Source organism: uncultured Maricaulis sp. (assembly GCF_947259345.1).
In the GTDB taxonomy this organism is placed as follows: Bacteria; Pseudomonadota; Alphaproteobacteria; order Caulobacterales; family Maricaulaceae; genus Maricaulis.
In genome coordinates this window covers 57,672-113,848 of the sequence record NZ_CAMYLS010000003.1, presented here as the reverse complement: position 1 = coordinate 113,848, position 56,177 = coordinate 57,672, and the positions used below count along the sequence as shown (strand labels likewise).

The window sequence follows — 56,177 nt, the reverse complement described above, 5'->3', positions numbered from 1 at the left end:
TTTCACACGGGCGGTGGCATGGACATAGTCCAGCAGGTCGCGTGTGATCACGACGGGATCACCGCCGGCATCATGCAGGGATTCCAGCTCGGCCAGGGCGTCCGCCGTCTTGCCCATCAGGGTCTGCTCGAGCAGGTCGAGCACGCGCGCCCGGTCGGCCAAGCCGAGCATGTCACGGATCTGCGGCGCGCTGACCGGTCCATCCGCTTCGCTGCCCTGAACAATCGCCTGGTCGAGCAGGGAGAGTGCATCGCGAACCGAGCCTTCCGCCGCGCGGGAAATCAGGGACAGGCCATCACGCTCGACCGACGCGTTTTCCAGCCCGCAAATCCGCTCGAGATGATCAGTCAGGACTTCACGGTCGATCCGTTTGAGGTCAAAGCGCTGACAGCGCGACAGAACGGTCACCGGAACCTTGCGGATCTCGGTCGTCGCGAAGATGAATTTGGCATGCTCGGGCGGTTCCTCGAGCGTCTTCAACAGGGCGTTGAAGGCCGAGGTCGAGAGCATGTGGACCTCATCGATGATGTAGACCTTGTAGCGCGCCGAGACCGGGGCATAGCGCACACCTTCCAGTATCTCGCGGATATCGCCGACACCGGTCCGCGAGGCGGCGTCCATCTCCATCACATCTACATGGGCCGAGCGGGCAATGGCGTCGCAGTGACGGCCGGTCTCGCCCAGCGCCATGGAGGGCGCATCGAACGCGTCGGTCTGGAAATTCAGGGCCCGGGCAATCAGCCGCGCCGTGGTGGTCTTGCCGACGCCGCGCACGCCGGTGAGCATGTAGGCATGGGCGATCCGGCCAGCGGCAAAGGCATTGGTCAGGGTCCGCACCATGGCGTCCTGGCCGATCAGGTCTTCGAATGTGTGCGGGCGGTATTTGCGCGCCAGGACCTGGTAGCCGGGTGTCGGGCCGCTCTTGGGCAGGTCGAGCCCGGGCATCAGGACGTCGCCCGCTCCGTCAGCATCAGTCGGGAGCGGCGTATCATCCATGACAGCTCATCGGGTCGGGTGTTCCAGGGCCGCGGTCCGTCGCCGGAGGCCGCGGGGCGGAGTAAAGTGGAAGACCGGACAGCGACCCGAGCAAAACTCGTTACGGCTGCTTCCTTCCGGATCTGACCGGGTTGGCGAGGCGCTCGTCCACCGCCGATCTTCCGCCCCCTATATCGCGTGCCTGAAGCTGGCGTGCAAGGCGTGGCGTCATTGTGTCTGCAGGAAATCGCCCTCTCCCTGATGCGCGGCGGCGGCGAGGAAGCGGGCATGATCGTCGAGCGCCTCAATCAACGCCAGATTCCCGCCCGATGAGACCAGGACATCACGCCAGTATCCAATCACCCGGGCCTGGGTTTCGAGCCAGTCGCTGACAGCGATCCGGGCGTGGTCCGCCGCAGCGGGTGAATGGTCGGAACAGTCAAAAGCCATATCGATACCTCCTGCGCCCACCTAATTGCGAATCGTTCGCAAATGCAAGGCGAGAAAGACAGGGTGTTTGCCCGACCCTTGTTGAAGGCCCGGTCAAAGATATCTATGGCTGCACCCAGATCGCATCGTGTTCGGATATTGCCCATGAATGATCGCTCCATCCTCGCCGGCCGTGACCCGCTGGTTTTTGCCGGCTCGCCGCTCGACCGGGGCGACCAGCTGAGACGCGATGAAACGGCCCTGGCCAAACTTCTCGACGGCGATGAAGGTTGGTGGCTGGCCACGCTGGAGGGCGATCCGGCGCTACAAGGCGGCACCGCGCTCTACTGGTTCCGGCGCAGCGAAGTGGCACCCCAGGCCGACATGTCCACCGCGCTCTTCCTGGGCCATTACAAGTCCAGCCCCTGTTTCGCGGTGACGCTGACCACGGCCGACCAACTGCCTCTGGACGCCGAGATCATTCCGGCACGGCAGGCGGCGATGGCCCTCAATCCGGACGAAGCCGCGATCTATGCCCAGGCCAAGGCCCTGCATGCCTGGCATGGCCGCCACGGCTTCTGTGCTGCCTGCGGTGCCGCGACACGCGTCAAATCGGGCGGCGCGCGCCGGGTCTGCCCCGATTGCGAGGCGGAGCATTTCCCGCGTGTCGATCCGGTCGTGATCATGCTGGCAACCGATGGCGATCACTGCCTGCTGGGCCGCCAGGAATCCTGGCCCGAAGGCATGTGGTCCGCCCTGGCCGGCTTTGTGGAACCGGCAGAAACCCTCGAGGAGGCCTGCGCGCGCGAGCTGGAGGAGGAAGCCGGGATCAAGGCGGATATCGCCGGCATCCGCTATGTCATGGGACAGCCCTGGCCGTTTCCCTCCTCGCTGATGATCGGCCTGGTCGCGCCCATTCTCGAGACGAAGGTCACGATCGATCCGCACGAGCTGGAAAAGGCGCGCTGGTTCAGCCGCGATGAAGTCCGCGACATGCTGGCCGGGCGCCACCCCGACGCCGCCATGCCGCCGTCCATCGCCATTGCCCGCCGCCTGGCCGAGCTCTGGGCTGACAAGGCCATCTAGCCCCGCAAAGCGAAACGGGGCCGGCAAGCCGGCCCCGTCCCGGGGGGACACGCCGATGCTCAGTCGGCGTGCTGCAGGATGGGCTTGCTCCAGGCCATGGCCTGGAAGGCGTCATCCAGCTCGGTCTCGGCGATGTGGTTGATGTAGTTCGACATCGTCTTCATCGTCACACCGGTCATGACATCGAGGATATTGGGCTTGGTGAAGCCGGCCTCGAGGAAGGCATCAATATCCGAGCGCTCGACCAGGCCCCGATTGCGGACAATCGAGACCGTGAACTGCCGCAGCGCTTCCAGGCGCGGATCGGTGTCGATGGCCTGGCCCTCGCGCAGGGCTGTCAGGATGGTCCTGTCGAGGCCGGTATTGACCGACACCGTGGAATGGGCCGCGACGCAATAGCCGCAATTATTCTCGCGGCTGACCGTGAGCAGGACGACCTGTTGCTCCGTCGGGGTCAGCCCGCTCTGGCCATACAGGCTTGCGAGCGTGGTGTAGGATTCGAGCGCTGATGGCGACGCCGCCAGCTCCCCCATCAGATTGGGGATGAAACCATATTTCGAGCGCACCGATTTGAGGACCGGCTTGGCTTTCGCCGGGGCGGTGGTTTCATCGAGGATTGTCAGTTTGGTCATGGTGTTGCCCTTTCGGATGCTTCAAGCGGAAAACCGCCCGAGCGGGCATGCCAAGGCATGCGGGCCCAGGGTGCGCCGCACACGAAGGGTCTGGCTGAAGGTCGCGATCACGGGTCCGCAGACCCGGGCGGCCGCCGCCATTCGCGGGGCACATCAACGCATATGCCGGAGGGGCACCATCGCACCCCGTTCCGTAACACAACCATAGCACGCCTGCCCGCTCCCTCCGAGTCCGGATCGGTGTCGGCGCCATGAAAAAGGCCGCGACGCAAATGCGCCGCGGCCCTTCAATCCGGCAGGATTACGCCTTAGCCGCCGATGCGACGGACATAGGAGATGCCGAAGAAGTCACCTTCGCCGCCATCCTCATAATCAAAACGGGTATAGTCGGCGCGCACGCCATTGCGGCCGTCAAAGAAGTATTCGCCACCCACGCCATAGGCCCAGGCCTGGTCGTCGGCCGTGGCACTCAGCCCGGCAACCGAGGCTTCGCCTTCAGTTGTGGTGTAACCGGCGCGCAGGAAGAGCGAGCCGTTCTCGTTGGACAACGGACGGACCACGCCAAAAACGCCAGCGACATAGTCGAGGCTGACATCGCCGGTAACACCGCCAACGGTGACGCTTTCATCGCCGAGGCCGATATTCAGCTGACCTTCGACACCGAGATACCGGGTAAAATCATAGCTGCCGCGCACGACGACCGTGTCGAAATCGGCACCATCGAAATCAGCGGTTTCATAGCCCGCACCCACGCGAACCTGGCCTTCTTGTGCCGAAGCACCGGCGGCGAGCGCGAGAACGGAGAGGGAGGAGACAAGCACTGTGCGGATCATTGGGAACAACCTTGTTTTGTTTATTTGAACTGTACGCCATAGGCGTCCCCCAGCCCGTCGCTATCTGGTGAGCCATTGAGTCCGCATCAAGGTGGCACCGAGTCAAACTGCAGGCGCGACTGCAGTCGGGACACCGTGTGCCGCTCCGGACGCACACAACGACGCCGCGATCTGTTCGTGCGTCGTGTTACCGCAGCATATGAGCGCGTTGCGGTGTTGCCTGATGGCGCGGTGCGTGCCAAACACGATCCGATTTTCAACCTGATTGAATTTGGGGGCGTCCATGGGCGAACTCTTCTGGAACAAGGTTGCCGGCGCCGTGCTGGCAATTGTACTGGCCGTTCTGGCGATTACCGAACTGGGCCACCTGCTGGTTCCCTCGCACGCCGCGCATGAATTGACGGCCGAGAACACGGCCTATCCGGTCGATTGGGCTGCGATCGGGTCCGGTCCGTCCACCGAAGTCGTCGAGGAAGGCCCAACCGATTACGGTCTGGTCCTGGCCGCCGCTGACATCGGTGCCGGTGAACGCGCCGCGCGTCGTTGCGCCGCTTGCCACACCTTCGAACAAGGTGGCGCCAATGGCGTCGGCCCGAATCTCTGGGGCATCGTCGGGGCCGACATCGCCTCGCATGACGGCTTCAGCTATTCCGGTGCACTGGAGGCTCTTGATGGCGTCTGGACCTATGAAGCGCTCGACGCTTTCATCGAAAATCCGTCAGGTTACGCTTCGGGTACCGCCATGTCCTTCCGCGGCCTCAGCAATGATGACACCCGTCTTGAATTGATCGCCTATATGCGCTCGCTCTCGGACAATCCGATGCCGTTGCCGGCGCCGCTCGCTGACGCAGCCCCGGCCGAAGCCGTCGATGACGCCATGGGCGCCATGGACGAAGCGGCCGAGGATGTCGCCGAACAGGTTCAGGAAGAGACGGACGGCGGCGAATAGCCCCTCCCGGCTTCCACCATGATCAAGCCCCGGATGTCCTCCGGGGCTTTTTCTTTGCGCGATCAGCGTCGAAGCTTGATCAGGGGCGACGATAGATGGCTCGCACCGGATTTTCCGCCGCCCGGATTCGCGCCTCGGCGTCGACGAATGGTTCAAGCGTCACATCCATGGTCGAGGCATTGGCGTGCAGGAAATGCTCGCTATCGGTCATGATCCCGACATGTCCGGGCCAGAAGACGATATCGCCGCGCCGGCGCTCCGGGTCATCCGTCACATCACGCCAGGCCGCTTTCAGCGCCGCCTCCTGCTGGTCGGCGTCCCGCGCGATCGCCTGCCCCGCGGCCTGCAGCGACATCTGCACCAGGCCGGAACAATCCAGACCCAGACTCTCCTTGCCGCCCCACAGATAGGGCGCCCCGAGAAAGGCCTCCGCCACCGCGACAAAGTCACCGGCCATCTCGTCCACCGGCGCGGCGTGCGCCTCGATCACCCAGCCCAGGCCTACCGCTTCGACGAATCGGCCCTCGCGACGCCCGGCCGTGAAGCGGGCATTCAGGCTGAGGAGGTGATTGGGCACGGACTTGATGCTGGGCTCGGAAAAGGCATAGGTCCGCAGGACCGCGATCTTGTGATCAACAGGACGGATCTCCCGCGACAGGCAGGACGCTTCGACCCAGCCGACATAGCCGTCAGCACGCGACTGCCCCCAGGCCCAGCCATCGCGTTCCTCGAGCACGGCGAAGATATCGCCGGCCAGCAATTGGTCATCCATGGCGGCAGAGGGATCGGGCGCCTTGCGGATCGGCGCAGCGGCACACACCGCCTGATGATCGACCGGCTCGACGAAGCGTTCCGCCTCGACCTGGCCCTTCAGTTCAGCCGATGCGAGGTCCGGGCGGGCGGCGGTGAGGCGGGGATCCAGCTGGGACATGTACGCGTTTCCTCGGCACGATGGGCGACGGCTTCGCCGTAATCGTACAGGAAAACTGCCCCCTTTACAGTGCGATGCACCGAGACATCGCGCTTGTCCGCGCGGTCGCGCTTGCGTCGTACAAAGCCCTGCCGCTCGAGCACGTCCAGCGCGCGCGTCACCGCCGGCTTGGGCAGGTCGAGCTGACGTGCCAGATCGCGGATGGCATGCGGCCCCGGCTTCATGAAAATGGCCAGGAGAAGCGCGAACTGACGCGCGGTCAGATCGGCCGCGGCGCCTCGCACCGCGTCCGCCGACACGCGTCTCATCATCTCAAGCGATGTCATCGCCTGTGACGGCATACCCCAACTCCAGAACCGGCCTGATCCGATTGATCAGCCCTTATTCTGGAAGCGCTCCTTGAGCATTTGGTAAACGGCGCGCGCGGCATGCATGTCACCGCCCTTGGGTCGGCCAGGCCGGGCCTTCGGATTCCAGGCAAAAATGTCGAAATGCACCCAGCGCGCCTCGCCGACAAAGCGGCGCAGGAAAAGCGCGGCGGTGATCGAACCGGCCATCGGCGTGGCGGCACTGTTCACGAGATCAGAGATTTCGCCATCCATCTCGCCCTCATAGCCATCCCAGAGCGGCATGCGCCAAAGCGGATCAGCCACCGTGCTGGCGCACCGCGCCAGACTCTCGGCGACGGCGTCGTCATCGGTATAGAACGGGGCCACTTCCGGTCCCAGCGCGACACGGGCCGCGCCGGTCAGCGTGGCAAAATCGAGCAGGAGATCGACCGCCTCCTCGGTCGCCCGGGTCAGGGCGTCGCCCAGCACCAGGCGCCCCTCGGCATCGGTATTGTCAATCTCGACGGTAAGCCCCTTGCGGCTGTCAAGGATATCACCCGGGCGGAAAGCCCCGGCCCCGACCGCATTCTCGACCGCAGGCACCAGCAGGTGCAGGCGCACCGGGAGATTACCGGCCATCACCATACGGGCCAGGCCCATGGCATTGGCGGCACCGCCCATATCCTTTTTCATCAGGCGCATGAATTGAGCCGCCTTCAGGTCGAGACCGCCCGTGTCGAAACACACACCCTTGCCCACAAGAGCCAGGCGTGGATGGCTTTCATCGCCCCATTCCAGCTCGAGCAGACGCGGCGCCTCGCCGGCAGCACGCCCGACGGCATGGATCATGGGGTAGTTCTGGGCCAGCAAGTCATCGCCGCGGGTGACCCGGACCGTCGCCCCGAAGGTCTCGGCGAGCTGGCGGAAGGCCGCTTCCAGTCCTTCCGGTCCCATGCGGTCGGCCGGTGTATTGACCAGGTCCCGCGTCAGATGGACCGCTTCGGCGATGGATTTGGCCTCATCAAGGTCCGCCCCCTCGGGCGCCACGAGGTGGGCGGGTTCGCGCGCGGCCGGCTTGTAAGTGGTGAAACTGTAACTGCCGAGCGCCCAGGCCGTGGTGGCCAGCGTCGGGTCCATGTCGGCCGGCAGCGTTTCCAGCTGCCACTCGCCTTGCGGCAGGGTCAGCGCAGCCCCGCCCAGGACGAAGGCGTCGCCGCCCTTGCCGATGCCGTAGAGCGCCTGGACGTCACCGCCATCCGGCAGCAGCACGATCTGACCCGGCTTGCCCTTGAATTCGGCTCCCAGCGAACGCTGATCCGCGGGCAGCGCCGCGATCGCGGCGGCCGCATCAGCCTCACCGACAAGACGCAGGATCCGGGCATTGGAAGCGGAGGCGATCAGGGCAGTCATGACATATCCTTTTTCAAGTCCGGTTCAGCCGGACGGATTAACGCATTCTTGACCGGCACAGCCCAGATTCAAGACATGCTCAACAGTGGCCCGGTTCATACCATGCGCAAACACATCCTTCTCGCCCCGCTTGGCGCCCTCCTTCTGGCAGCCTGTGCGACGACGGCGCCGACCGAACAGGAACAGGCCGTCATCGATACGATGAATGCCAATACGATCGTGCCGGCCTCAGCCAGTGAGCGTCAGGCCGTCCGCAGCCAGGACATGCTCACCCAGGCCGCCTTCTGGGCGGAAGCGCACGATCTCAACCCGTCAGACCTGGAAGCCGCCCTGGAACTGTCCCGCGCCCTGCGCCAGCTCGGCAATTACCAGCGCGCGAGCGAAGTCGCCCGCCAGACACTGGCCCTTTATCCGGACAATGCCGATGTCCTGCTCGCCCATGGCAGCGCCCTCGCCGCCGGCGGGCGCGGGGCTGCCGGGATCGAATCCCTGCGCCGCGCCAGCCAGATCGATGCCGGCCGTTGGCAGATCCACAATGCCCTGGGCATCGCCCTGGAACAGGCCGGGCAGAGTGAAGCGGCCCGACTGGCCTTCCGCGACGCGCTGAACCTCGCCCCCGGCGAGCCGTCCATCCTGTCCAATCTGGCCATGTCCTACGTGACCGCAGGCGAGGCTGACACCGCCGAACGGATGCTGCGCGAAGCCATGGTCCGTCCCGGTGCCGACGCCACGGTTCGTCAGAATCTTGCCCTGGTGATCGCCCTGCAGGGTCGCTTCACCGAAGCGGAGGAATTGGCTCGCGTGGATGTGTCGCCGCAGATGGCCGAGGCCAATATGGCCTATATCCGCGCCATGCTGACCACCAACCGGCGCTATGACGCGGTGCGTGAAAACTAGCTCTGGACCGGCCGGCCCTTCAGCAGGCCCATTGACGTGATCATGACGACCGCCGACAGGGCAATCAGATTGATCGTGATCCCGAAATAGCCATTCAGCCCCATGCCGATGAACGGATTGCCGACGAGCAGCAGCCAGTCGACCATGGAAGCGAAGAAGAAGACGCCGTACATCACGGCTGACCAGCGCGAGCGCAATAGCAGCAATACGAAGGCCGACAGGGCGCAGATCGTGGCCAACACGAACACCACCTCCTGCAGGACGGACATGCTGGCGACATAGCCGTAAGCATCAAATGCGAACCAGTCGGACGGCCAGGTGCCGGTACGCACCAGCAATTCGAGCAGGCCCCAGCGTCCGTAGGTGACCGCACCATATCCGCACAGCAGGACGGTGCCCCAATAGAGCGCGAACTCACGCGTGACTTTCATGGATTCATCCCGTTCGACCGCACCGTCGCCTCGCCCCGACCGGATCATACCAGACACCGACTTCGCCGGAATAAAATTATTCAGTCCGCATCGCTCGTGACAGGCGGGGGCGGCGGCGGGGGCGGCGGGGCCGGCTCGGAATCATCCACGTCCTTGAGCGGAAAGTCCTTGCGCAGAAGAGGCGTGACAAGGGTGTGGTCGAACCGGAAATCCTCCACCAGCTCCCGCAATTCGACGGGTGCCCGCCCGTCCTTGGACGCTTCGCTACCGCGATAGAGTGCGTAGAGGCGGAGGTAATTCTTGTCGTCGCGGGACAGGTCGGTGTCATCGAGACGCGAACAGACGGCAATCAGCTTCTGCAATCCCTGCTTCCGCTTGCCCGCCTTGAGCTCGACCATCGCGCCCGCCAGCCCGACCTTCCAGCCCATATCAACGAAATGCATGCGCGGCGCAGCCGAAAGCGCCTGCCGCGCCGCGGCAACATCATCGATGGCGAGTGCGCTCATGGCTTCACCCACGGCGGCATCCGCATGGCGGATCTCCTCGCGGAGCCGGTCGGCTGTCTTTCGCCCGGAAAACATGGGCTGTGTCCACCTGTTCAACATGCACGATACCATTCAAGTAACGCGCCAGAACGGATTCGTCACATGCTATTGAAGCGAATGATGGCCGGACCGAGGATGACCACGAACAAGACCGGCAGAAAGAAGACAATCATCGGCACGGTCAGCTTGGCCGGCAGCGAGGCGGCCTTCTTCTCGGCCGCCGCCAGGCGCATATCCCGGTTTTCCTTCGCCATGACCCGCAAAGCCTGGCCCAGCGGCGTGCCATAACGTTCCGCCTGGATCAAAGACGTACAGACAGCCTTCACGCCCGGATGATTGGTCCGCTTGGCGAGATTTTCATAAGCGACGCGGCGATCCTGCAGATAGGACAGCTCGGCTGTGGTCAGCGATAATTCCTCGGCCAGCTCGATCGATTGCGACCCAACCTCGCTGGACACTTTGTGAAAGGCGGCCTCGATCGACATTCCGCTCTCCACACAGATCAGCAACAGGTCAAGCGCGTCGGGAAAGGCGCCCATGATCGATTGCTGACGCTTGGCGGCCAGATTGGAGAGGTAGAGATTGGGCGCGTAATAGCCCAGCAGGCCCAGCCCGAAGGAGAAGCAGACCCGCGTGATCTGCGGCAGGCCGAAATCATTGACCAGAAAGACATAGGCCAGCGCCAGGCCGAACAGGATGAAAGGCGAGAGCAGGCGGAAGAAATAGAAGGTCACGGCGGGGCGGCTGCCGCGCATGCCGGCCTGGGCCAGCTTTTCCTGCAAAGCCGGATCTTCGAAGGCTTTTTGCAGATTGAGCGCGTCCACGACCTGGCGCACCAGACCCTTGGCTTCGGCACCGCGGATCGAGCCCTTGCCACCGCGGGCATTGGCTTCCAGCGCCTCCCGGTTCTTGCGGCGCAATTCCTCGCGGCGGTTGTTGACCGACTTGATGCGCTTGTCGAGCTTGTCGGTGCTGAGCGCGGGCGCTGACAGCGTGACAATGGTGGCGAAGACCAGAATGGCCGCCACCAGGGCGATCAGGCTCTGCGGGTCGGTCAGGAAGTCTCGTATGTCGTTGAAGCCGATACCGAACATGCCCGCCTCAGATCTTGAAGTTGATCATGCCGCGCATGACCATGATGCCAATGAACATCCAGGTCACACCGCCCAGCAGCATCAGCTGACCGGTCGGGTCAACGAACATCTGGCCCATATAGGAGGGCGTGGTGGCATAGACGATGCCCAGCACACCCGGCGGCAGCGAGCCGATTATGGCGGCCGATGACTTGGCCTCAGAGGACAGGGCCCCGATCTTCTCGCGCATCATCTTGCGCGAGCGCAGGACGGTGGACAGATTGCCCAGCGTCTCCGCGAGGTTACCACCGGTCTTTTGCTGGATGATCAGGACGGTACGGAAGAAATTCAGCTCGGGCAGTGGCATGCGCTCGCACATCCGGTCCAGCCCGTCGGGCAATGACACCCCGACCGCGATACCCTCGACCAGTTTCTCGAATTCGGTCCGCACCGGCTCCGGGCTTTCCTTGGCGAGGATTTTGAGACATTCGTTCAGCGGCAGACCCGACTTCACGCCGCGTGTGATGACGTCGAGCGCATTGGCGAATTCTCCGGAAAACTTCTTCTGGCGCCGACCGCGCGCCAGACCCAGCCACCAGCGCGGCAGGCCGAGACCGGCTATAACCGTCACGGCACCGCTGATGATCAGGTTCTGGCCGGTCAGCAGGGAGATCAACAGCCCTGCCACAGCGAGTCCGGCGGAGATCATCCAGAAGACGGCGGGCGTGAAAGACATCCCCGCTTGCTGGATACGGGCCTTGATGGACAGGGACTTCTTGCGCTGATCGCGCTGCCTCTGCTCCAGGTCCTTGAGCGATTCCTGCACCTGTCGCTTGCGCTGGGCGGCCTGATCGAGGGCCGAGATCTGGCGCCGCCCGCGCTGCAGACCACCATTCACCGCCCGGTTCACGCGCTTTTTCGACTGAGCGTCCCCGGCTGCGCCAACGGCGACCCACCCGACGCCACCGACTGCCATGAAAGCGGCGGCCGCGGCGAGCACAAAGATCATGTCCTCATTCATCGCACTCAGGCCTCCGATGCATCGAGCGCGTTCGCGAGCTCGCGTTCCAGGCCGAAATAGCGGGCGCGATCCCAGAATTTCGGGCGGGCAATCCCGGTCGAGGCGTGCTGGCCGATGATCTTGCCGTGCTCGTCCTCGCCCTTGATCTCGTAGAGGAAGAGGTCCTGGGTGACGATGACATCGCCTTCCATACCGACCACTTCGGTAATGTGGGTGATTTTCCGCGAGCCATCCCGCAGGCGCGCGGCCTGCACGATCACGTCGATCGAGCCGACGATCATTTCGCGGATCGTTTTGGCCGGCAGGTTATAACCGCCCATGGTGATCATGGATTCAATCCGCGACATGGCTTCGCGCGGCGAGTTGGCGTGCAGCGTGCCCATGGACCCGTCATGACCGGTATTCATGGCCTGCAGAAGGTCAAACGCCTCGGGGCCACGCACCTCACCCACGATGATCCGTTCCGGACGCATGCGCAGACAGTTCTTGACCAGGTCACGCATGGTCACCTGCCCCGAGCCTTCCAGGTTTGGCGGTCGGGTTTCCAAGCGTACCACATGCGGCTGCTGGAGCTGGAGTTCGGCGGCGTCTTCGCAGGTCACGACGCGTTCGTCTTCCTCGATGAAGCCGGTCATGCAGTTGAGCAGGGTGGTCTTGCCCGAACCGGTACCGCCGGAGATCAGAACGTTACAGCGCGAGGCGCCGATGATGGAAAGAACCTTGGCGCCTTCCGGCGTGATGGAGCCGAACTCCACCAGGTTCTGCATCTGCAGCTTGTCCTTCTTGAACTTGCGAATGGTCAGGGTCGGACCGTCCAGCGCCAGGGGCGGCGCGATGACGTTGACGCGTGAACCGTCCATCAGGCGGGCGTCACAGATCGGCGAGCTCTCATCGACCCGGCGGCCGACCTGGCTGACGATGCGCTGACAGATATTCATCAGCTGGCCATTGTCGCGGAAACGGATATTCGTCTCCTCGACCTTGCCGTTGACTTCGATGAAGACCCGATCAGCACCATTGACCATGATATCGGCGATATCGTCGCGCGCCAGAAGCGGCTCGAGCGGACCGAAACCCAGGACATCATTGCAGATGTCCTGCAGCAATTGCTCCTGCTCGGCGATCGACATGGCAACATTCTTGATCGAGATGATCTCGGTCACGATGTCGCGGATTTCCTCGGCCGCCGTCTCATTGTCCAGACGCGCCAGCTGGCCCAGATCAATCGTGTCGATCAGCGCGTTGAAGATGGTTGTCTTGACCGCGTAATACTCTTCGGAACGTCCGCCCGCTTCGGCGACACGCGCGGTGCGCTTGGCCGCTTTCGGACCGGTATAGGCGCCCGGTACCGGCTTCGCGACCGGTTTCGGCGCCGGCGTGGCCGACTTGGCCGCAGGTCGGGCTGCCGGTGCAGCCTGGCTGTCCCGACGCGCAGCCGGCTCCGCACGCGCCTCTTCCTTGGGCGCGGCCGGCGGCGGCGTCATCGGTGCGGGTGTGGGTGTCGGGCCTCCGGCACGCTTGCCGAACATGGACTTACTAGCCTCCGAAAAGTTTCGCGATGAGGGAACGTTTGGGCGGTGCAACCGGCGTCCGTCCTGAGACGAGGCTGGCGAGATGCGAGAAGCCCTCCGCCGCCTTCGATTTGGGCTCGAGTTCGGTGATCATCTGGCCATTATTCGCGGCCTTGCCGAACAATTGCGGTTCGAAGGGCAGGACGAGGGTCGGCGGCGTCCCGAGCGCCTCAGCGAAATCCTTCACGGGGATTTCCGGGCGTTTTGGCATGCCGGCCATGTTGATGACCACGCGCGGCGGCTCGTCATTGGGCCGAGCACCCGCGACAAGGTCGAACAGGTTCTTGGCGTTACGCAGGGACGCCAGATCCGGGGCGACCGTGACCACGACCTGATCGGCTGCCAACAGGGTCTGCTTGACCCACGGCGTCCACATATGCGGCAGATCCAGTGCGACATAGGGGGCCTGTCGGCGGACTTTCTCCAGCACCATCTCATAGCTATTGGCGTTGAAGTCCCACTCCTTGTCGAGCGTTGCCGGTGCCGAGAACAGGCTGAGCCGATCCGTACAACGCACCAGGAGGCGATCCAGCAGCGCGTCATCCAGACGGTCGGGCTCGGCCAGGGCATCGCCCAGTGTCTGGGCCGGGTCCTGATTGAAATCGAGACCGGCCGTACCGAAGGACAGGTCAAGATCGACAAGCACGGCGTCCGACTGCATGCCCTCGGTCATGGCCCAGGCGCAATTGTGGGCAATGGTCGAGGAACCGACTCCGCCCTTGGCGCCGATAAAGGCGATTGTCTTGCCGGCGAAGGGCTGGTCGGGATCGAGGAAGAGCTCGGAAATGGTGCGGATGACATGCATCGGCGTCATCGGCGGCACCAGGTATTCACTGACGCCACGCTTCATCAGCTCTCGATAGAGGCTGATATCATTGGCAGCACCGACGATGATGACCTTGGTTTCCGGGTCACAGACGCCAGCCAGCTCCTCGAGCTGATCAAACAAGCCGCGCCCGCGCATGCCGCTCTCGATGATCAGCAGGTTCGGCGTCGTCTCGTCGTGATAGCGCTCGATGGCGGCCGGCAGGCCACCCAGCTCGACGGTCACATGGGCCTTCGCCAGACGACGATCATTCGCCGCATTGTGAATCAGGGCACCCGTCTCGGGACGCTCGCAAAAGGCGCCGACCGAAATGCGCGGGACCGGCTGGTCCGACACGTCATTGTCGACCTCACCATAGAGCGCTTCGCCAACTTGCAGGCTGGCCACTTCATCCTGCACATCTTCGAAAACCGGATCGACCACACGCTGCTGCGGTGCCGGCGCGGCCGCGGCCGGTTCGATCTCGGTTTCGGCCAGGAAAGGATCCTCGTCGCCGAAATCATCGACCGCTTGTTCCGGCGCCCGCGCGCGATTCATGTCTTCCCGCGTCGCCTCGCCAAGCAAGAGACGTTCAACATCGGCGGCGTCCAGGAACGGATCGTCATCGTCCAGGAAAGGGTCTTGCTTCATAGCGCGATTGGCATCGGTCATGTCTGGCCCTCCCTAATTGCCGCTGCCGACGCGAGAGACCGCGCCGCTTTCATAATCACTCCGCTCACTGGCGGTGGATTCTCCGGCCCGATATCCGTCGATCACCGTCTGCCGGCGACCGGTATCGCCCGGCTCCATATCGCGCGGCGCAACGAGGTCGCGCGGGTCGGCCACCATGGCCGCAAGGTTCACAGCCATCGCACAGCCGAAATTGGCATGATGCTGATTGTCGAATTCCATCGCCATATTGTCCCAGCTGCCATCGCATTCACGCGGCGCTTGGGCGGCATAGCGGGTGAAGGAGAAAATCAGCTCGCCATGGCGCTGACCGCGGGCGTCATAAGCCCCGCCGGTAATCATGCGCCAGTCAATGCCCTGCTCGTAGAAGAAGTTGCGCGCTTCGGCGATGGCACCGATGGCGGCGTCTTCATTGGCTGAACCCTGCGGATAGCTGATGACAAGCGGCCCATGACCGCGGGCCTTGTATTCGGCGGCCACGGAAGCCAGCACGCTTTGCTGGGCCCAGGTCAGTCCATTATCGCGTTCATCGACCGCAAATTCGGCGCGGTAGGTCTCCGCCACAGCCGTCGCTTGCGGGACGTTCAGCCCCGTCGGTACGCTGGTCGCGCAAGCGCCGAGCGAGACAAGGCTCGCCAAACCGATCAAGGCACCGATTTTCTTTTTGTAGGCCACCATCACCAACTCCACTACTCGAACAGGAAGCCGACCGGCCCGCTCCAGCCGCGCTCGCCCGTATCCGATCCGGGGACCGAATAGGCGCGATTGATGCGGCCGAAGAGCAGGGCCGAAGCCTCACTGGCATTGCGGAAGCCGTCCGCAGGCGTCTGCATCTGGTTCGGATTCGTCGGATCCACCAGGTAGGGCGTCACCAACACGACCAGTTCGGTTTCCTGGTTCTCGTAATCCCGCGAACGGAACAGCGAACCCAGCACCGGCAGGTTCTGGACACCGGGAACACCGTCGAGATTCTGGCGCGTTTCTTCCTGGATCAGACCGGCCAGGACGAGGCTGCCACCCGAGGGCAGTTCCACAGTGGTCTCGGCACGGTTCACATTGAGGGCCGGAATGGTCAGGCCGGGCACCGTGCCGATGATATTTCCGTCGTCATCCGTGACATTGTTCGACTGGAAGGTCAGCGAGCCCTGGCTCGTCAGTTCGGACACTTCCGTCGAGATGCGCAGCGAGATGCGGCCTTCGGAGAGGACGACGGGCGTGAAGCCCAAGCCAACACCGAAAGGCTTGTATTCAATGATGATATTTCCGTCGCGATCGCGACCGACCGGAACCGGGAATTCGCCGCCGGCCAGGAAATTGGCGCTTTCGCCCGTGATCGCTGTCAAATTCGGCTCGGCCAGGGTGCGCACCAAGCCGACGCGCTCCATCGCCTGCAACAGGGTGGTGACGCTCTCGACACCGCCGGTATTGCCGCTGACCCAGTCAATCGCGGCAGACGTGCCACCCAGGAAGCGGCCAACGCGCGAGAAGTCCGGCGATGTGGCGATGTCGAAGCCGAACTCGCCGGAGCTTCCGGCGGTCGACAGATTGACGCCCAGCTGGCGCACGATGGTGCGCTGCATTTCCACGATCCGGACCTTGAGCATGACCTGCTCACGGGCTTCCACGGTGATCATGGACAAGATGTGCTCGGGATCATCGACCCAGCGCTGGGCAATGCGCAGCGCGGCGTCGGCATCGGCAGCGCTCGGTGCGCGGCCCGACAGCACAATGTGATCATTCATCGCCTCGACTTCGACCCGCGCGGCCGGCAGGAAGCGATCAATCGATTCCTGGAGCGGCGACAGATCGCGCTCGACGCGCAGGTCGAGATCCAGGATGAGCTGGCCGTTGGCATCGAAGAAGAAGGCGTTGGTCTGGCCGATGCCCATGCCCATGATATAGGCGCGGCGCGGCGTCCGCACGATGGCTTCAACGACGTCCGGATTGGTCACCAGCACGTCCGCGACATCGACCGGCAGGTGCACGACAGCCGCCTTGGACAGGGGCAGATCGAGGCTTTCCGAGACCGGGCCATTCCCCGGTTCGCGGATATAGACCTGCATGGTGTTGCCGCGCTCGGTACCGGCAGGCTGTGCGGCCACCGGAGCGCTGACAGCCAGGCTGGCCAGCAGGAGGAGTGTGCGGATCATCATCTCGGTCCTCATTCGTCGCCACCCAGCGCAACTTGCTGGGAGCGGCCATAGCGGATCAGGGTGACGGAGCTCGAACGACGCTCCTGGAAGGATTGCGCGGGGGCTTCGGGCAGCTCGCCGCCGGACACCAGAACCGGATCACCGGTATTGTCCGTCAGACTGCGCAGAACGAGGGCGATCTCGCCGCGGGCCACGGCCACAGACACGGCGCGGGCCTGGTCCGGCGTCAGCTCGAGCGTCGCGGTCTCACCGACCACGACCTCATCCTCGTCTTCACCGCCAAAGGATTGGTCAATCGCCAGCACGCGGGCATTCTCGACAATCGTGCGCGCGACAAAGGAACGGCTGGAACCGCGGCGCCCCTCGGATTCTTCCTCGAAGGAGACAATCACATCGACGCGGTCATTCGGCAGGATAAAGCCACCGGCGCCGGTCTCGGCCGAGATCGGGACCGCGACAGCGCGCATGCCCGGGGTCAGGACGGCTGCCATGAATCCGGCATCACCGGGCTGAACCAGACGGCGGCCGGTGATCGGCTCCCCCTGGCTGATCGGGGCGCGAACCACCGAGCCGGCGAAGTCCTCGATGCCCTGACCTCGGTTTTCAACGATATATCCCGGCGCCACAGCCTCATCGGGCCAGGCTTGCCAATAGAAATCGGCCGCGCTGATTCGTTCGCCAATGGCGACGTCCCGGCGGGCGGCGAGAATGCGCACGGAGGGACGTTCCTCGACCTGCACAACCTGCGGAGTTTCGTTGCTGGACATGGCCTGTCGGACGAAAAAGGCGACCGCGACCGCAGCGATGGCGGCGGCAGCGAGAATGGCGATGCGGACGGCGTTCATAGAGCGTCTCGAACCTCTCAGGCACACGAATACATGTGCTAGGAGACGCTGAATTCCTCAAAGTCGCGTTAATGCTATTCCGACAATGCCCCCTAACGGGCCCTTTTTTCAGAGCCCGTAAAACACCGCTCAAATGCGCTTAAAAGGCCTGCCAGAAGACGGTGTTGGGGAGGCTCCAGAAAACCCCGGCCGCAATCGCGATTCCGTAAGGAACCGGAGCCTTTACCGCCAGCGCGGTGCCCTCGAGCCGACCGGCCAGGACGGGAATGTGGGGCGCCAGCCGGCGCAGCACCAGAAGGGCGATGACCAGGACACCTCCGGCCATCACGGTATGGATAAGAAATGCGATGATTTCCGGCCAGCCAAACCAGAGCGCCGAGGCCGCGAAAAGCTTGGCATCGCCGCCCCCGATCCAGCCGGGTGCGAACAGGGCGAAGCCGATTACCAGCGCCATCAACCCGCCCAGCAGATGATTGCCCGCTTCGGCCCAGCCCAGGCCGGCGGCCAGTGCCGCAACCGGAAAGGTCAGAAGGACCAGACCCACGAGCCAGTTCGGAATAATGAATTTGTGGGCGTCGAACAGGGCGGCCGCGAGCATCAGCCCGGCCAGAACCAAGATCGTGATCTGCAAAAGCATGGCGGTCATCCCGTCTCTCCCTGACCGGCAGGGTGACGGGGGAAACTTAATGAGCGGTTGGCAAAACGAAACGGGGCCGCTCCGTGTGGAGCGACCCCGCTGATCGTCTCACGTTTGACGGTCGCTTAGAGCGCGCCGGCAACCGTGTTGAAGTTGTCGCTGACGCCCGTACCGAGGGCCGTCACGGCACCGATGATCACAACAGCGATCAGGGCGGCAATGAGGCCGTACTCGATCGCGGTGGCGCCGGATTCGTCTTTGAAGAAGCGAGAAATCATTTTCATTTGTTTACTCCCGTGTAGGTACCCAACCATCAGGAGCCGATCCGTCCCGACCTCTCCTGAACGCTGACCAATAAACACGAGAAGGATTTCGGCGGAGTAAAAATTCGTGGTTACCAAAATATATATTTGTCGGAATGCCAGCTATAGTTAACATTGGAATAACGGGCCTATCCACCAAAGCATTCAAATAAATGCACCCCCGTTTAGAAAAGATTCAGACGCGCGCGCGAGGATGGCTCCCAGTTTCCTGAAGCGTCACGGAGCGCCAAAATGTTCAACCGGATTGCCACCGCCTTTTCCCTGGCGATTGTCTGCGTCGCCCCCGCGGCCGCTCACGACCTTGCTGTTCCGGTGGAGCATGCCGAAGTCATCCGCCTGCCCGCCGAAGCCTCGGCCATCGTGGTCGGCAATCCCTCGATCGCGGATGCCCTCGTCCATGACGGCCGCACCCTGGTCGTAACCGGCCGCCTGCAGGGCCGCACCAATGTGATCGCCATCGACCGGGTCGGCCGGATCATCTATGAGCGCGACATCGTCGTCTCCAACCCGGTCGCCGGCCAGGTCGCCCTCTTCCGTGGTCCGAACCAGCACACGCTGTCCTGCGGCAGCGTCTGTGATGAGGTTCCGCGCGTCGGTGGCGATGTCGAAAGCACGGAAGCCCTCACGGATCAGCAGGGCGGTCGCTTGGCAACAGCCGATGCGGCGATGGCTGGCGACAACCCCAATCAATAAGGGAGAGGGCCGGGCTGACCGGTTCCTTGCGGGGAAAACGGATGACCAGCGCATCACAGACACAGCCAGCCAAACGGCAAGCCTCGCGCATTGCCCGCTTCTGCCGCGCGGATGATGGCGCGACGGCAGTCGAGTTTGCAATGATCGCCGCGCCCTTCTTCTTTCTGCTCTTCGCGATGATCGAGATCGCGGCTGTCTTTTTCACCGGCACCGTGCTCGAGAATGCCGTCCTCGAAGCCGCCCGGAAAATCCGGACCGGTGAGGCTCAAACCGGCGGCATGTCCCAGGCGGGTTTCCGCCAGGAAGTCTGCGACCTCATCTCCGCCGTCGCCGATTGCGATAATCTGGACATTGACGTGCAGGTCTTCGAAGACTTCGACAATGTCGACCAGTCCAGCCCGATCGAGGGCGATGGCTCCATGGATTCCGGCAATTTCGGATGGGACCCGGGCGATGCCGGCGACATTGTCCTGGTGCGCGTCTTCTATCGCTGGTCCTTGATGACGCCAAATTTCGGCGGCGCGCTGTCGAACATGGAAAACAATCAGCGCCTGATCACGGCAGCGACAGTGTTCCGGAACGAGCCCTTCGATGATTAGACCGCTCGCCCGCCTCCTGCGCCGGCTGGCCGGTGATCGCCGCGGTGTCTCCGCGGTCGAGTTCGCCTTGATCGCGCCTTTCATGATCCTGCTCTATCTGGGATCGGTCGAGATCAGCCTGGCCTTGTCCATCGACCGCAAGATCACATCCATTTCCAGCGCGCTCGCCGACCTTGTCGCCCAGGACGATGTAATCACCGATGACGAGATCAATGACATTCTCAATGCCGGCGCGGTCATCGTGGCGCCTTTCGATCCGACCCCGCTGGAAATCCGCATCACTTCGGTGATGATGGACTCCGACGGGACGGTCGAAGTGCAATGGTCGGACGCCAGCGGGATGGCGCCCTATTCCGAGGGCAGTTCGATCTCGGTACCCGGCGGCGTGCTGGAACGTAATCGCTCGGTGATCATGGTCGAGGTCGACTACCAGTACGACACCATGTTCGGCGAGCTCGGAGTCAGCCAGTTCAATATCTCGGAAATCTTCTATCTGCGCCCGCGCCGCTCGATCGTCGTCTCGCGCGGCTGATCAGGCAAAGAGCGCGGCAATCCGGGTCGGCAACTCCCCGGACCCGACCGGGCGCCCATCCAGCGTTGTGACCGGCACAGCCCCGAACACCGCATTGGTCACGAAGACAGCCTCGGCGCCCTCAAGCAGGTCGACCGGAAAGGCCCCGGTCTCGACCGGCATGGAATCGAGGATTTCCGCCCGCACGGTTCCCGCCAGCACACCGCACGCCGTGGCCGGGGTGAAGACATCGCCGCCTGTCAGCCAGAAAAGATTGGCGCTGTCACAGCCGGACAGGTTCCCGCGCGTGTCGGTCAAAAGCGCCATGTCCGCCCCCTGACCGCGCGCCTGGCGGCGGGCCTGGACATTATCCATGTAGGACAAGGTCTTGTGCCGCGCGGTCAGACTGGCCGGTGAGCGGCGGATCTCGCTAAGACAAAGCGCGAGACTGGCCGGTGGCGCCTTGCGCGGCGCGGCCGTCAGGGTCAGGGAAGGAACCAGCTCTTCCGGGCGTTCCAGACCGCGCGGACCGATACCGGCGGTCAGGGTCAGGCGGACCACCGCATCCTTCAAGGCATTGCGGGCCACCAGCTCGCCGATCAGCTCGGCCATGCCATCGGCATCGCGCGGCCCGGGCAGGCCGAGTTCAGCGGCGCTGCGCGCCAGCCGGGCCATGTGCCGGTCAAAGCGGACTGCCTTGCCCTTGATGACGTGCAGGGTCTCGAACAGGCCATCGCCCAGCAAGCCGCCCCGATCCTCCAGTCCCCAGCCGGTGCGGGCCGTCTCGATCCAGTCGCCATCCTTGAAAGCAATTCCGCTCATTCCGCATCCGCCCCCAGGGCCCGGCGCAAGGCCGAAACCTTGGTCAGTGTTTCCTCATATTCCGACACCGGCTCGCTGTCGGCGACAATCCCGCCGCCGGAACGCAGGCTGGCGCGCCAGCCCGTGCCCTCGCGCCGCAGGGCGGCCGTGCGGATCATCACATTGAGGTCCATATCGCCGCCCTCCCCGTCAATCCAGCCCAGCGCCCCGCAATAAGCGCCGCGCGGCTCGCCTTCGAGTTCGGAAATGACCTCCATCGCCCGCACCTTGGGAGCACCGGTAATGGATCCGGGCGGGAAGCTCGCGGCGAGGAGATCAAACACGTCGTGCTCGGCAGCCAGATCGCCCTCAACCACCGAAACCAGATGATGGACATTGGCATAGGTCTCGATCGCGCACAGCAGCGGGACATGGACCGAACCGGGGCGGCAGACGCGCGACAGGTCATTGCGCATCAGGTCGACAATCATCAGGTTTTCCGCCCGGTCCTTGGCACTGGCCGCCAATTCCTCGGCCAGGCGCCGGTCCTCCTCCGGGTCGGCGGCGCGGCGCCGCGTCCCCTTGATCGGCCGCGCCTCGACATGACCGGACGCGACGCGCAGGAAGCGCTCGGGCGAATTGGTCAACACGATGTGATCGGGGTCGAGGCAGAGATAGGCCGCATGCGGCGCCGGTGAGTGCTCGGACAGGCGCCGGAAAACCGCATAGGGATGATCCGCCGGGTCCAGGGTGACGTCGAAGGCGTGGGACAGATTGACCTGGAATACATCGCCGGCATGGACATAATCGCGGGCGCGACCGGCTGCCTTGAGATACTGGTCGCGGGACCAGCGCGGCTGCCAGCTTGCGGCGCCACTGGTCGCAGGCATTTCCGGGGCCGGACCGGACTGGCGGACCGCCGCGAGCAGGCCGGCCACGGCGCCTTCTTCGACGCCCTTGATCTCGACAAGCCCCGCCTCGCGATCAAACTCGATCCAGGCCGGATAGCGCGCCACGGCGAGCGGTGGCCAGCGCGGATCGAGATGCGGCAGGCGTTCAAAGGCGGCGGCCAGGTCATAGCCGAACAGCCCGGCCCAGAGCCCGCCCTCCTCGCGACCCTGCGCGGCGAAGGCGTCGAAGGCTGCCCGGTCGGCGCCGCTGGCGATCGCATCCGGCGCCACGAACATGCGCGAGCGGCCATGCCGGCCATCATGCAGGAGCAGGGCATGGGGCGATTGCGCCCAGGGCGCGAACACATCGATCGGGTTCTGCCAGGGGAGGCGATGCTGATGGATCGGTCCAGCCATGGCGTATGATGCCTAGCCGGTCAGCCAGCGCGCCCGCAGGGCCGCCCGCTCATCCTCGGTGATACCGAGATGCGTCCGCACATAATGATCCACGCCGCCCATCGTTTCGAAGGCCTGACGCAGATAGTCACCGTCCACGCCCAGGAAGATGCGCATCATCTCCGGCGCCATGGCCTGGCCGTGCTCGGCCTGGATGCGCTCGCGGATGCGCGGAATGAGGGAGTCGAAATCGACCGCCTCATTGGTCATCTCGTAGTCCGCGATCACCGTATCACGGTCGACACCCAGCTCGTCGAGAATGAGGGCGCAAAAGATACCGGTCCGGTCCTTGCCGGCGGCGCAATGGACCAGGAAACCGTTCTCGGCATCGCCGGTCGCCAGCGCGCGATAGGCATCGCGATAGACGTCCTGATTGCCGCTTTCCATCGGGATACGGCGATAGGCGGACAGCATGTAATCATGCACGCCCTCGGGCGTATGCACACCCATCCGCAAGAAGCGCAGATGCGGCGGTTCGCCACTATCGCCCTTGTCCGAGGCCAGCACGCGCGGCGCGATCGGGTCGGGCCAGTTGGAGGGCTCGTTCGTGCGCTCGCGCGGCTTGCGCAGATCGGCCACGACCTGGATACCCAGCCCGCCGATATGGTCCCAGTCCGTGTCACTGGCGCGCGAGAAATGCCCGGAGCGATAGAGTCCGTCCTTCACGCGTGCGCCATCCAGGCCGTCATAGCCGTGGAAATGCCGGAAATTATGGACGCCTTCGAGCGGTGTGATGCGAGTCATGTATCGGAGGTACGCAATCACCTGCCCCGCGGCAAGGCTGCGCCGCGACAAATTCCGTTCACGGCTGAATGCAGTGCCAACGGATCAGCATGACTAGCCGTCAGCAGCCTCACCCAATTCCTCCAGCAAGTGCTCATACTGGCTGATCAGGAAGCGTTCCTGCGAGGCCAGTTCGGCAAAGCCGATCTGTGTGAAACGCAGGCTGGGGCGCAAATCCTCGCCGCGCATGATTTCAGGTCCGGCAAAGAGGAGTTCGACAATCTGGCGCCAGGTCGCGCTGACGCCATTGGCCTGCATCTCATAGACACGGGCCACGGCCGCGACCTGTTCGTAAGGCAGGATATCCAGCCGGCCATGCTGCTGGGCGTGTTCCCAGGCGAAACTGGACAGGCCGGGTGCATTTACCCCGCGATTCATCACGCCCATGACCTCGTCGAACAAGACCCCGTCCGCCGGGGCGTCACCCGTCTCGATCGCGGCCAGTCGCGCGCCGATCCGCTCGACGACGGTCTCGTGATAGCCCACGACTGCTTCCAGGGCGGCGATATTCGTCTCGACCTCGGCCACAACCCGGGCCATTGCCGCATCGGCCGCGCGCCGGTGCGCGACATCCTCGCGCCATTCATTGACGATGAAACCGAGTACGACCGCAAAGACGATCAGCACGCCCTCGACTAGGGCGCGACCGAACCAGGATGGCAATGCAAGCGTGTTGGAAGTCGACATGGGCAGGTCCGGTGTTGTTTCAAACGAGACTACGCAGACTTGCGGCGCGACAACAACAGGACAGATGCCGGGTGCGTCCCTCTGTTTACGACGGCGAGAGCCGGGCCGGCGTCTTGAATATTCGCGCCTGGCGCGGATCGATCCATAGATCGCTTGTCAGCCAGCAGGCCGTATCCGGTTCTTGAGGTCAAGGACGCCGCAGGCGCCGCTCCGCGGGCATGCCCCTTGAGCTCAAGAACCGGATACGGCGAACTCTCGGCAAGCGGTTTATGGGCAGGTGTGCGCCAAGGCGCTTGGTTTAAACCCCAAAACCAGCCCCGCTTTTCCTCCCCATGACATGTGGAGGAAAAGCGATGTCGGTCAATCCCCTACCGGAACGGCGGCTCGTCAAAACTCCGCAACTTCCGCGAATGAAGGGCTGCGCCCTCATCGCGCTTGAGGATCTCGATGGTTTCGATCCCGGCGGCGAGGTGCTCGGAAACCGAGCGTTGGTAGAAAAGATTGGCCGCGCCCGGCAGTTTGAGTTCGCCGTGCAGCGGCTTGTCCGAGACGCAGAGCAGCGTGCCATAGGGCACGCGCAGGCGCAGGCCGTTGGCGGCGATGGTCGCTGATTCCATGTCCACGGCGATGGCGCGGGACTGGTTGATTCGCTTCGCCTGGGCGGCATAGCGAAGCTCCCAATTGCGGTCGGCATAGGTAGCCACCGTACCCGTGCGCAGGCGCGATTTCAGCGTCTCGCCGCTATCGCCGGAGACCGAGGCCACGCCCTGTTCCAGCGCGATCTGGATTTCCGCGATTGGCGGGATCGGGACTTCCAGAGGCATGTCCTCATCCAGCACCGCGTCATAGCGCAGATAAGCGTGGGCCAGCACATAATCGCCGAGGCGCTGCGAGTGACGCAGGCCACCGCAATGGCCGATCATCAGCCAGCACTGCGGTCGCAGCACGGCGAGATGGTCGGTGATGGTTTTCGCGTTTGACGGGCCGACCCCGATATTGACCAGGGTGATGCCGCGACCGCCCGGCGCCTTCAGGTGATAGGCCGGCATCTGGAAGCGGCGCCAGGGCGCACCCTCGACCACGGCATGCGCGTTCGGCGTATCGGCATCAACGCTGACATTGCCTGCCGCCGAGAAGGATTCGTAGTGATTGTCTTCCTTCAGCTGGCGGATGGCCCAGGCGGTGAAGGCGTCGACATAGCGATGGTAATTGGTGAAGAGAATGAATTGCTGCGTGTCTTCATAGGGCGTGCCGGTGTAGTGGCGCAGCCGCTGCAGCGAGTAATCCACCCGCGGGGCCTCGAACAGGGAGAGTGGCTTGACCGCGCCCTGCTGCATCACTTTCAGACCATTGGGCAGGTCGTCATTGACCCTGGACAGATCGGCATAGGGAAAGTGGCGGACCAGTTCGGCCGGCGAGGCCGCATCCATGTCCAGATCATCGGCGCCGTCGAGCACGTAGGAGAATGGGATCTCCGTCTCCGACGGCCCGGTCTCGATGGTGATCTCATACTGGTCGGCGAGCAGGGTGAGCTGCTCGATCAGATAGTCCGCGAACAGGGTCGGATTGGTAATGGTCGAGGCATAGAGCCCGGTATCGGTGAATTTGCCGAAGGCACGGCTGACCGGCGGCGGCGGTCCGTCCGGCTCATAAGTTACACGCAATTCGGGATAAACAAACGCGCCAGCCTCGCGCTCGTCATGGGATGGCGGCGGTCCGCCATCAAGGAAGGATTTCAACGCGGTCTGGAGGCGTTCAACGGACGATTGGTAGAGCGCTTCGAGCTGCTCCACCGCTTCAGCGGGTGTTCTTGCAACCTTATAGTCTTTTTTCATCGCCGCTCTCATGCCCGAATTCTGGCCATGGGTAAATTGCCGCGTTCACGAAATTTTGGCGACAGAGCTGAGCGCATCACTCGCCTTCCGGGAGAATCTGTTCACGAAGCATTCAAAATCCGCCAGCATTATTGGCCAATAGACTTGGAAATCGATGATGGGGGTCCGCATGTTTTTCGTTTTCAGCTTCACTGATATCAGCAACGCGATCCTCAGCCTTGTGCGGCTCGTTATCCTCGCCTTCCTTTTCATCTATCTACCGTTCGCCTTCTTGAGCACGCTGTTTTATGTGGCGACATCCGGCGGATGGTATCTTGTGCTCGGCCTCGTCCTGGCGGTTCTCGGCTTCGTCTACACAACGCTGAAGAAGCAGGCCGTCCTGTCGACAGCGCTCGGGCTTGGCTGTGTGGCGCTTTTTGTCGCCATCCTTTTCACGAATGCCAGCCTTCGCAGCGATGAGCGCGAAGCCATCGCCTTCGGATCGCCGCGCAACATGCTCTGGGCAGAAAGCCTGGACGCGCTCAATTCAGCACGACGCAGCAATGGCGACATCCTGCCACTGTTTCCGGCATCGGTCCGGGCCATCGCCGACACGGCCGGCGTCAGCACACATGATCATCTTGATTTCGGCGACACGCCGCGCCGCGGCCCCTTCACGATTGAACTGGGCCATTACCGCATCGGACCCGCCGATATATTCGATCAGTATATTGAGGTCGCAGAAGCTGACGGTGACTGGCTGGCCTTCCACGCCACCTGCGTCCTCGATCGTGACTGCGGTGAGGCGGAAAGCCTCCAGGCAAGTTTCGACGCTGTCGAGAGCCGCTATGGCGTTCGCCTGGCCGATCGGCTTGCGGCCCATCTCAATCTGCCGGCCGCCTCTCAGGGGGACTTCCAGACTTCCCGCGAGTTCGCCGCCGCCTGCCATGCGGACACGGCATGCCGTACGGTCATGAGCGCCCTGCACTGGCCCGTCATCATTGGCGCCAGTTCAGGTGAGCCGGTTGTTGTCCATACCGACTAGGACTGCCATCGCGCGCCCTGCCTATACTGCAGACCCAATCCAACTTGACGTTGGCGTCGTGCCTGCAAGCCTGTAAGGACGCCAGTTAACCGCAAAGAGGCGGTCAAACTGGAGAGTTCAACATGGAACATGCGCAAAATTGGGTCGTCCTGAAATTTGGCGGCACCAGCGTTAAATCGCTGGCCGATTGGCGTGTGATCTCCAAACGGATTGACGCCGTGCGCGCGGAGGGCAAACGCGTCTTCGTCGTCCATTCCGCGATTGCCACCATCTCCAACCTGCTCGACACCCTGGTGGAAAAGGCTGTCGCCGGCTCTGGCGAGGATGAGCTGGAGGCCATCAAGGCCCGCCACCTGACCCTGGCCGACGAGCTGGGCGTCAATGGCGCGGCCTTGCTGGCCGAGCATTTCGAGGCCCTGACCCGGCTGCGCGCCGGTCTGGCTCTGACCGGCGATGCCAGTCCGCGCTTGAAGGCGCGGATCATGGCCCAGGGCGAGCTGATGGCGACCCGGCTCGGACAGGCCTGGCTGGCCAAGGGCGGAATCGACTCGATCTGGCTCGATGCCCGTGACCACCTTGCCGCCCTGCCCGCCTCCGGCGCGCGTGGCTATCTCGCGGTCGATTGCCAGCATGAGGCGGACGCCGAGCTGCAGAGCCTGTGTGCCGATCTGCCACCGGTCATCATCACACAAGGCTTCATTGCCCGGCGTGAGGATGGCGATACCGCCCTTCTGGGCCGCGGGGGATCGGACACGTCAGCAAGTTACTTCGCCGCCAAGCTGGGCGCCGAACGGCTGGAAATCTGGACCGATGTGCCCGGTTTCTTCTCGGCCGATCCGCGCCTGACCGGCGCGGCCCGGCAGATCCGCTCGCTGGCCTATGCCGAAGCCCAGGAGCTCGCCTCCATGGGCGCCGGCGTCCTGCATCCGCGGGCCATCTCCCCGGTCCGCAAGGCCGGGATCGAGATGCAGGTCCTGTGCACCCACCGCCCGGACATGTCCGGCACCACCATTTCGGAAACCCCGTCAGAGGACGCGCCGCGCCTCAAGGCGGTGTCGGTGAAACAGGGCGTGCGCCTGATCACGCTGGAGACTGACGGCATGTGGCGTGCCTCCGGCTTCCTGGCGAAAGCCTTCGAACCCTTCTCGCGCCATGGCGTCTCGATTGACCTGGTCTCGACGTCGGAGACCTCGGTCACCGTGTCGCTGGATGATGACCCGGGCCTGACGCCGGATGTGCTCGGCGCGCTCGAAGACGATCTGGCCGAGATCGCCCGCGTCGAGATAATCGAGAATTGCGCCGCGGTCAGCCTGGTCGGACGCGGCGTACGCGCCCTGCTGGCCCAGTTTGGCCCGGCCATGGAAGCCTTTGCTCATTACCCTGTGCGACTGGTTTCCCAGGCCGCCAATGACCTCAATCTCACCGTCGTCGTCGATGGCGATCAGGGCAAGCCGCTCTGCCGTCGCCTGCACGACCAACTCATCCAGCCCAAGCCGATGGACCAGACCTTCGGCCCGTCCTGGCGCGAGATCGGCGAGAACCTGACCGAGGCCGCCCCGGCCGGAACCGGCACCTGGTGGCGCGCCAAGCGCCAGGCCCTGCTCGATCTCTGTCCGCTCGATGGCGCGACCTATGTCTATGATCTCGAGACCGTGAAGGCCCGCGCCTCGGCGGTTGCCGGCCTCAAGGCGCTTGATCGCGGCTGGTATGCGATGAAGGCCAATGGCCATCCCGACATGATCCGCACGGCGGTGGAAGCCGGGCTGGGCGTGGAATGTGTCTCGATCAATGAAGTCCGCGCCGCCCGCGAGGCGGTGCCGGACCTGCCCGTCGACCGCATCCTCTTCACACCGAATTTCGCGCCCAAGGCGGAATACGCGCAAGCGCTCGAGATGGGGGTCCACCTCACCCTCGACGGCCTGCACCCGCTGCGCGCCTGGCCGGAGATTTTTTCCGGCCGCAAGATCACGCTGCGGATCAATCCCCAGCGTCCGGAAGGTCATCACAAGCATGTCCGCACGGCCGGACCGGAAGCCAAGTTCGGCCTGCATGCCGACGAGCTGGTCGAGGCCCGCAAGCTGGCCGCCGAGGCCGGGGCCATCATCAATGGCCTGCACGTGCATTCCGGCTCGGGCATTTCCGATCCCGATCACTGGCGCCGCGTCGGCCTCTTCCTGGTGGAGACCGCCCGCGACATGCCCGACGTCGAAATCCTCGACCTGGGCGGGGGTCTCTCGGTCGATGAAGCCTCCGGCGTGCGCCGGATCGACATGGACGCGCTCGACCAGGTCCTCACCGATCTCAAGACGGCGCATCCCAAATACCAGCTCTGGATCGAGCCAGGCCGCTACATCTCGGCCGAGTCCGGTGTGCTGCTGGCCCGTGTGACCCAGCTGAAGCAGACGCCGGATGCCCGTTTCGTCGGGATCAATACCGGCATGAACTCGCTTATCCGTCCGGCCCTCTACGGCGCCCGCCACGAGATCGTCAACCTGACAAGGCTCGACGAGCCGTCCGCCTGGATCGCCGACATTGTCGGCCCGATCTGCGAAACCGCCGACCGTCTCGGCGCCCAGCGCCTGATGCCGGAAACCCAGGAAGGCGACGTCATCCTGATCGGCAATGGCGGCGCCTATGGGCGGGTGATGGCGTCGAGCTATAATATGCGCGAACCGGCGGGTGAGGCTGTGATTTAGCCGGTCTCCTCTCCGCTTCCCTGCGTTTTCATCCCCGATGGAAACGCAGGGCGGCGGCCGAAGCGCATGCGGAAACTCGCATACAGCGTCACACCTATAACGGTCAGGACCGGCGTCATCAGCGCGAGTGGCGTGCGCAGGACAGCCGGCAGCACGCTGCTATTGCCGAAGAAGAAGATGAAGCTGGCGATGAAGAGGGCAAAGCCCATGCGCCAGACATGCCGGGTCAGGCGCTGGCGGTCATTCGCAGGTCCGCGCCGCAAGGCCAGGACATCAATCGCCGCAATCCAGAGCGCCACGCCGCCGAGGCAGTAGAAGGCCACAGGCGGCAGATCGTTCAATGTGCCCGAGGGCAGGTTGGCGACGAAAAGGCCGGAACCGAAAGCCGTCAGGGCGACCAGGGAGATCAGGCCGGCGGCGATCCGCTCGGCCCAGCCGGTGATCCGGGCGGCAGACATCCAGCCGGTCGTCACGGCATGCCCGGCCAGAAGGGCGAGAAAGGCCGTGAACAGGATAGAGCGGGTCAGACTCATAGACAGGCCGCTGGTACAAAGCAGCAGCATAGAGACCACAAACACCCGCCCGGCCAGGCGATGTGTCAGACCGCCCTTGCGGACAAGAAAGGGCGCGCCACCGGCGAGAAGGCAGATCACACCGACGAGGAAATGGAGCTGTCCGACAAGCGGCAGGCTGCTGATCATGACGCGGCTCCCGTTTGACGGCGTGACCGCTTGATCAGGGTGCGGACAAGGAAGCCGAGAATGAGCAAGGCCGTCAGCCCCTCGGGCAGGGACAACAATCCGCTCTCACGCAACGCCTCGGGGAAGATACGGGCACCCGGGCCGGTGAAGAAGGACCCGACGGCGATGAAATAGGCCAGACCCATGCGCCAGAGATGGCGGGCGATGCGGTGATGCGGGGAGACCGGGCCGCGCACCAGCAAGGTCAGGTCGGCGACCGCGCCGATCGCGGTCATCATGGCCAGCATCAGATAGTCATCGGCCGCAAAGCCGAGAAGGCGGCCGGTCTCTGATTGGAAAGCCATGACAGCCAGCGCCGCCAATCCGGTCAGGCCGACGAGAATGGTGGCCAGGGCCGTCCACTCGAAGACGCCGGGGCGATGGCTCCGCCAGCGCGCCGCGCGCCATCCGGTCAGCACCAGATAGGCGGCCAGCAGACCAGCGAAGGCGGTGATCAACAGGCGTTCGGGATCCAGAATTCCGATCACGGCGCCGGACAGGGACGTCGCCAGCATGGAAACCAGGAAGAGCGTGCCCGCAGCCCGATGCAAGCGCTTGCCCTTGGGAGCCAGGAAAGCCGCTCCGCCCGCGCCGACACAGAGTGTGCCGGTCAGGACGTGAAAGAGTATGAGCAATTCAGGCAACATGCTGGATTCCCGATTTTGGCTGTGTCAGAGAGCGAGGGTGGCAACATGTCTGCACGCGAATGTTTCCGCGCCCCGCCCTGCAGGCGCGGACACCGGACATGTCCGGACCGGCTGGCCCGGACAGGCCGACAAATGTGAGTCACGACGCTGCCATGGACACACCCGCGATCGACCCGCTGCCGCTTATCCTGGCCTCTGCTGCAACCGGGCAGGCCCTCCTCTGCCTTCTGGTGGTGATGAGCAGCCCGGCCGGCGACCTGCCACGGCGATGGCTCGCCGGCCTTTTCAGCATGCTGGCCACCCTCGCTGCGGGCCCCGTGATCGTGGCCATCCAGCCCGACGCGCTGGCGTTGATGGCCGGTCTGGTGATGGTCGCTCTATACGCGCTACCACCGCTGTTCTGGGGTTATGTCAGGGCGTTGACCCGTTCCGGCAGCAGCAATAATTCGCCGCCCTCGGCCTGGCATCTCGCCGGACCGGCCCTGGCCCTCATCAATGCCGGGATGATCTGGTCGCTGCCGGCCGGCAGTGTCGATTTCATCCTGACCCATGGTGAGCTGCCGGGCGGGGCGCAGGCTGCGGTCACGGTTCTGGGCGTGTTCGTGCTGGTCCTCGCCTGGAATGCCGTCTCGGCGGTCTATGTCTGGCGCATCCTGACCCGGCTACAGGCCTACCGGCGCGCCCTGCACGACTATTTCTCCAATACCGAGCGACGCGAGCTGGCCTGGCTGCGGGTCTTGATCTTCGCGATCATCGGTCTCTGGCTGGCCATCATGGCCGTTCTTGTCTGGGACAATCTGATCGCCAGCCTGTCGCTTCCGCCCATCGTCGGCAGCGCAATCATCATGGCGCTGACAAGCCTGCTGGCCGCCCGTGGCCTGTCGCAATACCCGGGTCTGGCGGCGGTCGATCCGGTCACGAGCGACACGGATATCGACACGCCGAATGACGAGACGCGGGGTGACGAGACGCGGGAAAAATACCGCAAGTCCGCCCTCGAACCGGATCACGCAGTCCGTATCGCCGCGCGCATCGAGGCCGTCATGGTTAAGGACGAACTCTATCTCGACCCCAACCTGTCCCTGCCCAAACTGGCCAAGGCAATTGCGGTCCCGGCCAATCTTGTGTCGCAAGTCCTCAACCAGACGCTGGACACCACGTTCTTCGATTACGTCAATCGCTGCCGGATCGAGGCGTCACTCCCACGGATTCTCGCTGGCGACGCGACTGTCCTGACGATCGCGCTCGATGTGGGTTTCAACGCCCGTTCGACCTTCTACACCGCGTTCAAAGCCGTGACCGGCCAGACCCCGAGCCAGTGGCGCGCCAGTCAGGCGCGCGCCGCCGAACCGGACTAGTGCTCCGCCAGCCAGGCCAGCGCGACCTCAAGCGCGTCTTCGCCGTCAGCCGGAACATCTGGCTCAATGCCTTCGGCTTCCCAGCCCTCGCCAGTGCGCGGATCGAAGGTGCGGCCGACCGGGACGAAGATTGTGAAGTCCCCGGTAAGCTCGCCGACTCCACCGAAATGACCGCCGCCGCCCGTACGCTCACCGACCGTGAGGACACGGTCTGTGACCTTCAGACCGAAGGTGAAGCTTTCGGCGGCCGAGAAGGTGCGGCCATTGGTCAGCACTAGGACCGGCAGGTCGAGATAACGCTCGCCCGGAACGTCCTCATAAGTCCAGCGCTCGCGCACCGGCTCACCCCGGGACTCGGTGTCGGTGAGATGGGTCGGCTCGGCAAAGAGGTAGGTCGAGATATGGCGGACAATGTGCGGACCACCCCCGCAATTATTGCGCAGGTCAAGGATGAGCGCGTCCGTGCCTGACAGCGCCGCAAAGGCCGTGTCGATTCCGGCCACATAAGTCTCGTCGCCACTGAAACTGGGAACGCGCATATAGCCGACATTCGCGCCCACCACCTCATGCTCGACCGGGCCGCTGGCGCAGGCCGAAGGACGGCGCTCCGGCTGCGTGTCCTCCGGCGGAGTTTCCGGCCTGTAGGACACACGCAGATGGGCGTCATTGACCATCTCGTAAAGGTCCAGGGTCACGGCACGGGCGAAAGCCTCACGCTCGGTGACGTCCGCATAGCGGTCGGGATCAGCGCGCAGGAAGGCGGCGATTTCGGCCGCCCGGTCCTCATAGATATACTCCGCCTCGAGCAGGTCGGCGGCCTCGCTCAAGACGCCGCGCTGCCAGTCCGGCGCCGTCTGGGCCAGGACTGACGGGGTCAGCATGAAGAGGCAGGCGGCCGCCATTGCGGCCAAGTCAGTTCGGGTCATGGTCGGTGTCCTTTTCGACACGATTTAAGCGGTCAATGATGGAGGCCTCGCGCAGTGCGGCGCGGATCGAGCGGCTGGCGCCGACGAGGTCGATACCGGCTTCGGCGCACACCTCGTCATGCACCCGGGCCAGCGCGACATGCAGGTGTCGGACACGGTCGGCTTCCTCCCGCCCGGCATCCGTGAGTGCAAGAAGACGGACGCGGCGGTCTTCGGTCGAGATCGTCTCTTTGAGAAAGCCGAGACGCTTGAGGGTCTTGGCGAAATCGATGATGACGGGATGCGACAGGCCAAGGCGCTCGGCCGCGCGCATCACCCCGACCGGCCCTTCCTCATCGAGCAGAAGGACGGTCGAGCAGCAACGGTGCGGGATGGTGAGCCCGAAACGCGCCACCACCTCGTCCGCATCCGCGATCAGCGCGTCCATGATCCGCCTGACATGGTGCGGGAGGACGGCCGAACCGAGCTGGTCAACAACGTCATCGGACATGCGAACCCCTGCATACGTAGGAGCCTACGCAATCGCGAACAAGCCTCGATTTCAAGTGACAAATCGGGAAGGATTTGGACGGAGTCGGGCGGGGATGGGCAGTCGGGAAACAGAGACGGCTCACTGTCAGCCCGTCAATGGCACGCCTTGTTCAGGGCGGCGAGGCGCCAGTAATTATAGGGCAAGGGGGCGAGGAAACCGGCCAGCAGCATGATCGGGATGACCCACCAGGTCAGCATGGCACCGCCGGTCAGCCAGACATCAACGCCATTCATCACCGCTTCCATGGCAATCATCGAGATGAAGGACATGCCGATGGCTGTCTTGAACGCGGTCGCGAGCGCCATCTGGCGGGAGAGGATAATGGTTTCCAGCGCGATGGAGGTCAAAAGCCCGTTGATGATGGCCAGCGTCATGATCGCCAGGGTCGGCCAGCCGATGTCGAAGACCTGGAAGACCGCGATCGTGCCGAAATCACCGATCGAACAGCCCAGCAGGCACCAGGCCGTATTCTGGGACGCAGAGCGCCAATGTCCCGAATGCGTCCAGAAGGCCGGGCGGGTCAGGGAGAGGGTTGGAGCAGACATGTCGTCCTCCTTTGTCAGCAACCGGGCGTGACGCTAGACTTTCCAGTAACAGGAAGGTCAAGAGGGCCGAATGAAGATCAGCGACGCCGCCAGACGCGCCGGGCTACCGGTCAAGACAGTCCGCTATTATGCCGATATCGACCTGGTCCGGCCACCGGGGCGGACCGACAACAATTACCGCGACTATGACAGCGCCGCGCTGGCCAAGCTGGTCTTCGTTCGCCGCGCGCGCGATTTCGGCTTCTCGATCCCGGAATGCCGGGACTTGCTCGCCCTCTACGAAGACCGCGACCGCTCGAGTGCCGATGTGCGCGCCCTCGCCGCGAGCCATCTGGCCGAGATCGAGGCCAAACAACGCCAGCTCGCCGCCCTGCGCGATGAACTCGCCCACCTGGTGAGCGCCTGCCAGGGCAATGACCGGCCCGACTGCCCGATCATCGATCGGCTGGAGGCGGAATAGTGGGCGGCTGGGCCGGGCCAGCCTTGCCTTCATTTTCCGTCATCCCACGGTCGCGGCATCGCCGCGATCCGGGGGACCTCAACCATCCATCTGACTGGGTAGAAAAGGTCCCCCGGATGCCTGCTTCGCAGTCCCCGTGGGATGACGTGTTGAGAGAGTGGAGGTGAAGGCGCGCGCGGCGCATTCCCCGCCATAAACCACTTGCCGAGAGACAGCCGTATCCGGGTCTTCAGCTCAAGGGTGAAACCGCAAAGCGGCGGCTGCGCCGCCCTTGACCTGAAGAACCCGATACGGCCCGCTGGCTGACAAGAGGTTTATGGATGTTTGTGGGCGGAGCGCCTCAATGCAAAGATGCCCCCGGCATCTGCCGGGGGTCCTCTGAAACGTTCCGGGATACCGCAGATTACTCCGCCGGCTCTTCCGTCTTCTCCACCTTCATCTTGTCGAACATGCCCCACACGCCGTCATCGCCGTGCCAGTCGCCCTTGGTGGCGCCCTTGGAGTATTCGGTGGCTCTCGCTTCGAAGAAATTGGCGTGCTCGACGCCGTTGAGGATTTCAGAGAGCCAGGGGAGCGGGTGTTCCTTGACGCCGTAGATCTTGGGCAGGCCGAGCTGGCCGAGGCGCCAGTCGGCGATATAGCGGATATAATTCTTGATATCGTCCGGCGTCATGCCTTCGACTTCGCCGGCCTCGAAGGCCAGGTCGATGAATTTGTCTTCCAGGCCGACCACGGTGCGGCAGCACTCGGTGATGTCGTCCTTGACCTCTTGCGTCAGGGCGCCGGTCTCCTCTGCGAAGGCGTGGAAGAGCTTGATCATGCCTTCACAGTGCAGGCTCTCATCACGGATCGACCAGGTCACGATCTGGCCCATCCCCTTCATCTTGTTGAAGCGCGGGAAATTCATCAGCATCGCGAAGGAGGCGAATAGCTGCAGGCCTTCGGTGAAGGCGCCGAACATGGCCACGGTCCGCAGGATATCGGCTTCGTTCTCGACCCCGAAACGCTGCATGTAGTCATGCTTGTCGGCCATGGCCTGGTATTCCATGAAGGCCGAGAATTCCGAGTCCGGCATGCCGATCGTCTCCAGCAGGAGCGCGTAGGCGGCGATGTGGATCGTCTCCATGTTGGAGAAGGAGGCCAGCATCATCTTCACCTCGGTCGGGCGGAAGACGCGGCTGTAGCGCTCCATGTAATTATCATTCACCTCGACATCGGACTGGGTGAAGAATCGGAAGATCTGGGTCAGCAGATTGCGCTCGCCATCATTGAGCTTGGTCGCCCAGTCCTTGCAGTCCTCGCCGAGCGGGACTTCTTCCGGCATCCAGTGAACCTGCTGCTGCTTCTTCCAGAAGTCATAGGCCCACGGATAGCGGAAGGGTTTGTAGGAATGCGAGGTGGTCAGGAGGCCTGGCAGGTTTTCGGGGGCGGTGGTCATGGTCTCAGCTCTCCTGCTTGGCGCTGGCTGCCAATATGGCGCGCGCCCGAATCAATGCGATGAACACAACATATTGTGTCCTAGGTTTCCAAAACGTCTACAGCTTGATCAGGCATGGCTGACCGCAACTGTGGAAACTGCCCGATTCTCGAAGCGGGGGGCAGACTTGGCCACATCACGATTTCTGTCATTGGAAAGACACGTGCAGGCGCTGCGCCTTACCAGCGCCAATTCACCGTGACGGCACCGAATTCCTCGGTCTCGTCGAACGCGCGGACACCGGCAACATGGCGATATTCGCGTCGGACCCAGGCCAGCGACAAATCTGCCTTGCCCATGCGCACGGCGATGCCCGCCTGGGCGTCGCCGATCACTTCGCGCTGGGTGAAATACATGGCATTCTGAAAGTCGACGCCCTCAGCGGGATTGTACATCAGCGCCCGACGATCGGCGCCGGCGAAGACATACCAGGCCGGACTTTCCGAGAGATTGTCGTGACGCAGATATTGTCCGACTCGCACTTCGGCGCCAGCACTGGTCGCCGAACCATCCGGCCCGACACTGACTGCCGCCCGCGGCGTAAAACTGACATCAAGCTCCTGACCGGCACCTTCTGTCTCGAAAGCGCGCTCATAAGCCACCGCAATTGTGGCTTCCCGCGCGCCTCGTTCGAGAACGACCGGGGAATACCCATCCCCCCGCGCGGCAAAGAGTTGATGCGCGTGATCCTGGCGATCATCTTCGAGCACGGCCACTTCGATCACGCCCGCATCACCGAGATCGATCCGGCTACCGCCCGTCGGCGTCAATCCGGCCAATGGATTCCCGCGGAATGGGTCATCATCAAGGGCCAAGGCAGACAGGGCCACCCGGGCGGCCTCCGGCGAGAGCGGCCGGACATCTCCGTTCGTCGCCATGGGACCGCGGATCATATTGGTGGCCGACGCCCAGTTGGACTCGGCCTGCCCGGGCTGCACCAAAACCCAGGACATACCGGCGAGCGCTACAAGCCCGGCGGTCATGACTTCCGCAGTACGTCCCAATCTCATCACGCGTCTCCCCTGCGTGATACTGAGCAAATCCTGCGCGAAGGCGCACCCTGATTCACCCCAGACGCGAAAAGGTTAACGATGCTCGCGATCGGGGTCCACTGAAAGTCTCGCTGCAATGCGGGAGACAGTCAGGCACAAAAAAGGGGCGCCTTGCCGCGCCCCTTTTCCGGCCGGTCCTACCCCCTCGGTCGAACCGGTCGATCTGGCTGTGCCTACTGGCAGGCGAGGCATTCCTCGTAATCGGTCGGGGCTGCGTCGGCCATCGAGACTTCGGCGTCGGCCTTCTTTTCCGAACCGGCATAGGCCGCCCGCTGGATCGATTTGGAGCGGCAGTAGTAGAGCGATTTCACGCCCTTCTCCCAGGCCGACCAATGCAGCATGTGGAGGTCCCACTTGTTGACGTCGCCGGGCAGGAAAATGTTCAGCGATTGCGACTGGCAGATATAGGGCGTGCGATCGGCGGCATGCTCGATCACCCAGCGCTGGTCGATCTCGAAGGCAGTGCGGAACAGCGCCTTTTCGTGCTCGTCCAGGCAATCGAGATGCTGGACCGAGCCCTCATGCTCGAGGATGGAGGCCCAGATGCCCGGCGTATTCATGCCCTTTTCTTCCAGGGCGGCTTCCAGCTGCGGGTTCTTGACCGTGGTCGAACCGGACAGGGTCTTGTGCGTGTAGACATTGGCCGGGATCGGCTCGATGCCGGCCGAGACACCGCCGCAAATGATCGAGATCGACGCCGTCGGCGCGATCGCCAGCTTGTGCGAGAAGCGCGCTTTCACGCCGGAGGCTTCGGCATCCGGGCAGGCGCCACGCTCTTCGGCCAACTTCACCGACGCAGCATCGGCCGCCGTGCGGATATGCTTGAAAAGCTTGAGGTTCCAGGACTTGGCCATGGCGCTCTCAAACGGCGCATTCATTTTCTGCAGGAAGGTGTGCATGCCCATCAGGCCCAGGCCCACCGAGCGCTCCTGGATCGCGGAATAGACGGCACGGTCCATTTCCGCCGGCGCGCGGTCGATGAAGTCCTGCAGGACATTGTCGAGGAAACGGTAGATGTCCTCGATGAAATCCGGCTCGTCCTTCCATTCGAGATATTTTTCGGCATTGAGCGAGGACAGGCAGCACACCGCCGTGCGCTCCTTGCCGTTCTGATCGAAACCGGTGGGCAGCATGATCTCGGCGCACAGATTGGACTGGCGGACCTTGAGACCCAGCTTGCGCTGGTGGGCCGGCAGGGCGCGGTTCACCGTGTCGGAATAGATGATGTAGGGCTCGCCGGTCTGCAGGCGCAGTTCGATGATTTTCTGCCACAGCTTGCGGGCATTGACCGTCTTCACCACTTCGCCCGATTTCGGCGATTTCAGCTCGAACTCGGCATCATCACGCACGGCTTCCATGAAGGCGTCGGAGATGTTGAGACCGTGATGCAGGTTCAGGGACTTGCGGTTGAAGTCGCCCGACGGTTTGCGGATCTCGAGGAATTCCTCGATTTCCGGGTGGTGGATGTCGAGATAGACGGCGGCCGAGCCGCGGCGCAGCGAGCCCTGCGAAATCGCGAGGGTCAGGCTATCCATCACGCGGATGAAGGGAATGATGCCGGAGGTCTGGCCGATCTCGCCGATCTTCTCGCCGATCGAACGAACATCGCCCCAATACGTGCCGATGCCGCCGCCATTGGAGGCGAGCCAGACATTCTCGGTCCAGGTGCCGACAATGTCGTCGAGGCTGTCGCCAACCGAATTGAGGAAGCAGGAGATTGGCAGGCCGCGATCGGCGCCGCCATTGGACAGGACGGGTGTCGCCGGCATGAACCACAGGCGGGAGATATAGTCATAGAGACGTTGGGCGTGCTCGGTATTGTCCGCATAGGCCGTCGCCACGCGGGCGAACATGTCCTGATAGCTTTCACCGGGCAGGAGATAGCGGTCTTCAAGCGTCTTCTTGCCGAACTCGGTCAGCAGCGCATCGCGCGACCGGTCGATCTTGACGCTCTCGACCACGCGCAGATGCGTGGTCTCGCCCTTGGCCGATTTGGGTTTGCCGCGGCGGGTCGTTGAAACCGTTTGCTGGGCGGATTCCAGTGCCGTGTTCGCGGCTGTATCCAATGGCGTCATGGTTAGTCTACTCCCCAAGCCCGAGGCAAAAATTCCCTGTTGCGCCCGCCCCAATGCGGCGCACCGAACCAACCCAGAAGGTCGTTTGAAAATCTGTATAGTGTGTCGCTGTCGCCAGCCGACCCAACATATAGTGGATCAAAGCCGGGGCACTGGTCAACGGGGAGAATGGTCCTTGAGCGGATTTTTTAGTTAACAGACCGCTAATAAGAAATGCGCCCCGTCACACATCGTTAACGGGGCGCATCTCCGCGTCAATCAAGGATTAACAGCCGTTAACCCTGAGCCTAGTCGAGGTTCAGCAATTCCGGGTCGCCACCCTGGGCGGCGATGTTGATCGTCACCGTCCGCTCGCCGGCAAAGCGGTGCAGATAGTGCGGGCCACCCGCCTTGGGACCCGTGCCAGACAAGCCCTCTCCGCCGAATGGCTGGACCCCGACAACGGCCCCGACCATGTTCCGGTTGACGTAGATATTGCCCGCCGGGACCAGCGACTGAATTTGCCTGTGGAAAGATGAGAGCCGCGAATGAACGCCCAGGGTGAGACCATATCCCTTGGCCGCGAGCTCGGACGCAATCGCTGACAATTCCTTCCGCTTGTAACGCACAACGTGAAGAATCGGTCCGAACACTTCCCGCTCGAGCAGGTCGAGCGAAGGCAGTTCCACGAGTGTGGGTCCGAAGAAGAAGCCGCTGTCGAATTTCTCGCCGACATCGATCTGCTTGATCACCTTGGCGCCCGCCTCCATGCGCTCGACATGGCGCAGCAGGATCTCGCGCGCTTCATTGTCGATCACCGGGCCAACATCGGTGGCCGGATCCGACGGGTCGCCGACCTGAAGCTCGTCCATGCCACCGGCCAGCCCCTCGATGATCTCATCCGCCGTGTCTTCCGGGAGGAAGATGACGCGCAGCGCCGAACAGCGCTGACCGGCCGAACCGAAGGCCGACTGGAGCGCGTCATCAATGACCTGCTCCTTGAGCGCCGTTGTATCCACGAACATGCCGTTGAGGCCGCCGGTTTCGGCAACCAGCGGCGCGATGGCGGTTTCGCGGGCGGCCAGGGAGCGGTTGATCAGGCGGGCCACTTCCGTCGAGCCGGTAAAGGCCACGCCGGCTGTCCGCGGATCCGTGGTCAGCGCAGCACCAACGATTTCCCCGCGTCCCGGCAGCAGATGCAGCACATCCGCCGGCAGGCCGGCCTTGTGGAACATCTTCACCGCTTCAAACGCGATCAGGGGCGTCTGCTCGGCCGGTTTGGCCAGCACCGTATTGCCGGCCGCCAGCGCGGCCGCGACCTGTCCGGCGAAGATCGCCAGCGGGAAGTTCCAGGGACTGATGGTGACGAAGACACCGCGCCCCTTCATGCCCAGATGATTGGTCTCGCCGGCCGGGCCGGGCAGTCGCACATCGCTGTCGAACTCGCGTTCCGCCTGGGCCGCATAATAGCGGCAGAAGTCGACCGCCTCACGCACTTCCGCGATCCCGTCGGAGAGGGTCTTGCCGGCTTCGATCGCCATGATCGCCAGCAAGCGATCCATCTCCGCCTCCATGGCATCACCCATGGCGCGCAGGATGGCGCCACGCGCCTTGCCGCCGCGCGCGTCCCAGCCCGGCTGGGCCGCGACGGCACTATCGAAGGCCGTGTTCACATCATCCACAGAGGCATCAACCACGGCGCCGACCTGTCGCGACATGTCGACCGGCGACATGACCTGGTGGGCCGCCCCATCGACCTCATGACCGGCGATCAGCGGCGCCGCCATGAGCTGATCTTCGCGATTGAAGGCTTCAAAAGCCCGGGCCACACGCTCCCGCGCGCTGGCTTGGGCCAGATCCAGACCGACCGAATTGTCACGCTCCTCGCCATAGAGGTCCTTCGGCAAGGCGATCTTCTGGTGACGGTCGATCGTCTCGGCGGCCTCGAACGGACCACCGGCGACCTGCTCGACCGGCACCTCGGGATCAAGGAAGGAGTGCACGAAAGACGTGTTGGCCCCATTCTCCAGCAGGCGCCGCACCAGATAGGGCAGCAGGTCTTCATGACTGCCGACCGGTGCATAGACGCGCACCGGTGTGTCCGGATTGATCTCGGCATCGGCGGCGTAGAGCGCTTCGCCCATGCCATGCAGGCGCTGGAACTCGTAACTCTCGACGCCCGCCTGCTGGGCCAGCTCACGGACAGCCGCGAGCGAGTGGGCATTATGCGTGGCGAACTGGCCATAAATCGCGTCCGGTGCCTTCAGCATGGTGCGGGCACAGACGAGGAAATTGAGATCGGTCGCAGGCTTGGTGGTCCAGACCGGGAAGTCGGGCCAGCCATTCTGGTGCGAGAATTTGATCTCACTGTCCCAATAGGCGCCCTTGACCAGTCGGACCATGAAGCGCCGATCCGTGGCCCGGCCCAGCTCGACCAGCTGTTCCAGGACGCGGCGAGCGCGTTTCTGATAGGCCTGCACAGCGAGGCCCAGCCCGTTCCAGCCGGCCAGCTCCGGCGCCCGTGCCAATTTGTCGAGAAGTTTCAACGACAGAACGAGCCGGTCGGACTCCTCAGCATCAAGACAATAGCTGATATCGAAGGCCTTGGCCGCCTTGGCCTGCTCGAGGACCAGCGGATAGAGCTCTTCGAGAATCCGCTTTTCCTTCACCGCGAGATATTTCGGGTGCAAGGCAGAGAGTTTGGCCGAAACGCCGTGCACACGCTCGACAGGCCCGTCCATGCGGGCCTTGCCGACCGCGTCGATCGCTTCGAGATAGCGTTTGTGATAGCGCGCCGCATCCTTGGCCGTACGGGCGCCTTCGCCCAGCATGTCGAAGGAGCACAGTTCGCCCTCCCCCTTGTTCGCGCGCTTGAGGCCTTCCTTGATGGTCCGACCGAGCACGAATTCCTCGCCCATGATTCCCATGGCGCGAAAGACCGCGGCGCGGATCACCGGCTCACCCATTTTCTGGGTCAGCTTGCGCAGATAGGTGCCGGGGCTCTTGCGGGCTTCCGGTTCGACATCAATGATATTGCCGGTCAGCATCAGGCCGAGCGTGGAGGCATTGACCAACCAGCTCTCGGACCGGCCCATATGCTCGGACCAGGCCCCGTCGGAAATCTTCTCCGCGATCAGCTTGTCAGCCGTCTGGGCATCCGGCACGCGCAACAGCGCTTCGGCCAGGCACATCAGGGCAAGGCCCTCACGATTGGACAGGGAGAATTCCTGCAGGAAACTGTCCATGAGCCCACGCGCCTTGGTGGTCTCGCGCGCGGTTTTCACCAGCGCGATTGCAGCGGTGCGCACACGCTCCTGCGCAGCATCGTCTAGCCCGGTCGCGCCCACGAGCTCGCGAACCGCAGCCGTTTCATCGGCGAATTTCGCCGAGTCGAGATCATCCCATCGCATCATGTCACGAGCCTGGACATTCATGGCTGAAACTCCCTATTCAGCAAATGAACAGCGCGGACAATGGATTGGGGTTTTGACGCGTGCAAGCGAAGTCTTCCGTTGTCTTGTGTTGGCGTTCACATGCCTTGGGCGGACCAAACAGGGAACGCCCTTCGACTTCGACCCAAACATTGCAAAAGCTTCGACGCAAGCCCGGGCCGATCACAAAAATCTTGCTCGACGACCGAGTCCGGGCGCGCAAGTCTCCCAGCGACCGGCCACTGCTTTTTTACCCGCCCGAACCCCAACCGCTATTGCCGCTTCATGCCGGGCCAATCGCCGGTATGCTGGAGGCTGACATTGCGGCCCGGCTCGGCTAAACGCGCAGGACTGCGACTTCCACTGCCGGCGCCTTGCGCGCCCGACCCGATACAGGATGCCATGACCGACGCAATCGACACGCCGTCCGAGGCCCCCGAGACCGACGCCGAAACCGATCAGGGTGACGAGCAGCCGCAACGCATCATGCTGGTGACGGACGCCTGGGAGCCGCAGGTCAATGGCGTCGTGCGCACGCTTTCGCGCACGGTCGAGGAATGCCGCGCCATGGGGCACCAGGTCGAAGTCATCCATCCGGGGCTCGGCTACAAGACGTTCCCGTTGCCGACCTATCCGGAGATCAAGCTGGCGCTCGGTGCGCGCGGCGACATCGCCCGGCGCTTCAAGGAATTCGAACCGGAAGCCATCCATATCGCGACCGAAGGCCCGCTTGGCATGGCCGCGCGGCGGATCTGCGTGAAGTGGAAACTCCCCTTCACCACCAGCTATCACACCAAATTTCCCGAATATGTCCACGCCCGCATCCCGCTGATCCCGACCGCGGCCGGCTATGCCTTCATGCGCTGGTTCCACAATGCGTCCGGCCGGATGATGGTGACGACGCCCTCCATGCGCGATGACCTGGCCGAGCGCGGCTTCAAGAACCTCACCGCCTGGGCGCGCGGCGTGGATATCGAGATGTTCAACCCGAACAAACGCTTTGTCGGCGGCGAGGATGTCTATGCCGGCCTGCAGCGTCCGATCTTCGTCAATGTCGGACGGATCGCGGTCGAGAAGAATATCGAGACCTTCCTCAAACTCGACCTGCCGGGCACCAAGGTCGTCGTCGGCGACGGCCCCCAGAAAGCAGAATTGCAGGAAAAATATCCTGACGCGGTCTTCCCGGGTCCGAAATTCGGCGACGAGCTGGCGCGCTGGTTTGCCGATGCGGACGTCTTCGTCTTCCCCAGCTGGACCGACACATTCGGCCTGGTCAATCTGGAAGCCATGGGCTGCGGCACACCGGTTGCGGCCTTCCCGGCCCACGGCCCGAAGGACATTATCCCGGGCTCCGGCGGCGGCTTCATCAATGATGATCTGCGCCAGGCCTGTCTCGATTGCCTCGAGATTGACCGGGCGGCTCCGCGCGCCCATGCGGAAAAGCATTCCTGGCGTCAATGCGCCGTCGACTTCGTGAAGAACCTGAAGCCGCATCCCAAGCCGGAACGCCGCCGCTTCTGGCGCCGCTTGCGCAAACGCAAGGCGCTGTATTGAGGCGATTGGTGGCAAAAGGGGACATGGTCCGGCTCTGAGTGCCGGTGCTGCAATCGCGACTTGGGACACTCCCCCACACGAGGCCCGGCCGACCGACGATCAAAAACGCTCGCCCAGAAGCCGATAACACCAGAAGGCTTCTTGCGTTTTGATCGCGCGGTTTAGGCGCGCCGGCGAAAATCCGGTTGCCCGGCGGACATAGCGCCCCATGTGTGACTGGTCGGCATACCCCGCCTGCTGGGCAATCTCGGCGGGCGAGGAGTCCGGATGGGAGACCACAATCCGGTGCAAGTTCTCGAATGCGTCGTAGAATTCCAAAGATCGTCGTGTCTGCCCCGTCGCGCGTTTGGTGCGCCGTTCGATCGACCGCAAACTGCGGCCGACATTGGAGAATGCAGCCCGAGCCAGCGCAGCCCTCGCCCAATCTCCGACCCCGCTCAAGCCTGGCCAGCTGGTCGGACGCGCGCGCTGCCAAGCTGGCGCCAAAGCGTCGCAGAACCCGTCCCATCCCCTTTCCGGTTTCGTTTCGGGATCGAATGCCTCCATGGCGGTCGCGATACTGGCGGGGATATCGGAGAAGTCGGCCCGACCGCCCAGTTTGAGCCATGCGTCATAGTAGAAACTGACAGTACACGCAGTGACCTCCCCGGCGGACCAGCTGGCGATCGGGGTATCCTTCGGGCCCGTAGCCGAGAGCACCGGCATCGGGAGTGAGGCGGCGGCCTCTCGCCAGTCACCCGTCGGGGGAAACAGGCGCAACTCTCCGCACAAGATTCGTGTCACCGCCACCAAGGGCGAGGCTGGGAAGTAGTTGATGCGGTCCTCATCGGACAGGTCTGCCTCCCGGGTGTCACGATAGAATGCCGCGAGCAGGCATCCCGAGAGCCGGGGCGGCGGTTGCAGCAATCTTGCCGTCGTTTGCAAGGGGCCTCCTGCACTGTCGCATTCATTCTATAAAGCGGCGAACGCCCGGGGGTAGGACAGGCTGATTGTCATACAAAGGGTTTCCCCGTGTCCAAACTCATATTCTCCGGCCCCCTCTCACTCCGCCTGCGCAGCCTGTCGACATTGAGCCGGATTGCGCTGGCCACCAGTATCCGGCACGCCACAGGTCGCCGAATGGCTCCAGATTGGGATATCAGCCTGGAAACCGGCATCCGGTTCGTGCGGCACCAATTCACAGATGCCATGACGGGTATGAGTATCGAACGTGGTCGCCTTTTGTTCGACAGCATCGAGCCCAGAAGCGACGATGTCTACGACGTGACCACCGAGGAAAGCACCTCACCAACCGGCCATTGGTATCATCCGGCCAAGCGGAAAAGCGACGCGGTTCTGCTTTACTTCCATGGCGGGGGCTATGCGTTCCACGGCAAAGTCAGCCGACGCTTTGCGGCCATGCTTGCCCATCATGTCGGCGCCAGCGTGTTCGCACCGGACTATCGGTTGACACCTGAACACCCTCACCCTGCCCAGGCAGACGATGCCTTGGCTGCATGGACCCATCTGACGGGCTTGGTCCCGCCAGAGAGAATCGCCATCATTGGCGACAGTGCCGGTGGCCATATGGGCTTGATGCTCTTGCAGACACTCAAGAAGCATGGGGCCCCGCAGCCCGCTGTTTGCGTTGGGCTCTGCCCCTGGACGGATATCGACAATCACAGCCCCAGCATGCGGGACAATGACCGCTACGACCTGGTTCAGGGCTGGATGGCTCAGATGTTCGGCGAATGGCTCGATCCGCAAGGCAAGTATGGACGCGAGGCCCTATCGCCGGTTTTTCAGGACTATGCTGGCCTCGCGCCGATCTATCTCCAAGTCGGTGGACGCGAAGTCCTGCGCGACATGGTCATCGAATTTGCACAAGCACAGAAAGCCAATCGTGCGGACATTACACTCGACGTTTGGGACGACATGCCCCACGAGTTTCAAGCCTATGACAGCCTGAAAGCGTCATCAGCAATGGCCCTGAAGCGATTGGTAAAAACGGTCCATGCGCACGTGGACAAAGCGGACGCGCTTCAGCCTGAAGCGGGTATCACTCGGGTGTCCGTCTGAACCCATGCAGGTGGCGACACAGGTCGGGGGCACCTTTCCCCGGTCAGTCTACCGATCACATAAATGGGGGCGACCGACTGGCCGCCCCCGCATGTTTGCCACCCAAGTCGAGACCTTACTCCGGCGATTGCGTCATCGCGGTCAGGCTGACGGCGGCGTCGCGCATGGCATTGCGGTCGGCGTCCGGCAGCGGGATGAGGCCGCGATCGGTGAGATAGCCGAACTCGCCCCAGGCATCGTCGGAGGTGAACTCCTCGATATATTCCACCAGGCCCGGAATGATCGCGGCATGCTGGTTCTTCACATAGAAGAAGAGCGAGCGCGAAACCGGATAGCTGCCATCGGCGATATTCTCGAATTCCGGCGCGACACCGTCGATATTCACAGCCGAGATACGGTCGGAATTCTGGTCCAGGAAGGAGAAGCCGAAGACACCGAAAGCGGTCGGCGTATTCACCAGGGTCTGGACAATGGCATTGTCATTCTCGCCGGCATCGATCCAGGCGCCATCCTCGCGGATACGGCTGGCGATCTGCTCGAAGCGATCCCGATCATTGTCCCGCAACTCGTCCATGCAGGCGATGTGGCGCGCGCCGTCCTGCAGGGCCAGCTCGACGAAGGCATCGCGCGTGCCGGAGGTCGGCGGCGGGCCGAAGACCTCGATCCGCTGACGCGGCAGGGACGGGTCGATATCCGACCAGCGCTGGTTCGGATTCGGAATAAAGCTGGAGCAGCTCTCATCGGCCGGAATCTCGGCCGCGAGGGCGAGCCAGACCTGGTCGAGTGTCATGTCGATATCGGAAGCACCGCGATCCGCTGCGCCGATGACGATGCCATCAAAACCGATGCGGACTTCCGTGATTTCGCGCACGCCATTATCATGGCAACGCTCATATTCCGAACCGCGCATGCGGCGCGAGGCATTGACGATGTCCGGGTGCTCGGTGCCGACGCCCGAGCAGAACAGGCGCAGCCCGCCACCGGAACCGGTCGATTCGACCACCGGGGTGGAAAAGCTGGTCTTGGCGCCGAAGCTCTCGGCAACGGCGGTCGAGAAGGGGAAGACCGTCGAGGAGCCGACGATGCGGATCTGGTCGCGCTGCTGCGCCTCGGCGCCTCCGGCGATAGCCACAACCGCGAGGGCGGCGGCGAGTTGAGCGTGGAGTTTCATGTCTTCAATTCCTTGCCACTAAACGATGCGGGTGCCGTAAGGACTGGCCCGCCTATGATCAGAAATCCCATTGCAGTCGGAGTTGTGCACCCGACACGTCGGTGTCAGCAGCCCCGGGAACGGACAGCCTGCCATCAACGAGATTGGCCATGATGCGAACATGGTCTTCCAGATACCAGTTCACGCCAAAGGTGAGATTGGTCAGCTCGCCGGCCGCGACACTGCCCAGATCGGCCCGGTCGAGGCGAACCGCGACTTCCCAGGCGCCGAGCCCGCCCTCAGAGACGGTCGTGGTTGGACGGGTGCGACCGAACTTGCCGGAGCTGGCCGAATAGCTGCGCGTCTCGCCGGTGAGGAACCAGGCGAAATTGACGTATTGCGCATTGAACTCAGGGTCGCCGGCCGGACCGTCGAGCGTCTGGTTCATCCACTCGGCCTCGACATGGAAAGCGCCATTCACGGCGGCAAATTCCAGGCCCCAGAAGAAGGAGGTATCGGCCTCGCCGAGCGGGCGGCCCGGACGGAAGTCGGCGGTCACGATGCGGTCGGTGATATGGGTCTGCGGGCGGACGCGGGTGCGCGTGCCGGCATCGCCATAATCCAAATGACGGACCGAGGCACCGAGATGCACGGTCGCGTCATTGACGGCAAAGGTCCGCGTCGCGCGAGCCGAGACGGCAGAGCTGTCATCAAGCTCCAGCGACCGGGACAGATCGCCCGGACGGCCGCCATAGACGCCGGCGCTGAGCGAATAGTTGTCGCCGCCGCGGGCCAGCGTGACACCGACACGGCGATCAAGCCCGAACAGGTCCGTGCCCAGGCCGCGCTCCATGAAAGTGATATAGCGCGAGGAGGTGAGTTCCTCGATCGAATTGGTCGTCTTCATGTGACCGATCTTCATGTCGAAGGCATCGGCATCGAAGGTCAGATAGACGTCATTGGCGCCGATGGCTTCATTGATCCAGTCGAACTCGGCGACATAGTCGACGCCGCGTATCGAGCCGGTGACGCCCAGGCGGGCGGTGCGGATTTCGCTGTCGGCCCAACCCGTCCGCGCACCATTCGAGGTGAAGTCGACATCGCCGTAATCGAGGAAGACACGACCGCGGAAGGTAAAGCTGTCGCCGTTGTCCGGATTGGACCAGGACGGTACGCCGTCAAATTCCCAACCGCCCCTATCCTGGGCAGATGCCGTGGTCGCAGTGATAAGGGCAGCGCTGGCAGCCAAGACGGTGCTCGCAAGAAGAAATCGGGTCACGATGGCGTTCCTGATGTCATCGGGACGCCACTCTGATCTGCTGCGCTATAGGCAGAATGTGTCAAAGAGGCGTCGGTTGAGTGAAGCTTTTGCTACAATTTCGCTATTTCGCGAAAACTCGTAGTTTGACTCGATGACGGATTTACAACAAACCTGTGACACCTTTGTTGCAATTCTTCGCAGACACAAAAAAGCCCGGAACGTGAACGCTCCGGGCTTTCTTCGATTATCCTCGTAAAATCAGGTCAGTCGCTTGCGCAGCAATTGCGACATCATGTCGATCAGGCTGACCGCGATGACGATGACCAGGACGATCGCGGCCGTGCGCTGATAGTCGAACGCGCGAACCGCCTCGAACAAAATCTGTCCGATACCGCCCGCGCCGATCAGGCCGAGCACCGTCGCCGAGCGCGCATTCGACTCGAAGCGGTAGAGGCCAAAGGAAGTCCACAGCGGGGCAACCTGGGGAATCACCGCCCAGATCACTTCATGGATGGGTCGCGCACCGGTCGCCCGGACGCCCTCGACCGGGCCATGATCGATCGACTCGACAGCCTCGGAGAAGAGTTTGGCCAGCACCCCGGTAGTGTGGAAGGCCAGGGCCATGACACCGGCCAGCGGCCCCAGTCCCACGGCTGCGATGAAGACCAGCGCAATGATCAGCTCATTGATCGACCGGCAGACATCCATCATCCGCCGGACCGGCTGGACAACCCAGCCAGGGGCCACATTGCGGGCACTCAAGAGGCCGAAGGGAATGGCCGAAACCACCGCGATGAACGTGCCCCAGATGGCGATCTGCACGGTCACCACCATTTGCGGGATGGCTTCTTCCAACCCGCTTGACAGGGCGTCCCAATAACTCGCCCGCGAGGCGCTGTCCGCAATGTCGTCGGGCAGGAAGCCGCCGATGAACTCGCCCATGTCGCCGGCATTCTCCACCAGGAGATAGGACCGGTCCATGTCGGCGGAATCGAAGCTCCAGACCAGGACGACGATCGTTCCGGCCGCGATCACCGCATTGGCGACGCGCTCCATCAGCGGCACTTTCGGTCCCGGACCCCGCGGCGCGGAGGCCCACAGCAGCATGACCACACCGCCCACGGCGACGATCAGCAGGATACCGCCCATGATCCAGTCGGGACCCTCGGCTTCGGCGCGCGGCTGACCGGCCGCCTCATTGGTGATCTGCTCGAAGGAATTGCCCTGGCTGGTCAGACCGGTATTGCCGGCCTCGACCTCGGCCAGGCGCGCTTCCAGCTCGGCGATGCGGGTCGTGCGTTCCCCATCCGTCAGGTCCGGATCATTGCGGACATTGGTGAGATCGCGAACGATCTCCAGCTGCACGATCGGATCGAGATGCGCATTGGAGGCCGGCAGGAAGGTACCGAAATAGAGCGGGTCGAGAATGGCCCGCGCCTCGGCAATTTCCTCAGCCGTGCCCATGCGCCCGAAATTCATGAAGAAGTATTGCAGGCGCTGCTTGGCTTCGATGTCGAGATCAGCCCGCCAGATAATCGGATCGGTGCCGATCATCGGAGAGCGCCAGATCTCGCGCAAGCGGGAATGCATGTCCGGGCGCGAGCGCTCGAGCAGGATCATGTTGGTGGTGTTATTGGTACCGACATCAATCAGGTCATTGGCCACCGCAACCGCATTGGCCTCGTGATTGGCATTGCGCACCGAGTTGTAGCACTCACTCGGATCAATCCCGCGCGGGGCGAAAATGAAGGCCGACGGGACCAGATAGCCCGAGGTCGAATTGGGATCGCCCATGCCGAAATCGAGGGTCTGATCACATTCCAGGATGTCGTCCACGGTCTGGATCGGGCTGTCACTCGGGACCAGCAGGACCGAATGATAGCCTTCCGATCCGTCCGGATAGGTCGCCTTGGCGAAGACTTCCCCGCCGGCCCGGCGCACGGCCTGCAGGCCGGAGAAGTTGGAGAACCAGGCAAATTGCACGCTGTCATAGCGCATGGCCTGGATCACGCCGGCATAGTCCGAGGCGTAATAGGGCTGGATGTCATAGCCGGTCCATTCGGACATGGCTTCGATGAAGGGCCGCCAATTGGTCTCCTGGGTCGAGGAGGATTCAGTAGCGATAATGCCGAAATTGAGCACCCGGCGCTCTTCGCCCGGGGCCGCGGCATTGCTGGACGCGCCGGTCGAGGAGCGCGGCTGGTCGACGGAGCCTGAACAGGCGCTCAGGGTCAGGGCGGCGAGCAGGAGGCAGGCCTTGGCGAGGCTGCGGAAGGGTTGGGTCAAGACGGGTCTCATCACGCTTCTCCCCCTTCGAAGGCGGCTTCGAATTCGGGGCCGTAAATCTCGATCAGCTTGTCGCGCTTCAGCTCGCGGGCGGGACCGTCATAGACGATACGGCCCTTGTTGAGCGCAACGATGCGGTCGCAGAAACGCTGGGCGTAGTCGACCTGGTGCAGGGTGACCACCACGGTCAGCTTGTCGTCCAGATTGAGCTCACGCAGCGTCTCCATCACCTTGCGGGCGGAGACCGGGTCGAGCGAGGCAATCGGTTCGTCGGCGAACAGCACTTCCGCGCCCTGGACCAGCGCCCGGGCGATGGCGCCGCGCTGCTGCTGGCCACCGGAGAGGTTGGAGGCCCGGCGCGCCGCGAAACTGTCGACGCCAACGCGGGTCAACGCATCCATCGCCGTCTGCTTGACGTCATTGGGAAAGATACCGAGCACGCCGCGCCAGGTCGGCAGGCGACCGAGCGCGCCGACCAGCACGTTCTGGAACAGGGAGAGACGACCAACCAGATTGAATTGCTGGAAGATGAAGCCCAGCTTGATCCGGTTCCGCTGAACACCCTTGGACAGCTTGCCACGCTTCTGCATGGTCCGGCCCATGACAGAGACGGGCCCGCTGGCCTCATCAGCGACCTGCAAGGCAGCGGCGACCCGCAGCAGGGTAGACTTGCCGGACCCGGACGGACCGATCAGCGCGACCATTTCACCCGGCTTGACATCCAGGCTCACATCGTCGAGCGCCTTGGTCTCACCGAATGTCATCCGGACATTTTCAGCGTGGAGCGCCAGCGCGGCGTCTGTCATTGTGTCTACCCCTTGTTGAGCCCCGACCTTGTGGCTCATGCGTATTACACTTTTGTGACAGGACGGGAATGATTCACATTCACCTGGCAACAGCCACCCTCGTCATCGCCCTCGCAGCGCTGGCCTGGATCGATGCGCGCAGCTTCCGCCTGCCCGACTGGCTGACCCTGCCATTGATCGCCGCAGGTGTCGCCCTCAACGCGATTTCCCTTGGTACGCCCTGGACATCGCTCATCGGCGCAGCGCTGGGCTATGGCAGTTTCGTCACCCTCGAGATCGGCTATCGCCGCCTGCGCGGCCGCGACGGGCTGGGGCGTGGCGATGCCAAGCTGATGGGCGCAGCCGGAGCCTGGTGTGGCGGCTGGCTTCTGCCGCTGATTGTGTTGAGCGGCACCCTGGGCGCGCTGGCCTTTATTGGCGTGACCGCACTTGTCCGCCGCCGCCTGCCCGACACCAGCCAGCCCTGGCCTTTCGGTCCCTGGCTCGCACTGGGCTTTCTGATCGGCTGGCTGCACCGCGCCTACGGACCCGGCCTCTACCCGGTCCTGTGAGACGACCGGTCAGCCGTCCACGCCCGCCGCATAGTTTTCCCGCCCGCTCGCGCGCCACACACCACGGTCGCGTGTCATGCCGGACAGGGCAAGCGCGTCAGCGAGGTCGGGCCAGTCTGTTTCCACGGTCGCGGTCCAGTCAAAGGCCGCGTCACCGAAAACGACCCGTCCGGCGACATCAAGCCCCTCAACAGCGCCGCCCCAATCCAGAGCAAGCTGATCACCATCACAGGAGAATGTGCCACTGAGCGCTGGACCGGTCCGGTCTGACAGGCTGGCGAGCGAGACCAGGGCTCGACTTTGCGCAATCCCGGACGCTTCCAAGCAGGCGCCATCACGCAGCTCGATGCGGTCAATACGGGCAAAGATGGGGGCATCGCGCGTCAGCCCCGGCAGACGATCGAGACCGAGCCGATCCAGCGTCACGGTCAGATCCGTCTGCTCGAACACCATCCGCTCGCGGCCCAGTCGCACATGCCCGGTACCGCGCAGCCGGGTATCCGCGATCTGCCACGCCCCGCCCAGCTGACCGGTCAGCAAGGCCAGCGGGTCCAGCGAGACCGCCACCTCCCGCACCGGCACACCATTGACCTCGAGACCATAAGCCCGGCCCTGCCAGATCGTGCCGAAGACATCGCGATAGCCCAGCGCCTGACTGCCTCCCGCCGCCAGGGCCACAGCCTTGAGCGGCATCAGGGCGATCAGCCAGACCAGAAGCAGGCCGAGCACCAGGGCAATACGACCCGCCATCACCGCCCACCTCGCGACAGGACGAAGGAGGCCGAGACGAAGCCATCCGCCTCCCGGTCGAGGGTCGAGGCGCCAAGCTGGATGCCGTGACGCTGTTCCAGGGCGACCAGCCAGGCCAGGACGGCCGTGGTGTCGGCATTGTCGAGATTGACGGTCAGACGGCCATCCTCGCCGGGCACCATGCGCGCCAGGGCGAGGTCATGCTGCAGGGCCAGTGATCCGACCACCGCCCGCAAGGACTGGGTCGGCGCCGCACTGACCGGTTGCTCGGCGGCCAGGCGCTGCACGGTTTCGGCATGTGCCTCGACCGACCGGTACAGCCGCATGGAGGCCGCATAGTCATCGCGTGCACGTTCATGGGCCGCGGTGAGTGGCCGGACGATCAACACCATCCCCAACAGGATGATGACCAACCCTGCGGCCAGCCCCAGCATGATCTGCTCACGCAGGGTCAGCCCGGTCCACCAGGCCCCAAGGGAGGTTCCGATCGCACTCATGACAGCCTCACCACAAACTCACCCTCAATCCCGGCCGTGCCCTCGCGCGCACCGCCATCCTCCAGCTGCAGGCCAAGCGCGTCGGCGCGATCATTGAGTTGGTCAAAATCGGAAAAGTCGGAATAGGTCGCGCCGACCGACAGCGTGCCGCGCACCGGATCGAAACGGACATGATCCACCCGCACGGTCTCCGCCTCTTCCGTCAACGCATCCAGCGCCGCCAGCAATTGCAGGAAGACGGACTCGTCATCGCCGGCCAGGGCATTGGCCTGGTCGCGCAGGAGACGTTCGGCTTCCGCCGCAATCACCGGCCGCCCGAAATCCGGACGGGCATGGCGGAAGACGGCGAGTGTCGCCGCCTCGAAGCGATCCGCCTGCAGACGGTAATAAACCGTCTCGCCACCCAGGAGCAGACCGAAGCCGACCAACAGGGCCGCCGCCATGGCCAGCGGGCGCCGCAGGGGGCGGATCAGAGCGGACAGGTCGAGCGTCGAAACCAGGCTTTCACCGAACAGGCGCGGCAGGCCGGCCAAGCGTTCGGCCGGCAAGGCCGAAGCCCGCAGGTCCAGCTCACCCTGGCCGATCGAACGGAAATTCGCGCCGGTCAGGCCCAGCGAACGCGACACCGCGATCTCGCCCGTCCCGGCGGCTTCGACGAGCGGTTGGATGACCGATCCGAACAGGGCGGCATCCATAGCCCCGGCCAGCGGCTTGGGCGCCTCGCCCGCTCCGTCCGGATCATGGGCAAAGAGGATGGCATCGCCGCGATCATACAGCGTCAGCGCTGCGCCGGGTTCGGCGGCAGCGAAACTGTCCGGGACGAGGAAAGCGGGACGCTGGATCAGCGGCATCAGGCGTGAGCGCCAGGCCTCGACCTGGTCGACCCCCGCGGCGACCACCCAGCGCTGCCCGTCCGCCTCGCGCGGTCCAGGGCAGACCTGCGTCTCGTCGAGGCGTGAAGCCAGCTCATCCTCGATCATATAGGGCGCGGCCTGCCGCGCCTGTTGTTCGGAGCGGGCCGACAGGGCAAGCCGGGACACATGCAGCGCCTCGGACGGCAGCAGGACAAGCGTGCGCGTAACCCCCGCCGCCACATCCGCCGGCAGCGCAGCCTCTTCAGCCGACAGGCGCCCGTCGCGCAGGCGCTGGCCCGCTTCGCGGTCAACAATCGACCAGGCCACACTGTCCTGCGGGCCCGGTTTCAGGATCAGGTCCTGGCTCATCCGATACTTCCATAACGCTGGGACAGGCGCGTTGGCATGACGCCGCCCGTCCATTCAAACAGGGTGTCGAGACGCCAGGCCTGCCCGTCATGGCGGACATCCACAGCGACCTCGAAATAGCGGGTTTCCAGCCCGATGGCCGGACGCCGGGCGGCATCGACCTCAAGCTCGGCAATCGCTTCAAGCGCCCAGAACGCCTCGATATCGGCAAAGCCGGCAGCCGGCCGGGCGAGCAGGACGCCTTCTGCCGCGACCCGCCCCAGCGCACCATCGAACAGGGCGACCAGAAGCGGCCAGTCCTCGGTCTGCATTGTGTTGATATTGAGCGGAACCGGCGCCGCGACCGGGCGCGCGCACACATGCGGCGCCAGCTGGCGATAAAACGCCGGGGTCATCGAGGCCAGCGCCAGCAATTCCTCGCGCTCGGCCATCAACGTATTGCCGGTGCGGTAGACGAGCGGGCGATCGGCATAGACCGCGTCCTCGCCGCCGCCCGGCAGCGGACGGCTATCGCTGTCGATCCAGTCCGTGGCTTCGGCGGCAAGGCGGCCGGCCTCGGCGGAGGGCAGGCCCAGCGCGCGCATCAAGCGCTCAAAGCGGCGCCGCTGGATCTCGTCCGCGACCAGACCACCCTGCCCGTCTGACACAACCAGGCCATTGATATTGAAACAATTATTGCCGTCGGAAATGCGCCCGCTCAGCGCCCCGCGCTCAATCGGGAAAGTGCGGGCCTCGCGCAACCAGGCGGCGTCGGGCCGCAAGGCCTGTTCGGGGTCCTGCATTGCGGTGCCGATCAGGCCGCCGGCAAATTCCCGCGCGCCCATGGCATACCAATAGGCCTGGTCCCGCACCTCCATATTGGCCGACCGGCGCAGGGAGGTTCGCAACTCGCCCGCCAGCATCATCGCCATCGAGGCCATGACCGCGACCAGAAGGAGCGCGCTGATCAGGGAGGCGCCGCGCTCGGTGTCGGCGGATTTCAACCAGGCGCCCCTCATTCGCCCGCCTCCGGGGTCAGAAGGATATGCTCCATCGCGCCCAGGCGGGCGTCTTGATAACGCAGGCGCACCGCACGCGGGAAAGCCTGCTCGCCCTGCCCGGCGACCACGCTGATACGGCGCGACCAGGCCGCGCCGACCAGAAAGTCCAGCTCGACCTCGGCGATATCACCGACCAGCACGCGCTCGATGGCCTCACCTACAGCCGCACCATCCGGATAGCGCCAGACGCGGCGGACCAGATCGCCCTCGCGCAGCAGCCAGTCGACCCGGGCCAGGCT

At 63.7% G+C, this 56,177-nt stretch carries 55 protein-coding genes and 1 other RNA gene (2 of these 56 cut by a window edge); 13 read left to right on the top strand and 43 right to left on the bottom strand.

What is annotated here, in order from left to right:
• The 3 genes from Q0X62_RS01430 to Q0X62_RS01420 form a co-directional block, all read right to left on the bottom strand.
• On the bottom strand, positions 1–996 hold part of the coding region annotated (locus tag Q0X62_RS01430) for a DNA polymerase III subunit gamma/tau (protein WP_297730816.1) (this coding region is incomplete at its 3' end). 288 nt of the annotated region lie to the left of the window's left edge; 996 of 1,284 annotated nt are visible.
• A 65-nt stretch (positions 997–1,061) separates the two neighbouring features.
• Positions 1,062–1,159: signal recognition particle sRNA small type (gene ffs / locus Q0X62_RS01425), an RNA gene on the bottom strand.
• Positions 1,160–1,203: 44 nt separating this feature from the next.
• The gene (locus Q0X62_RS01420; RefSeq protein ID WP_297730814.1) at positions 1,204–1,425 is read right to left on the bottom strand and encodes a hypothetical protein; all 222 of its coding nucleotides are present in this window, start codon (positions 1,423–1,425) and stop codon (positions 1,204–1,206) included.
• Positions 1,426–1,569: 144 nt separating this feature from the next.
• Here Q0X62_RS01420 and nudC point away from each other — a divergent pair, with 144 nt between their 5' ends.
• Entirely contained in the window at positions 1,570–2,490 is a 921-nt protein-coding gene (gene nudC / locus Q0X62_RS01415; protein ID WP_297730812.1) for an NAD(+) diphosphatase, read from the top strand.
• A 59-nt stretch (positions 2,491–2,549) separates the two neighbouring features.
• Here the strand turns inward: nudC and Q0X62_RS01410 are convergent, their stop codons facing one another.
• Both Q0X62_RS01410 and Q0X62_RS01405 read right to left on the bottom strand, forming a co-directional pair.
• Complete coding sequence (locus tag Q0X62_RS01410; protein WP_297730810.1) at positions 2,550–3,122, bottom strand: carboxymuconolactone decarboxylase family protein; 573 nt, start codon at positions 3,120–3,122, stop codon at positions 2,550–2,552.
• A 308-nt stretch (positions 3,123–3,430) separates the two neighbouring features.
• Entirely contained in the window at positions 3,431–3,955 is a 525-nt protein-coding gene (locus Q0X62_RS01405) for a porin family protein (protein ID WP_297730808.1), read from the bottom strand.
• A gap of 283 nt (positions 3,956–4,238) precedes the next feature.
• Here Q0X62_RS01405 and Q0X62_RS01400 point away from each other — a divergent pair, with 283 nt between their 5' ends.
• Positions 4,239–4,904 carry a cytochrome c family protein gene (locus tag Q0X62_RS01400; RefSeq protein WP_297730806.1) on the top strand — a complete coding sequence of 222 codons (666 nt, stop codon included), beginning with the start codon at positions 4,239–4,241 and terminating at the stop codon, positions 4,902–4,904.
• A gap of 79 nt (positions 4,905–4,983) precedes the next feature.
• Here the strand turns inward: Q0X62_RS01400 and Q0X62_RS01395 are convergent, their stop codons facing one another.
• The 3 genes from Q0X62_RS01395 to Q0X62_RS01385 form a co-directional block, all read right to left on the bottom strand.
• Entirely contained in the window at positions 4,984–5,835 is an 852-nt protein-coding gene (locus tag Q0X62_RS01395; protein ID WP_297730804.1) for an NlpC/P60 family protein, read from the bottom strand.
• Positions 5,775–6,146: a MarR family transcriptional regulator gene (locus Q0X62_RS01390; RefSeq protein WP_297730802.1), complete on the bottom strand. Its 372-nt coding sequence runs from the start codon at positions 6,144–6,146 to the stop codon at positions 5,775–5,777. The genes Q0X62_RS01395 and Q0X62_RS01390 overlap by 61 nt, the downstream gene beginning before the upstream one ends.
• 63 nt (positions 6,147–6,209) lie before the next feature.
• Entirely contained in the window at positions 6,210–7,574 is a 1,365-nt protein-coding gene (locus Q0X62_RS01385) for a M17 family metallopeptidase (RefSeq protein WP_297730800.1), read from the bottom strand.
• Positions 7,575–7,676: 102 nt separating this feature from the next.
• Between Q0X62_RS01385 and Q0X62_RS01380 the strand changes: the two genes are divergently transcribed.
• Positions 7,677–8,471: a tetratricopeptide repeat protein gene (locus Q0X62_RS01380; RefSeq protein WP_297730798.1), complete on the top strand. Its 795-nt coding sequence runs from the start codon at positions 7,677–7,679 to the stop codon at positions 8,469–8,471.
• Here the strand turns inward: Q0X62_RS01380 and Q0X62_RS01375 are convergent.
• The 11 genes from Q0X62_RS01375 to Q0X62_RS01325 form a co-directional block, all read right to left on the bottom strand.
• Positions 8,468–8,902, bottom strand: a complete 435-nt coding sequence (locus Q0X62_RS01375) for a hypothetical protein (RefSeq protein ID WP_297730796.1) — start codon at positions 8,900–8,902, stop codon at positions 8,468–8,470. The genes Q0X62_RS01380 and Q0X62_RS01375 overlap by 4 nt on opposite strands.
• Positions 8,903–8,982: 80 nt before the next feature.
• Positions 8,983–9,483: a hypothetical protein gene (locus tag Q0X62_RS01370; RefSeq protein WP_297730794.1), complete on the bottom strand. Its 501-nt coding sequence runs from the start codon at positions 9,481–9,483 to the stop codon at positions 8,983–8,985.
• 62 nt (positions 9,484–9,545) lie between these two features.
• A complete protein-coding gene (locus tag Q0X62_RS01365; RefSeq protein ID WP_297730792.1) occupies positions 9,546–10,541 on the bottom strand; it encodes a type II secretion system F family protein in 996 nt (331 codons plus the stop codon).
• A gap of 7 nt (positions 10,542–10,548) precedes the next feature.
• The gene (locus tag Q0X62_RS01360) at positions 10,549–11,541 is read right to left on the bottom strand and encodes a type II secretion system F family protein (protein ID WP_297730790.1); all 993 of its coding nucleotides are present in this window, start codon (positions 11,539–11,541) and stop codon (positions 10,549–10,551) included.
• A gap of 5 nt (positions 11,542–11,546) precedes the next feature.
• Complete coding sequence (locus tag Q0X62_RS01355; protein ID WP_297730788.1) at positions 11,547–13,070, bottom strand: CpaF family protein; 1,524 nt, start codon at positions 13,068–13,070, stop codon at positions 11,547–11,549.
• Positions 13,071–13,077: 7 nt separating this feature from the next.
• Entirely contained in the window at positions 13,078–14,589 is a 1,512-nt protein-coding gene (locus Q0X62_RS01350; RefSeq protein WP_297730786.1) for an AAA family ATPase, read from the bottom strand.
• A gap of 12 nt (positions 14,590–14,601) precedes the next feature.
• A complete protein-coding gene (locus Q0X62_RS01345) occupies positions 14,602–15,285 on the bottom strand; it encodes a CpaD family pilus assembly protein (RefSeq protein WP_297730784.1) in 684 nt (227 codons plus the stop codon).
• An 11-nt stretch (positions 15,286–15,296) separates the two neighbouring features.
• Positions 15,297–16,757 (bottom strand): type II and III secretion system protein family protein, encoded by a 1,461-nt coding sequence (locus Q0X62_RS01340; RefSeq protein ID WP_297730782.1) that lies wholly within the window; start codon positions 16,755–16,757, stop codon positions 15,297–15,299.
• A gap of 11 nt (positions 16,758–16,768) precedes the next feature.
• A complete protein-coding gene (gene cpaB, locus Q0X62_RS01335) occupies positions 16,769–17,605 on the bottom strand; it encodes a Flp pilus assembly protein CpaB (protein WP_297730780.1) in 837 nt (278 codons plus the stop codon).
• A gap of 139 nt (positions 17,606–17,744) precedes the next feature.
• Complete coding sequence (locus Q0X62_RS01330) at positions 17,745–18,251, bottom strand: prepilin peptidase (RefSeq protein ID WP_297730778.1); 507 nt, start codon at positions 18,249–18,251, stop codon at positions 17,745–17,747.
• Between the two features lie 116 nt (positions 18,252–18,367).
• Complete coding sequence (locus tag Q0X62_RS01325; RefSeq protein WP_011642356.1) at positions 18,368–18,526, bottom strand: Flp family type IVb pilin; 159 nt, start codon at positions 18,524–18,526, stop codon at positions 18,368–18,370.
• Positions 18,527–18,796: 270 nt separating this feature from the next.
• Here Q0X62_RS01325 and Q0X62_RS01320 point away from each other — a divergent pair, with 270 nt between their 5' ends.
• The 3 genes from Q0X62_RS01320 to Q0X62_RS01310 are packed head-to-tail and all read left to right on the top strand — an operon-like array spanning position 18,797 to position 20,389.
• Positions 18,797–19,258, top strand: a complete 462-nt coding sequence (locus Q0X62_RS01320) for a pilus assembly protein N-terminal domain-containing protein (RefSeq protein ID WP_297730775.1) — start codon at positions 18,797–18,799, stop codon at positions 19,256–19,258.
• Positions 19,259–19,299: 41 nt separating this feature from the next.
• The gene (locus Q0X62_RS01315; RefSeq protein ID WP_297730773.1) at positions 19,300–19,857 is read left to right on the top strand and encodes a TadE family protein; all 558 of its coding nucleotides are present in this window, start codon (positions 19,300–19,302) and stop codon (positions 19,855–19,857) included.
• Positions 19,850–20,389: a TadE/TadG family type IV pilus assembly protein gene (locus Q0X62_RS01310; RefSeq protein WP_297730772.1), complete on the top strand. Its 540-nt coding sequence runs from the start codon at positions 19,850–19,852 to the stop codon at positions 20,387–20,389. Before Q0X62_RS01315 ends, Q0X62_RS01310 begins: the two co-directional genes overlap by 8 nt.
• On the opposite strand, the gene Q0X62_RS01305 is transcribed toward Q0X62_RS01310, so the two are convergent.
• The 5 genes from Q0X62_RS01305 to Q0X62_RS01285 form a co-directional block, all read right to left on the bottom strand.
• Positions 20,390–21,190, bottom strand: coding sequence for an aminotransferase class IV (locus Q0X62_RS01305; protein WP_297730770.1), 801 nt, complete (start codon positions 21,188–21,190; stop codon positions 20,390–20,392).
• Positions 21,187–22,476 (bottom strand): aminodeoxychorismate synthase component I, encoded by a 1,290-nt coding sequence (gene pabB / locus Q0X62_RS01300; RefSeq protein ID WP_297730768.1) that lies wholly within the window; start codon positions 22,474–22,476, stop codon positions 21,187–21,189. The genes Q0X62_RS01305 and pabB overlap by 4 nt, the downstream gene beginning before the upstream one ends.
• A 12-nt stretch (positions 22,477–22,488) precedes the next feature.
• Positions 22,489–23,259, bottom strand: a complete 771-nt coding sequence (locus tag Q0X62_RS01295; RefSeq protein WP_297730766.1) for a tyrosine-protein phosphatase — start codon at positions 23,257–23,259, stop codon at positions 22,489–22,491.
• Positions 23,260–23,352: 93 nt separating this feature from the next.
• Positions 23,353–23,985, bottom strand: coding sequence for a hypothetical protein (locus Q0X62_RS01290; RefSeq protein ID WP_297730764.1), 633 nt, complete (start codon positions 23,983–23,985; stop codon positions 23,353–23,355).
• A gap of 368 nt (positions 23,986–24,353) precedes the next feature.
• Positions 24,354–25,820: an AMP nucleosidase gene (locus tag Q0X62_RS01285; RefSeq protein ID WP_297730762.1), complete on the bottom strand. Its 1,467-nt coding sequence runs from the start codon at positions 25,818–25,820 to the stop codon at positions 24,354–24,356.
• A gap of 169 nt (positions 25,821–25,989) precedes the next feature.
• On the opposite strand from Q0X62_RS01285, the gene Q0X62_RS01280 reads away from it, so the two are divergent.
• Together Q0X62_RS01280 and Q0X62_RS01275 are read left to right on the top strand one after the other, a co-directional pair.
• Entirely contained in the window at positions 25,990–26,844 is an 855-nt protein-coding gene (locus Q0X62_RS01280; RefSeq protein WP_297730760.1) for a hypothetical protein, read from the top strand.
• Between the two features lie 122 nt (positions 26,845–26,966).
• Positions 26,967–29,540, top strand: coding sequence for a bifunctional aspartate kinase/diaminopimelate decarboxylase (locus tag Q0X62_RS01275; RefSeq protein ID WP_297730758.1), 2,574 nt, complete (start codon positions 26,967–26,969; stop codon positions 29,538–29,540).
• Here Q0X62_RS01275 and Q0X62_RS01270 read toward each other — a convergent pair.
• Both Q0X62_RS01270 and Q0X62_RS01265 read right to left on the bottom strand, forming a co-directional pair.
• Positions 29,537–30,241 (bottom strand): hypothetical protein, encoded by a 705-nt coding sequence (locus Q0X62_RS01270; protein ID WP_297730757.1) that lies wholly within the window; start codon positions 30,239–30,241, stop codon positions 29,537–29,539. The genes Q0X62_RS01275 and Q0X62_RS01270 overlap by 4 nt on opposite strands.
• The gene (locus Q0X62_RS01265) at positions 30,238–30,927 is read right to left on the bottom strand and encodes a hypothetical protein (RefSeq protein ID WP_297730755.1); all 690 of its coding nucleotides are present in this window, start codon (positions 30,925–30,927) and stop codon (positions 30,238–30,240) included. Before Q0X62_RS01265 ends, Q0X62_RS01270 begins: the two co-directional genes overlap by 4 nt.
• Positions 30,928–31,079: 152 nt before the next feature.
• On the opposite strand from Q0X62_RS01265, the gene Q0X62_RS01260 reads away from it, so the two are divergent.
• Positions 31,080–32,285 (top strand): helix-turn-helix transcriptional regulator, encoded by a 1,206-nt coding sequence (locus Q0X62_RS01260; RefSeq protein WP_297730753.1) that lies wholly within the window; start codon positions 31,080–31,082, stop codon positions 32,283–32,285.
• Here the strand turns inward: Q0X62_RS01260 and Q0X62_RS01255 are convergent.
• The 3 genes from Q0X62_RS01255 to Q0X62_RS01245 form a co-directional block, all read right to left on the bottom strand.
• A complete protein-coding gene (locus Q0X62_RS01255; protein WP_297730751.1) occupies positions 32,282–33,211 on the bottom strand; it encodes a S41 family peptidase in 930 nt (309 codons plus the stop codon). The two genes, Q0X62_RS01260 and Q0X62_RS01255, sit on opposite strands and share 4 nt — an antisense overlap.
• Positions 33,198–33,701 (bottom strand): hypothetical protein, encoded by a 504-nt coding sequence (locus Q0X62_RS01250; RefSeq protein ID WP_297730749.1) that lies wholly within the window; start codon positions 33,699–33,701, stop codon positions 33,198–33,200. Before Q0X62_RS01250 ends, Q0X62_RS01255 begins: the two co-directional genes overlap by 14 nt.
• 134 nt (positions 33,702–33,835) lie before the next feature.
• Complete coding sequence (locus Q0X62_RS01245) at positions 33,836–34,288, bottom strand: DUF4396 domain-containing protein (protein WP_297730748.1); 453 nt, start codon at positions 34,286–34,288, stop codon at positions 33,836–33,838.
• A 70-nt stretch (positions 34,289–34,358) separates the two neighbouring features.
• Here Q0X62_RS01245 and cueR point away from each other — a divergent pair, with 70 nt between their 5' ends.
• A complete protein-coding gene (gene cueR / locus Q0X62_RS01240; protein ID WP_297730746.1) occupies positions 34,359–34,748 on the top strand; it encodes a Cu(I)-responsive transcriptional regulator in 390 nt (129 codons plus the stop codon).
• Between the two features lie 403 nt (positions 34,749–35,151).
• Here the strand turns inward: cueR and Q0X62_RS01235 are convergent, their stop codons facing one another.
• The 4 genes from Q0X62_RS01235 to putA form a co-directional block, all read right to left on the bottom strand.
• Positions 35,152–36,186: a ribonucleotide-diphosphate reductase subunit beta gene (locus Q0X62_RS01235; protein ID WP_297730744.1), complete on the bottom strand. Its 1,035-nt coding sequence runs from the start codon at positions 36,184–36,186 to the stop codon at positions 35,152–35,154.
• 218 nt (positions 36,187–36,404) lie between these two features.
• A complete protein-coding gene (locus tag Q0X62_RS01230; RefSeq protein ID WP_297730742.1) occupies positions 36,405–37,235 on the bottom strand; it encodes a lipid A-modifier LpxR family protein in 831 nt (276 codons plus the stop codon).
• A 215-nt stretch (positions 37,236–37,450) separates the two neighbouring features.
• A complete protein-coding gene (locus Q0X62_RS01225; protein ID WP_297730740.1) occupies positions 37,451–39,352 on the bottom strand; it encodes a ribonucleoside-diphosphate reductase subunit alpha in 1,902 nt (633 codons plus the stop codon).
• A 287-nt stretch (positions 39,353–39,639) separates the two neighbouring features.
• The gene (gene putA / locus Q0X62_RS01220) at positions 39,640–42,765 is read right to left on the bottom strand and encodes a bifunctional proline dehydrogenase/L-glutamate gamma-semialdehyde dehydrogenase PutA (RefSeq protein ID WP_297730739.1); all 3,126 of its coding nucleotides are present in this window, start codon (positions 42,763–42,765) and stop codon (positions 39,640–39,642) included.
• Between the two features lie 483 nt (positions 42,766–43,248).
• Here putA and Q0X62_RS01215 point away from each other — a divergent pair, with 483 nt between their 5' ends.
• Complete coding sequence (locus Q0X62_RS01215; protein ID WP_366946085.1) at positions 43,249–44,316, top strand: glycosyltransferase family 1 protein; 1,068 nt, start codon at positions 43,249–43,251, stop codon at positions 44,314–44,316.
• Between the two features lie 99 nt (positions 44,317–44,415).
• Here Q0X62_RS01215 and Q0X62_RS01210 read toward each other — a convergent pair whose 3' ends face one another.
• A complete protein-coding gene (locus tag Q0X62_RS01210) occupies positions 44,416–45,240 on the bottom strand; it encodes a helix-turn-helix domain-containing protein (protein WP_297730736.1) in 825 nt (274 codons plus the stop codon).
• A gap of 87 nt (positions 45,241–45,327) precedes the next feature.
• Between Q0X62_RS01210 and Q0X62_RS01205 the strand changes: the two genes are divergently transcribed.
• Positions 45,328–46,374 (top strand): alpha/beta hydrolase, encoded by a 1,047-nt coding sequence (locus Q0X62_RS01205; protein WP_297730734.1) that lies wholly within the window; start codon positions 45,328–45,330, stop codon positions 46,372–46,374.
• 115 nt (positions 46,375–46,489) lie between these two features.
• On the opposite strand, the gene Q0X62_RS01200 is transcribed toward Q0X62_RS01205, so the two are convergent.
• From Q0X62_RS01200 to phnC, 4 genes are all read right to left on the bottom strand, one after another.
• A complete protein-coding gene (locus Q0X62_RS01200; protein ID WP_297730732.1) occupies positions 46,490–47,545 on the bottom strand; it encodes a substrate-binding domain-containing protein in 1,056 nt (351 codons plus the stop codon).
• Positions 47,546–47,603: 58 nt separating this feature from the next.
• A complete protein-coding gene (locus Q0X62_RS01195) occupies positions 47,604–48,803 on the bottom strand; it encodes a porin (RefSeq protein WP_297730730.1) in 1,200 nt (399 codons plus the stop codon).
• Positions 48,804–49,043: 240 nt separating this feature from the next.
• Entirely contained in the window at positions 49,044–51,083 is a 2,040-nt protein-coding gene (gene phnE, locus Q0X62_RS01190) for a phosphonate ABC transporter, permease protein PhnE (protein ID WP_297730728.1), read from the bottom strand.
• Positions 51,083–51,877, bottom strand: coding sequence for a phosphonate ABC transporter ATP-binding protein (gene phnC, locus Q0X62_RS01185; protein ID WP_297730726.1), 795 nt, complete (start codon positions 51,875–51,877; stop codon positions 51,083–51,085). The genes phnE and phnC overlap by 1 nt, the downstream gene beginning before the upstream one ends.
• Positions 51,878–51,945: 68 nt before the next feature.
• Here phnC and Q0X62_RS01180 point away from each other — a divergent pair, with 68 nt between their 5' ends.
• The gene (locus Q0X62_RS01180) at positions 51,946–52,428 is read left to right on the top strand and encodes an A24 family peptidase (protein ID WP_297730724.1); all 483 of its coding nucleotides are present in this window, start codon (positions 51,946–51,948) and stop codon (positions 52,426–52,428) included.
• Positions 52,429–52,437: 9 nt separating this feature from the next.
• Here the strand turns inward: Q0X62_RS01180 and gspN are convergent, their stop codons facing one another.
• The 5 genes in view from gspN to gspJ are tightly spaced (at most 11 nt apart) and all read right to left on the bottom strand, a layout consistent with a single transcriptional unit that may run on beyond the window.
• Positions 52,438–53,178, bottom strand: coding sequence for a type II secretion system protein N (gene gspN / locus Q0X62_RS01175; protein ID WP_297730722.1), 741 nt, complete (start codon positions 53,176–53,178; stop codon positions 52,438–52,440).
• A complete protein-coding gene (locus tag Q0X62_RS01170) occupies positions 53,178–53,675 on the bottom strand; it encodes a type II secretion system protein M (protein WP_297730720.1) in 498 nt (165 codons plus the stop codon). Before Q0X62_RS01170 ends, gspN begins: the two co-directional genes overlap by 1 nt.
• Positions 53,672–54,898: a type II secretion system protein GspL gene (gene gspL, locus Q0X62_RS01165; RefSeq protein ID WP_297730718.1), complete on the bottom strand. Its 1,227-nt coding sequence runs from the start codon at positions 54,896–54,898 to the stop codon at positions 53,672–53,674. Before gspL ends, Q0X62_RS01170 begins: the two co-directional genes overlap by 4 nt.
• On the bottom strand, positions 54,895–55,881 hold the full coding sequence (gene gspK, locus Q0X62_RS01160; protein ID WP_297730716.1) for a type II secretion system minor pseudopilin GspK: 987 nt from the start codon (positions 55,879–55,881) through the stop codon (positions 54,895–54,897). The genes gspL and gspK overlap by 4 nt, the downstream gene beginning before the upstream one ends.
• 11 nt (positions 55,882–55,892) lie before the next feature.
• On the bottom strand, positions 55,893–56,177 hold the end of the coding sequence (gspJ, locus tag Q0X62_RS01155) for a type II secretion system minor pseudopilin GspJ (RefSeq protein WP_297730714.1). The gene runs 372 nt beyond the window's last position; 285 of the gene's 657 nt are visible here — the last part of the coding sequence; its start codon lies off the right edge, out of view; its stop codon occupies positions 55,893–55,895.

Coding starts and splice junctions, on each gene's coding strand:
- Q0X62_RS01395 (WP_297730804.1), bottom strand. CDS start 5,835: ATGTCCCAGCTGGATCCCCGCCTCACCGCCGCCCGCCCGGACCTCGCA.
- Q0X62_RS01340 (WP_297730782.1), bottom strand. CDS start 16,757: ATGATCCGCACACTCCTCCTGCTGGCCAGCCTGGCTGTCAGCGCTCCG.
- cpaB (WP_297730780.1), bottom strand. CDS start 17,605: ATGAACGCCGTCCGCATCGCCATTCTCGCTGCCGCCGCCATCGCTGCG.
- phnE (WP_297730728.1), bottom strand. CDS start 51,083: ATGAGACCCGTCTTGACCCAACCCTTCCGCAGCCTCGCCAAGGCCTGC.
- Q0X62_RS01380 (WP_297730798.1), top strand. CDS start 7,677: ATGCGCAAACACATCCTTCTCGCCCCGCTTGGCGCCCTCCTTCTGGCA.
- Q0X62_RS01310 (WP_297730772.1), top strand. CDS start 19,850: ATGATTAGACCGCTCGCCCGCCTCCTGCGCCGGCTGGCCGGTGATCGC.
- Q0X62_RS01320 (WP_297730775.1), top strand. CDS start 18,797: ATGTTCAACCGGATTGCCACCGCCTTTTCCCTGGCGATTGTCTGCGTC.
- Q0X62_RS01265 (WP_297730755.1), bottom strand. CDS start 30,927: ATGTTGCCTGAATTGCTCATACTCTTTCACGTCCTGACCGGCACACTC.
- Q0X62_RS01350 (WP_297730786.1), bottom strand. CDS start 14,589: ATGACCGATGCCAATCGCGCTATGAAGCAAGACCCTTTCCTGGACGAT.
- Q0X62_RS01235 (WP_297730744.1), bottom strand. CDS start 36,186: ATGACCACCGCCCCCGAAAACCTGCCAGGCCTCCTGACCACCTCGCAT.
- Q0X62_RS01365 (WP_297730792.1), bottom strand. CDS start 10,541: ATGTTCGGTATCGGCTTCAACGACATACGAGACTTCCTGACCGACCCG.
- Q0X62_RS01285 (WP_297730762.1), bottom strand. CDS start 25,820: ATGAAAAAAGACTATAAGGTTGCAAGAACACCCGCTGAAGCGGTGGAG.
- Q0X62_RS01225 (WP_297730740.1), bottom strand. CDS start 39,352: ATGACGCCATTGGATACAGCCGCGAACACGGCACTGGAATCCGCCCAG.
- Q0X62_RS01270 (WP_297730757.1), bottom strand. CDS start 30,241: ATGATCAGCAGCCTGCCGCTTGTCGGACAGCTCCATTTCCTCGTCGGT.
- Q0X62_RS01200 (WP_297730732.1), bottom strand. CDS start 47,545: ATGAAACTCCACGCTCAACTCGCCGCCGCCCTCGCGGTTGTGGCTATC.
- cueR (WP_297730746.1), top strand. CDS start 34,359: ATGAAGATCAGCGACGCCGCCAGACGCGCCGGGCTACCGGTCAAGACA.
- Q0X62_RS01280 (WP_297730760.1), top strand. CDS start 25,990: ATGTTTTTCGTTTTCAGCTTCACTGATATCAGCAACGCGATCCTCAGC.
- Q0X62_RS01375 (WP_297730796.1), bottom strand. CDS start 8,902: ATGAAAGTCACGCGTGAGTTCGCGCTCTATTGGGGCACCGTCCTGCTG.
- Q0X62_RS01355 (WP_297730788.1), bottom strand. CDS start 13,070: ATGTTCGGCAAGCGTGCCGGAGGCCCGACACCCACACCCGCACCGATG.
- Q0X62_RS01345 (WP_297730784.1), bottom strand. CDS start 15,285: ATGGTGGCCTACAAAAAGAAAATCGGTGCCTTGATCGGTTTGGCGAGC.
- Q0X62_RS01315 (WP_297730773.1), top strand. CDS start 19,300: ATGACCAGCGCATCACAGACACAGCCAGCCAAACGGCAAGCCTCGCGC.
- Q0X62_RS01305 (WP_297730770.1), bottom strand. CDS start 21,190: ATGAGCGGAATTGCTTTCAAGGATGGCGACTGGATCGAGACGGCCCGC.
- putA (WP_297730739.1), bottom strand. CDS start 42,765: ATGAATGTCCAGGCTCGTGACATGATGCGATGGGATGATCTCGACTCG.
- Q0X62_RS01245 (WP_297730748.1), bottom strand. CDS start 34,288: ATGTCTGCTCCAACCCTCTCCCTGACCCGCCCGGCCTTCTGGACGCAT.
- Q0X62_RS01385 (WP_297730800.1), bottom strand. CDS start 7,574: ATGACTGCCCTGATCGCCTCCGCTTCCAATGCCCGGATCCTGCGTCTT.
- Q0X62_RS01360 (WP_297730790.1), bottom strand. CDS start 11,541: ATGAATGAGGACATGATCTTTGTGCTCGCCGCGGCCGCCGCTTTCATG.
- gspL (WP_297730718.1), bottom strand. CDS start 54,898: ATGAGCCAGGACCTGATCCTGAAACCGGGCCCGCAGGACAGTGTGGCC.
- Q0X62_RS01230 (WP_297730742.1), bottom strand. CDS start 37,235: ATGAGATTGGGACGTACTGCGGAAGTCATGACCGCCGGGCTTGTAGCG.
- Q0X62_RS01405 (WP_297730808.1), bottom strand. CDS start 3,955: ATGATCCGCACAGTGCTTGTCTCCTCCCTCTCCGTTCTCGCGCTCGCC.
- Q0X62_RS01295 (WP_297730766.1), bottom strand. CDS start 23,259: ATGACTCGCATCACACCGCTCGAAGGCGTCCATAATTTCCGGCATTTC.
- nudC (WP_297730812.1), top strand. CDS start 1,570: ATGAATGATCGCTCCATCCTCGCCGGCCGTGACCCGCTGGTTTTTGCC.
- Q0X62_RS01290 (WP_297730764.1), bottom strand. CDS start 23,985: ATGTCGACTTCCAACACGCTTGCATTGCCATCCTGGTTCGGTCGCGCC.
- Q0X62_RS01180 (WP_297730724.1), top strand. CDS start 51,946: ATGATTCACATTCACCTGGCAACAGCCACCCTCGTCATCGCCCTCGCA.
- Q0X62_RS01260 (WP_297730753.1), top strand. CDS start 31,080: ATGGACACACCCGCGATCGACCCGCTGCCGCTTATCCTGGCCTCTGCT.
- Q0X62_RS01420 (WP_297730814.1), bottom strand. CDS start 1,425: ATGGCTTTTGACTGTTCCGACCATTCACCCGCTGCGGCGGACCACGCC.
- Q0X62_RS01390 (WP_297730802.1), bottom strand. CDS start 6,146: ATGATGAGACGCGTGTCGGCGGACGCGGTGCGAGGCGCCGCGGCCGAT.
- Q0X62_RS01330 (WP_297730778.1), bottom strand. CDS start 18,251: ATGACCGCCATGCTTTTGCAGATCACGATCTTGGTTCTGGCCGGGCTG.
- gspN (WP_297730722.1), bottom strand. CDS start 53,178: ATGGCGGGTCGTATTGCCCTGGTGCTCGGCCTGCTTCTGGTCTGGCTG.
- Q0X62_RS01275 (WP_297730758.1), top strand. CDS start 26,967: ATGGAACATGCGCAAAATTGGGTCGTCCTGAAATTTGGCGGCACCAGC.
- Q0X62_RS01410 (WP_297730810.1), bottom strand. CDS start 3,122: ATGACCAAACTGACAATCCTCGATGAAACCACCGCCCCGGCGAAAGCC.
- pabB (WP_297730768.1), bottom strand. CDS start 22,476: ATGGCTGGACCGATCCATCAGCATCGCCTCCCCTGGCAGAACCCGATC.
- Q0X62_RS01250 (WP_297730749.1), bottom strand. CDS start 33,701: ATGTCCGATGACGTTGTTGACCAGCTCGGTTCGGCCGTCCTCCCGCAC.
- Q0X62_RS01170 (WP_297730720.1), bottom strand. CDS start 53,675: ATGAGTGCGATCGGAACCTCCCTTGGGGCCTGGTGGACCGGGCTGACC.
- Q0X62_RS01255 (WP_297730751.1), bottom strand. CDS start 33,211: ATGACCCGAACTGACTTGGCCGCAATGGCGGCCGCCTGCCTCTTCATG.
- Q0X62_RS01400 (WP_297730806.1), top strand. CDS start 4,239: ATGGGCGAACTCTTCTGGAACAAGGTTGCCGGCGCCGTGCTGGCAATT.
- Q0X62_RS01370 (WP_297730794.1), bottom strand. CDS start 9,483: ATGTTTTCCGGGCGAAAGACAGCCGACCGGCTCCGCGAGGAGATCCGC.
- Q0X62_RS01325 (WP_011642356.1), bottom strand. CDS start 18,526: ATGAAAATGATTTCTCGCTTCTTCAAAGACGAATCCGGCGCCACCGCG.
- phnC (WP_297730726.1), bottom strand. CDS start 51,877: ATGACAGACGCCGCGCTGGCGCTCCACGCTGAAAATGTCCGGATGACA.
- Q0X62_RS01215 (WP_366946085.1), top strand. CDS start 43,249: ATGCTGGTGACGGACGCCTGGGAGCCGCAGGTCAATGGCGTCGTGCGC.